This is a genomic window from Cyanobium sp. Tous-M-B4, assembly GCF_024345395.1.
GTDB lineage: Bacteria > Cyanobacteriota > Cyanobacteriia > PCC-6307 > Cyanobiaceae > Cyanobium_A.
In genome coordinates this window covers 330,702-385,727 of sequence record NZ_JAGQBA010000001.1, presented here as the reverse complement: position 1 = coordinate 385,727, position 55,026 = coordinate 330,702, and the positions used below count along the sequence as shown (strand labels likewise).

Sequence of the window (55,026 nt, the reverse complement as noted above, 5' to 3'; positions counted from 1 at the left end):
GCCTTGGCCCTGCGTAACTTCGACAACCTCGGTTGGGATGTGGGTGAGTTGGCCTGGACCGCCAAAACCTGGGAGCTAGCTGATCAGGCCTGAGCGAGCCGAGCCAGGTAGCTCTGATAGCTGCCGGCATTGATCCAGCCGGTAGCGATCGTTTTGGTGTGCTCCTCGCTCACCCTGCCCCGGTGGATGTGGGACGGGCCAGCCGGAAAGATCACGAGCTTGCCCCGCTCAGCCGGCTCGTGGTGATCCTGCCAATGAAACTCGGTGCCCCCTTTGGGCACGTCGTTGCAATAGAGAATCCAGGCCAGCACGCGATGTACCGGCTCGGTGGCCTCGTCGCTGATTGTCCAGTCGCAGTGCCAGCGCTTGAAACCCTCGCCAGGGGCGTAGCGCTGCAGGTTGAAGATCGGATTTACGAACAATTCCTGCTCCGGGCAGCACTGGCGAAAGAGGGCCCGCTCCTGCAGGTAGCGCTCCAGCCCAGCCGTGACGCCGCGCAGGATCACCTCCGCCAGGGCGAAGGCCTCAGGATCGGAGCGGTCGATGGCCACCAGGCTGATGTCGGTGGAAATTTTGGCGGGCTCAGTTTTGCCGCCAGGGCCAAAGGCCACCCCGGGCCGCCGCAGGTCAACGCGGCGCTCATAAAAGGCCATCACCCCATCGGCGAGGGCCTCGAAGCCGGCATTGCGATAGGTAGCGAGCAGATTCATCAGCAGAGCTCCTGCCAGGGAAGGGCCAGGGCCGCCTCCAACTGCTGCCAGCGCTGCGGCTCCGCCGCGACCCTTGCCAGCAGACCCAGCCGCTCCAGCGCCGCCACCACCCGCCCATGATCAAGGGGGCCAGCAGGCCCTAAGGGCAGCACCAACACCTGGGGCTCGGCGGGATCGGCAAGCACCCGCAGCTCCAAATCCTCCAGCTCGCGCTCAAAGAAAATTCGCCGCATGCGGCCGGTGAGCCCTGGCCCCAGCGCCTCGGCATAGGCCTCCAGCGAGTCACGCTCAGCGCTGCATCCGCAATTGAGCGCCAGCCAGATCAGCAGCTTGGCCCAGCTATCAGCGGTCCAGAGGGGCTGAAAGCTCTCACGGTGCTGCCGCACCAACTCGCCAATGGCGAAATCAAACAGGGTTGCCTGCAGGTTGATGGCATTCATGCCTGCCATCCTGCCCAGCTGCCGGCAGACTGCACAGGCATGCGACTGCCGCAACCATGGCCCTCGACTTCAACGACCCCGATTTGGAGTTCAGCGATCTCGTGTACGCCTACCAGAGCTGGGTAATGGCAGTGATCAACGACGAAAAGCTCGGCGGCGAAGAAACCCTGCTCACCGACGAGATCGCTGACGACGCCCTCAACGCCATGCGCTTTCTACCCGGCGAAGTGACCAGCGCCATCGAAACCAGCCTCGCCCGTGTCTACGACGTAGATGCCGACGAACTCGCCAGCCTGCTGTTCCCAGAAGGCTGACGCCCCCCCGGAGCGCCCATGCCCATTCCTTTTGCAGAGGCCCACAGTCACCAGGCTTCCCTGGTGGCTGCCGATCTTGGTAGTCACCCAGAACAAGGCCTATCCGAACTGGAGGCAAAGCAGCGGCTGCTCAGCTACGGCGCAAACGCCCTGGAAGCAGGCGGTGGTCCGCCTGTCTGGCGCCGATTTTTAGGGCAATTTCACGATCCCCTTCTGTACACGCTCCTGGTGGTGGGAGCGATCAAGTTGCTGCTGCACGAGCCGGGCGAAGCGCTGGTTATCTGGAGCGTCACCCTGATCAACGCCACCATTGGGTACATCCAGGAAAGCAAGGCCGAAACGGCCATTGCCGCCCTGGCCCGTTCGGTGCGCACCGAGGTGGAAGTGGTCCGCGAAGGCCGGCGCCAAAGGCTGGTCTCGGAGCAGCTGGTGCCCGGGGATCTGGTGTGCCTGGAGGCCGGCAACAAGGTGCCCGCAGATCTGCGCCTGCTCCAAACCCGCAACCTGCAGCTCGATGAATCGAGCCTTACAGGGGAATCCCTGCCTGCCGCTAAAAACAGCGAGGCCGTTGCAGCGGCAAGCCCCCTGGCAGAGCGGGTGGGTATGGCTTACGCCGGCTGCTTCGTGAGTGGCGGCCAAGGGCAGGGAGTGGTGGTGGCCACCGGCGCCACCACCGAAGTCGGTCAGATCTCCGACTCCCTGCAGAAGCAGGTGAACCTCAGTACCCCCCTGACCCGCAAGATTCGCCGCTTCAGCCAAACCCTGCTGCAGGTGGTGCTGGTGCTGGCCGGGCTCACCTTCCTGGTGGGAATCCTGCGGGGCCGCGGTGCAGCCGAAATGTTCGATGGCGCCGTGGCCCTGGCCGTGGGGGCCATCCCGGAGGAGTTGCCGGCGATCGTGACCATCACCCTGGCTATCGGCGTCAACCGCATGGCCCTTCGCAACGCCATCATCCGCAAGCTGCCGGCCGTAGAGGCCCTAGGCAGCACCACGGTGATCTGCTCCGACAAGACCGGCACCCTCACCCAAAACCGGATGACGGTGCAGGAGATCTACGCCGGCGGCGCCCTGGTCCCCCTCGAGGCGCTGGGGCCGGGCAATGAAGCAGCCGCCAACGTGGCCTTACACGAAACCTTGCTGGCGGGGCTGCTCTGCAACGATGCCCGGCCTAGTCAACGCGACGGGCTGGTGGGCGACCCCACCGAAACGGCCCTACTGCAGGCAGCCCAAACCGCAGGCCTGGACAGGCAGCTGGCCCTTGAGGCCCATCCGCGCCGCGATGCGATTCCATTCGAATCGGAGCAGCAGTACATGGCCACCCTGCACGGCGGCAACCGGATCTTGATTAAGGGCTCGGCTGAAGCGGTGCTGGCCCGCTGCAGCCGCCAACTCAGGCCAGATGGCCAAGCCGAACCCCTCGACGTCGTCGCCATCGAAGCGGCGGTAACAGCCATGGCCGTACGGGGCCAGCGGGTGCTGGCCTTTGCGATCGGCAGTAGCGGCAATCAAGCTCAGCAGCTGCACCCCGAGCTGGTCGAGGGCGGCCTGGATTTTCTGGGTTTACAAGGCATGCTCGATCCGCCGCGGCCGGAGGCAGTGGCCGCCGTGGCCGCCTGCCAGCAGGCAGGTGTGACCGTAAAAATGATCACGGGCGACCACCTAGAGACCGCCCGCACCATCGCCCTCCAGCTGGGGCTGGGTAAAAACGGCAGGGTCCGTGCCATTGAGGGCCGCGACCTGGATCAGCGCAGCGACGACGAGCTGAGCCAAATCGCCAGGGACAGCGACGTATTTGCCCGGGTGGCACCGGCCCAGAAGCTGGCCCTGGTGCGAGCGCTGCAGCGCCAAGGGGAAGTGGTGGCGATGACTGGCGATGGCGTCAATGACGCACCGGCGCTTAAGCAGGCCGACATCGGTATCGCCATGGGCCGAGGCGGCACCGAGGTGGCGCGGGAGGCGGCCGACATGCTGCTCACCGACGACAACTTCGCCACCATCGAAGCGGCCGTGGAAGAGGGCCGGGTGGTCTACCTCAACCTGCGCAAAGCCCTGGCTTTTGTGTTGCCGGTGAATGGCAGCGCCTCAATGACGATCCTGCTGGGGGCGGTCCTGGGCCTGGAACTTCCAGTCACAGCCCTGCAGGTGCTGTGGCTGAACATGGTTTGCTCCCTCAGCCTGTCGGTACCACTGGCCTTTGAGCCGCGGCCGCCCGGGCTGATGCGGCAGCCGCCGCGGCCACCGGCCCAGCCCCTGCTCAACCGCGGCTTGGTGCGCAAGGTGCTGCTGGTGTCGGTTTTCTACTGGTGCTTCATCTTCGGGGTATTCCTCTGGGCCCGCTCCCACGGCAGCAATCTGGCCCAAGCGCGCACGATGGCAATCCAGGCCCTGGTGCTGGCCCAGATCGCCTATCTGGTGAGCATCAGCCAAGCCAGCAAAATGGGATGGCGCCACTGGCACCAATCCCCCTGGCTTGCGGCTGGCATCGCCTTAGCGGTGGTGCTGCAGCTGAGCTTTAGCCAGCTGGGCTGGATGAACCGCTTCTTCGCCACCGCCCCCCTAGAGCCCCAGCAGTGGCTGGTGTGCGGCATCGCCCTACTGGTAATGGTGCCTGTGGCCTGGCTGGCGGAGCGCCTAGACAGCTAACCCTTAGTAGCGCTAGTGCTTGATGCCAGGAATGCCGAGCCCGCCGATCATGGCCTTTGCGACAGGCGAACTAGCTGCTGGGTGCAGTGCTCCACGAGCACCGGCAGATCGGTCTGGATCGCACCCCAGACCACGCGGTCGCTCACCTTCAGGTATTCGTGGGTGAGCAGGTTCCGAAAGTCGATGATCTGCCTTCCTTCCGGAATAGCGGCGAAAGCTCTGGATTTCGCTGAGCGATCACTTTGAGGGCTTCGCCGATAACGGTGAATTCCCGTTCCACGGCAGAGCGGATCAGGCGGGTAGCTGTGTACGTGGCTTCGTCGATGGACCCGGTGGCCTCCTGGATGGCTGCCGCCGCCTCCTGGATGTCGCTCAGGTAGGCACTGGGATCACGCTTCGACATAGATCTGGCGCTTGCTGGCTTCGATCGACTGCCGGATGTAGGGGTTGCGCACGGCATCCGCCATAACCAGATCAACTTGAGAGGCCAGGCTCTGCCGAAGGTCGTTGAGCAAGGCGAAGTAGTTCTTGTAAAGACTGGAGGCGTCGAGCGGCTGGAATTCCACCAGCAGGTCGATATCGCTCTCCCCTGGCCGGTAGTCCGGCCTGAGCACCGAGCCAAACGCATGTAGCCGGGCCACGTGGTGGCGCTTGCAGGCTGCGGCAATGGCGTCGAGTTGGGGCTGGGGGAAGAGGACGCTCATAGATCCATTGTGCTCAGAACTGCTGGGCGGCGACTAGCTGCAGCTCACCCCCGGGGCTCTTTGTCCCCAGACTGAGTCGCTAGAGAATCATCCGAACCTGGAACATTGCGCCCCTAAAGATTAAAAATGCGCGATGCCGGGTTCGAACCAGCGACATCCTGCTTGTAAGGCAGGCGCTCTACCGCTGAGCTAATCGCGCGCCATAGGCAAAATACACCCCATGGCTCAGGCCCCACTTCAACGCAAGCTGCGCTGGCAACTTGAGGCCCTCGGGGTGCGGCTGCTGCTGCTGGCGCTGCGGGGGCGCTCCCACCGCAGCATGGGCCGCGGCATTGCCCAAGCCCACCGACTAGCCAGGCCCTTGCTGCGGCGCCGCCACACCACGGCGATCGCCAACCTGACGCGGGTGTATGGCGAGCAGCTCAGCCAGGGAGAGCGTGAGGCCATCGCCGAGCAGTCGATCAACAGCTTTTTTCTCTCCTGCCTCGAATCGATCATCCAACCGGTTGACGCCTCCTTGATCAGCGCCGAGGGGGAGGGGCTCGACGAACTGTTGCGGCTGCATCGCCAAGGCCAGGGGGTGATCGTGGGATCGCTGCACCTGGGTTGCTGGGATCTGGGGCTGCGCTGGCTAAGCGAACAGCTCGACACCCCGTCTGTCGTTTATCGCCCCGCCCGCAACCCCTACAGCGACGTGCTGCTGAACCGGGCCCGCCAGGCCAACAGCTACTGCAACTGGATACCCCAGGCTGATGCCAGATCGATGTTGCGCTGCCTGCACCGCGGCGGCAGCCTCGTTGTGATGACCGACCTTTACAGCCGCAGCAGGGAAGTGCAGGTCGACTTCCTCGGCCTGAGCACCAACTTCGTCAAAGGGCCAGCGGCCCTTGCGCAGAAATCGGGTTGCCCCCTGTTTCCCGTGGCCCATGTGCGGGAAGCCAACGGCCGCTTTCGGTTGAGCGTTGGTGCACCGCTGTGGCCCGGCCAGGGTGCCGCCGCCCTGAGCGACCAGCTTGCCGCCGTAGCCCGCTGGCACGAACTCCTGATCCAGGCCTATCCGGAGCAGTATTACTGGATCAACCGGCGCTGGCGAACGGGCGATGGCAGCGGTGAGCGGCTGCGGCCCATCGGCCCACCCGGGCGCTGATCGATGGCCAGCGGCCGCAGCCACGACCGAGCCACCTGGCTCCTGAGCCTGCCCTTTGGGCTGCTGTGGTGGCCCTGGCTGGGTTTGGCAGGGGTAAGCGTGGCCGGCCTGAGCTTTCTGCTGGGTGGCCTGCTGCTCTCCCCCGACCTCGACACCCGCTCCAACCCCACCCGCCGCTGGGGACCGTTACGGCTGCTCTGGTGGCCCTACCGCAACCTGCTGCGCCATCGCTCCCTGCTCTCCCACAGTCCCCTGCTGGGCACCAGCGGGCGCCTGGCCTACCTGGCAGCGCTGCTGCTGCTGAGCTGCTTGCTGCTGCAACCCCTCGGTGGGCCAGCACCCCAGCAGCTCCTGGCTACCGCCCAGGCGCTCTGGCAGGGCCAGCGTCCGCTGCTGCTGGCCGCCCTGGTGGGACTGGAGGCCAGCAGCTGGCTGCACCTGATCCAAGATGGCGACCCGATGCCGCGCCTACCCCGCCTGCTGCGCCGCCGCCGCCGATGACCTCCCAGACCCCAGCCCACCTTGAGGCCCTAGCTGAGCTGATCGCCGTGGTGGCTCGCCTACGCGACCCCGAGGGCGGCTGCTCCTGGGATCTGGCACAAACCCACGCCTCCCTGGTGCCCTACGTGCTGGAGGAGGCCCACGAAGTGGCCGATGCCATCCGCCATGGCGACGACCAGCACCTGGCCGAGGAGCTGGGCGACCTACTGCTGCAGGTGGTGCTTCACGCCCAGATCGCCAGCGAGGCAGGCAGCTTTGATCTGGCCCAGATCGCTGCAGGCATCAGCGCCAAGCTGGTGCGCCGCCATCCCCATGTGTTCGGAGGTGGCGAGCCGGCCAGCTGGGAGGAGATCAAGGCCGCCGAGAAACCCCAACCCGCCTCCACCAGCCCCCTCAGCGATCGGCTGGCCGGCAAGGTGCGGGGCCAGCCCGCCCTAGCCGGCGCCATGACGATCTCCAAGCAAGCTGCCGCGGCCGGCTTCGAGTGGGACGACATGGCAGGGGTGTGGGCGAAGGTGCACGAGGAACTCGACGAGCTCAAAGAAGCTGTGGCCTCAGGGGATCGCCGCCATGCCCAGGAGGAGCTGGGCGACGTGCTGTTCACCCTGGTGAATGTGGCCCGCTGGTGCGGCATCGAACCGGAAGCCGGGCTGGCAGGCACCAACCGCCGCTTCCTCGATCGCTTCTCCCGGGTGGAGACAGCCCTAGATGGCGACCTCAAGGGCCGCAGCATCGGCGAGCTCGAAGGCCTCTGGCAGCAGGCCAAGGCCAAAATCCGGGCTGAAAACACGCCAACGCCAGGTCCCTGATCCTTGAGCGCAACAGCCTCGCAAGTTCCGTACAACCTGTACAGATTTAGGGACAGCCAGCCAACAACTCAATCCTCCGGCTGAGGACGCGCCCCCCTCTGCCCCTTGATGGCGCCGCGCTGCTTCTTGGCCGCCAGACGCCGCTGCACTGAACCGCGGGTAGGCCGAGTTGCCCGGCGCGGCGGCGGCGGCGGCTTAATCGCCTCCAGCAGCAATTCCACCAAGCGCCGCTGGGCCGCCACCCGGTTTTGCCATTGGGAGCGATGCTCACTAGCCGCAATCACCACACAACCTTCCACCAGCTTTCCCTCCAGTCGCCCCAGGGCCCGGGCCTTGATCGTGGGCGGCAGGGCAGCGGAGGCCGCCAGATCAAACACCAGCTCCACCCGTGAATCGGTGGTGTTCACGTTTTGGCCGCCGGGGCCGGAGGAGCGCGAAAAACGCCAGGCCAGCTCGGCGGCGCCGATCACCAGCGCTGGGGTCAGCCGCAGATCCGCCGTGGGGCGCAGGGGAGCCATGGATTCAGGGGAGCCCTGGAATCAGCCTGTCACGGCCAACACACCGGCGATGCGCAAGGCTGGAGCCTGCGAAATTTTGGCCATGGGCTGGATCGACGAGGTCTTCGACGGCGTGCGCTACGGCCTGGAAGGCACGGTGGTCGCCGAACAAGATTCAGCCTTCCAGAAGGTGACGATCATCGACAGCCAGCGCTACGGCAAGGGCCTGCTGCTCGATGGCTGCTGGATGACGGCCGAGCGCCAGGAGCGCCACTACCACGAGGCGATCGTGCATCCGGCCCTGTGCGGCGCCGCCAGCATCGAGCGGGTGCTGGTGATCGGCGGCGGTGATGGCGGCACCGCCCGCGAATGCCTGCGCCACGCTGGCGTGCAGCACCTCGACCTGGTGGAGATCGACGGCCTGGTGGTGGAGTGGAGCCAGCAGCACCTGCCCAGCATCGGCGGCGGCTGCTGGAGTGATCCCCGCTTCCACCTCACCGTCGGCGATGGCATCGCCTGGGCCGCCAATGCCGCCGATGCCAGCTACGACGTAGTCATCGTGGACGGCTCCGACCCGGCTGGCCCGGCCGAGGGCCTGTTCAACCGGGCCTTCTTTGAGCACTGCCGCCGCATCCTCAAGCCAGGCGGTGTGTTCGCTACCCAGAGCGAATCGCCCGAGGCCTTCCGAGCGGTGCATATCGACACCGTGCGCCTGATCCGCGAGGTGTTTGGCCACGCCGATCCGATGTATGGCTGGGTGCCCATGTATCCGAGCGGCTGGTGGAGCTGGACGTTCGCCGCCACAGACGGCCGCCGGTATCTGCAGCCGGATCCCGCCCGCGCCGCGGCCGTCGACTGTGGCTGTGAGATCTGGAGTCCCCGCTGGCAGCGCGGCGCCTTCGACGCCATCCCCGCCGCCATCGAGCGAGAGCTGGGCTGATGTTTGACACCGATTTGTTTGACACGGATTTATTTGACACCGACGGCGCCATCTACATGGCCAGCCAGCGCGATCCGGCCGGCTGCCGGGTGGGCCTATTTGGCGTGCCCTACGACGGCACCACCTCCTTCCGCCCCGGCACCCGCTTCGGGCCGGCGGCAATCCGCGAGGTGAGCAGCGGCCTGGAGAGCTACTGCCCCCAGCTCGATCGCGACCTAGAAGACCTGGCCTTCGCCGATCTCGGCGCCGTTGATATCCCCTTTGGCGCCCCTGAGCCAGTAGTGGCGGCTGTGAAGGCGGCCACAGAAGCCGTGCTGGCCCTTGGTCTCAAGCCGCTGATGCTGGGCGGCGAACACTCGATCAGCTCCGGCGCCGTGGCGGCCGTGGCGGCCCAGCACCCGGAGCTGGTGCTGGTGCAGCTCGATGCTCACGCCGACCTTCGCCACGAGTGGCTGGGCGCGCAGCACAGCCACGCCTGCGCCATGCGCCGCTGCCTGGAGGTGCTGCCCAGCCAGCAGCTGCTGCAGATCGCCATCCGTAGCGGCAGCCGCGAGGAATTTTCCGAGCTGCGGCAGTCGGGCCGGCTAGTGGCGATCGAGCAGATGGCCGAGGCGCTCAAGCCCCTGCGGGGCAAGCCGCTTTATCTCACAGTGGATCTCGATTGGTTTGATCCGGCGGTGATGGCCGGCACCGGCACACCGGAGCCCGGCGGCTTCCTTTGGGGTGATTTCGCGGCACTCGTGGAGGAGCTGCGCCACCACAACCTGGTGGCCGCCGATGTGGTGGAGCTGGCGCCGATGCTGGATGCCACCGGCGTGAGCAGCGTGCTGGCCGCCAAGGTGGTGCGCAGCCTGCTGTTTCTGCTGGATCAATAGCAGCAGGTGCCGCTGGTGCGCTGCTCGCGCAGGCGCTCGTGCTGCTGGCTGATCAGCAGCACCGCCAGAGTCGGATGGTTGTGCAGCAAGTTGAGGAAGCGCAGGCGATCTAGCCGCAGGATCTCAACAGGGGTACGGGCCACGGCTTCGTTGCGATAAATGCCGTCGCGCCAAAGGATGTCCTGATAGCTGAACAGCTCGCCGGGGCGGTAGCAAAGCTTCTCGCCGCTCTCGCCGATCACTTCGATGATGCCGCGGCGCACCCCATAAATCGAATCGGCCCGAGAGCCCCTGGAAAACACCTTGGAGCCGGTGGGCAGAGTGAGAACCTCGCAATCCACCTGAGCCGCCATCAGCTCCAGCGGGGTCGTGATCGCCACCGAAGCCACCATGCCCCATACCCCCTAATCGAAACCAGAATCCCTTAATACAGCTCTGCCGCCCAAGGCCGCTAGCCATGGCGAGCACAAAAGCCGAATAAGCCCCGAATCCAGGCCAAATTACAGATTTTCTTCAGCTTTTGCCAAAAGCTGATTCAAGACTGAGCTGCTGGTTCGGCTGGGCTGGTGTCCCCCCAGCAACTGCCTCCGCGCTGATCGCAGGCAGCCGCGGCGGCCGGGCCGTCCAGTGGTGGCACCACAGCTCCAGGGCCAATTCGGGATGAATCGGCAGCTGGCGCAGCTGACACCAGCCGAATTCAGCGCCACTGGGTGGGGCGCAATGGCGGCAGCTGCGGCAGCAAGGGCGCTGACCCATCCAAAGGAGTGATCTGGTCTCTCAAGGTATGGACGTTTCGTCAAAGTGGTAGCGAATACAGCGAATCTTCCAGGTTCCTTATTGATTCCGCAGGCCTGCATAGGATCCGGCCATGGGTTTAAAACGCACCCCCCTGTTTGAAGCCGCCCAAGCTGCTGGTGGCCGGATGGTGCCCTTTGCCGGCTGGGAGATGGCAGTGCAATTTGAGGGCTTTGTGGCAGAGCACCAGTCCGTGCGGCGCCGCTGCGGCATCTTCGACATCTCCCACATGGGGGTGCTGACCCTGCGGGGCGCAGGCGCCAAAGAAGCCCTGCAGTCTCTGGTGCCCACCGACCTGTTTCGCATTGGCCCCGGCGAGGCCTGCTACACGGTGCTGCTCAACGAGCGGGGCGGCATCCGCGACGATCTGATCGTTTACGACAGGGGCTGGCAGGCAAATGGCCAGTGCCACGAACTGCTGCTCGTGATCAATGCCGCCTGCGCCGCAGCCGACACCGCCTGGATTTGCAGCCAGCTAGAGCCCCTTGGCATCCGTGTTGAAGATCGCAAGGGTGATGGCGTGCTGCTGGCCCTGCAGGGCCCGGAGGCGGCCGCCCGGCTAGAGGAGTTGGCGGGTACCGACCTGAGCGGCCTGCCCCGCTTCGGCCACCGGGAGCTGAAACTGGCTGGCGTCAGCGCCTTTGTGGGCCGCACTGGTTACACCGGCGAAGACGGCTTCGAGCTGCTGCTGAACCGGCCAGACGGCCTGCTCCTGTGGGACAAATTGCTGGCCAGCGGCGTCAGCCCCTGCGGCCTCGGCGCCCGCGACACCCTGCGCCTGGAAGCCGCCATGCACCTCTACGGCCACGAGCTGGACGAGCACACCACACCCCTGGAGGCCGGCCTGGGCTGGCTGGTGCACCTGGAAATGCCCAAAGCCTTCATTGGCCGCGAAGTGCTGGAGCGCCAGAGCGCCGCGGGAGTCCAGCGGCGCCTGGTGGGATTGAAGCTGCAGGGCCGCGCCATCGCCCGCCATGGCTACCCGGTGTTGGCGGCCGGGGCTCCAGTGGCTAGTGAGCCGGTGGGGCAAATCACAAGCGGCAGCTGGTCACCCAGCCTCGAAGAAGCGATCGCCCTGGCCTACGTACCAGCGAGCGCCGCCAAGCTGGGCACCGAGCTGGCGGTGCAGATTCGCAGCAAGGCCGAGCCAGCGCTGGTGGTGAGGCGTCCCTTCTATCAGCGCTGACGCGGGAACAGCCCGGCGCTGACGCCACCGGGTGGGACAATCGCCCATTCACTCCGGATCTCAGCATGCGCAGCCACGGATGCGGCGACCTGCGTCACGACGCCAGCGGCCAGGCCGTGCAGCTCTGCGGCTGGGTAGACCGATGTCGTGACCACGGCGGCGTGATTTTTGTCGACCTGCGCGACAGCAGCGGCAGCGTGCAGATCACTGTCGATCCCGACAATGGCGCCGAGATGTTCGCCATAGCGGAGCACCTGCGCAACGAAACGGTGATTCAGGTGGCAGGCAAGGTGCGGGAGCGACCCGCCGATGCCATCAACGACCGACTAGCCACCGGCCGCATCGAAGTGCTGGCCAGCGCCATCACCGTGCTCAACGCCGTGAAGGGCAACCTGCCTTTCCCCGTGTCGGTGCACGACGAAGAGAACACCCGCGAAGAGCTGCGGCTGCGCCACCGCTACCTCGACCTGCGCCGCGAGCGCATGAACAGCAACCTGCGCCTGCGCCACCGCACCGTGCAGGCGATGCGCCGCTTCCTGGAAGACCAGGGCTTTATCGAGGTGGAAACGCCGGTGCTGACCCGCTCCACCCCCGAGGGCGCCCGCGACTACCTGGTGCCCAGCCGGGTCTGCGGTGGTGAGTGGTTTGCCCTACCCCAATCGCCCCAGCTGTTTAAGCAGCTGCTGATGGTGGGCGGCCTGGAGCGCTACTACCAGATGGCCCGCTGCTTCCGCGACGAAGATCTGCGCGCCGATCGCCAGCCGGAATTCACCCAGCTGGACATCGAAATGAGCTTCATGGACCAGGAGCAGATCCTGGAGCTCAACGAGGCCCTGATCGCCTCGATCTGGAAGGCCGTGAAAGGGGTGGAGTTGCCCCGTCCCTTCCCGCGGCTCAGCTGGCATGAGGCCATGGCCCGCTACGGCACCGATCGCCCCGACACCCGCTATGGCCTGGAGCTCACCGATGTCTCCGACCTGGTGGCCGGCATGGGCTTCAAGGTATTCAGCGGCGCAGTGGCCGCCGGCGGCTCCGTGAAGTGCATCGCCGTGCCTGGTGGCAACGACGCCATTAGCAACGTGCGCATCAAGCCCGGCGGCGATGTGTTTTCCGAGGCTCAGAAGGCTGGGGCAGGCGGCCTGGCCTTCATCCGGGTGCGCGAGGGCGGCGAGATCGACACGATCGGCGCCATCAAGGACAACCTCTCTGAGGCCACGAAGGCGGAACTGCTGGAGCGCACCGGTGCCAGCCCCGGCACCCTGCTGCTGTTCGGCGCCGGCGACACCGCCACGGTGAATAAGGCCCTCGATCGGGTGCGCCAATTTCTGGCCCGCGAGCTCGGCCTGGTGCCGGCCGACCGAGACAACGACCAGTGGAATTTCCTCTGGGTGGTGGATTTTCCGATGTTTGAGTTCAACGCCGGCGAAAACCGCCTCGAGGCCCTGCACCACCCCTTCTGCGCCCCCAACGCAGACGACCTTGGGGCAGACCCCGCCGCCTGGGCCACCACCCTGCCCACGGCCCGCGCCCAGGCCTACGACCTAGTGCTCAACGGCCTCGAGCTAGGCGGCGGCTCGCTGCGCATTCATGATTCGGCCCTGCAGCGCCAGGTGCTGCAAACCATTGGTCTGCCCCTGAAGGAGGCCAACCAGCAATTCGGCTTCCTGATGGACGCCCTCGACATGGGTGCCCCACCCCACGGCGGCCTGGCCTACGGCGTAGATCGGATCGTGATGCTGCTGGCGGGTGAGGAGTCGATCCGCGACACGATCGCCTTCCCCAAGACCCAGCAGGCCCGCTGCCTGATGACCGGCGCCCCTGGCGGTGTGGCCACCAAACAACTCGACGAGCTGCATGTGGCCAGCACCTGGGTTGAGGAAGACGACAGCTGAAGCCCAAAGACACAACTGAAAGCCAAAACTGAAAAATAAAACTGAAAACCAAAACCCAAAGCCAAAACAAAACGGGGCATTTGGCGCCGCAGCTGCCCAGCGCAGCAACGGTGAAGCACCACTTATGCATTGGGCGTGCCCCACACCCCCACCAGCACCGATCCGGTGCGGCTTTATCTGCAGGACATCGGTCGGGTGGACCTGCTTACCCAGGAGCAGGAGCTCATCCTGGCCCGGCTGGTGCAGCGGCGAGAACAGCTACTGCGCCAGGGCGAACCGGACAAAGACGAACCGGGCGCAGGTGAACTGGACGAAGTGGCCGCCAAAGAGCGACGACTGGCCCTGCACCGAGGCAAAAGGGCCAAGGAGCGGATGATCCAGGCCAATCTGCGCCTGGTGGTGTCAGTGGCCAAGAAGTACCAGCGCCGGGGCATGGACCTGCTGGATCTGGTGCAGGAGGGCACCTTGGGACTGGAGCGGGCCGTGGAGCGCTTTGACCCGACCCGGGGGTTTCGCTTCAGCACCTACGCCTACTGGTGGATTCGCCAGGGCATCACCCGGGCCCTTGCCAGCCAGAGCCGCACGATCCGGCTGCCGGTGCACATCACCGAGAAGCTCAACCGCATTAAACGGGCCCAGGGTGAACTCAGCGCCCGGCTAGGCCGCCTGCCCTGCGTGGCTGAAATCGCCCAGGAGCTGAATCTCAGCGAAGCGCTGATCCGCGAAATGCTGCTGCAGCTGCCCAAACCCGTCTCCCTGGAGGCCCGGGTGGGCAAGGAGCACGAAATGCAGCTCGGCGACCTGCTGGAAGACGGCCACGGCACACCTGAGCAGGAACTCGCCCGCGAGCAGCTGCACAACGACCTCGAGGCCCTGCTTGAAGACCTGAGCAGCCGCGAAGCCGAGGTGATCCGTCAACGCTTCGGGCTAATAGACGACACTCCCCGCAGCCTGACTGAGATCGGCGCTGCCATGCAGCTCTCCCGGGAGCGGGTGCGGCAGATCGAATCCCGGGCCCTGCTGAAACTGCGCCAACCCCAGAACCGCTGCCGCGTGAAGGATTATCTGGGCAGCCTCGACTAAACCAGCCCATCCGGGCTAAAACGAAGTCACTACGGATAAGTTGCCATGGCAACCGACATTGACATCGGCATCCCGGAAGCCCAGCGGCTGGAGATCGCCGCAGGTCTGGGCCGCGTGCTGGCCGACAGCACCGTGCTCTACGCCAAAACCCACGGCTTCCACTGGAACGTCACCGGGCCGATGTTCAACACCCTGCACCTGATGTTTATGGGGCAGTACACCGAGCTCTGGAACGCCCTAGACGCCATCGCCGAGCGCATCCGCGCCCTTGGCTGCCCAGCTCCCTTTGGCGGTGCCACCTACGGCCAGCTCTCCTCAATCGCCGAAACCCAGGGCATCCCGGCGGCCTTGGAGATGGTGCGCGAGCTGGTGCTGGGCCACGAGGCTGTAGCCCGCACCATCCGCGGCGTCATGGTCACCGCCGAAGAGGCCAACGACCAACCCACCGCCGACCTGCTCACCCAACGGCTGCAGATCCACGAGAAGACCGCTTGGATGCTGCGCAGCTTGCTCGAGGCGTAATCCCTGGTGCCGCTGAGATCGGCCGGTCGGCGCCCGCTGCGAGGTTGGCTGCGGTGAGCGCGGTGTTGCCCGCGCCGCAGGCGTGACCGCCGAACCCAGCCAACCCCGCAAGGAGCCAGCCCCGCTGGCAGCGCCCGGTACATTGAAGGGTCAGCCACCGGGATATGAGCAAGTTCGTCTTTGTCACCGGCGGCGTGGTGTCGAGCATCGGCAAGGGCATCGTGGCCGCCAGCCTGGGGCGCCTGCTCAAGAGCCGCGGCTACAGCGTTTCGATCCTCAAGCTCGACCCGTATCTGAACGTGGACCCGGGCACGATGAGCCCGTACCAACACGGTGAAGTGTTCGTCACGGAGGACGGCGCCGAGACCGATCTGGATCTGGGCCACTACGAACGCTTCACCGACACCGCCATGTCGCGCCTAAACAGCGTGACCACCGGCTCGATTTACCAGTCGGTGATCAACAAGGAGCGCCGCGGCGACTACAACGGCGGCACCGTGCAGGTGATCCCCCACATCACCCGCGAAATCCGCGAGCGCATCCATCGGGTAGCCGCCAACAGCAATGCCGACGTGGTGATCGGCGAGATCGGCGGCACGGTGGGCGATATCGAATCGCTGCCGTTTCTTGAGGCGATACGCGAATTCCGGGGCGATGTGGGCCGCCAGGACCTGGCCTACGTGCACGTCACCCTGCTGCCCTTCATCGGCGTTTCGGGGGAACTCAAGACCAAGCCGACCCAGCACTCGGTGAAGGAGTTGCGCTCGATCGGCATCCAGCCCGATGTGCTGGTGTGCCGCAGCGACCGGCCCGTGAGCGACGAACTGCGCCGCAAGATCGGCGGCTTCTGCGGCGTGCCGCAGCGGGCCGTGATCCAGGCCCTGGACGCCGACAGCATCTACGCGGTGCCGCTGGCGATGGAGCAGGAGGGGCTCTGCCGCGAGGTGCTGGAGGTGCTGCAGCTCACAGACCACAACAGCGACATGGCCCGCTGGCAGGAGCTGGTAACCAAGCTGCGCCATCCCGGCCCGGCAGTGAAGGTGGCGCTGGTAGGCAAGTACGTGCAGCTCAACGACGCCTATCTATCGGTGGTGGAGGCCCTGCGCCACGCCTGCCTGGATCGGGATGCTTCGCTTGATCTGCACTGGGTATGCGCCGAGCAGCTCGAAAGCCAAGGCGCGGAAGCTCTGCTGGCCGGCATGGATGCGGTGGTGGTGCCCGGCGGCTTCGGCAACCGCGGTGTGGACGGCAAGGTGGCGGCAATCCGCTGGGCGCGGGAACAGCAGGTGCCCTTCCTAGGCCTATGCCTAGGCATGCAGTGCGCCGTGATCGAGTGGGCCCGCAACCAGGCGGGCTTGGCCGGTGCCACCAGCGCCGAACTTGATGCAGACACGCCCCATCCCGTGATCCACCTCCTGCCTGAGCAACAAGACGTAGTTGATCTGGGCGGCACGATGCGACTTGGCGTTTACCCCTGCCGCCTAGCTGCAGACACGATGGCCCATCGCCTTTATGGCGACGAGGTTGTATACGAACGCCACCGCCATCGCTACGAATTCAACAACGCTTACCGCAGTCTCTTCACCGAATCTGGCTACACAATCAGCGGCACTTCGCCAGATGGCCGTTTAGTTGAATTAATCGAGCTACAGAGTCACCCATTTTTCACAGCTTGCCAATATCACCCCGAATTTCTCTCCCGCCCCGGCAAGCCTCACCCCCTATTCCGAGGATTGATCGAGGCCGCCCAGCAGCGCCTGCCGCAGCAAGATTGATCAGATTTGCTTGAGTGAATCTGTTTTGTCTTTAAATTCTCCAAGTAAAAGCTGCAAGTAAGTAACCTTGCGCAGCTTGATATTGGCCGTAAGTGACATACCCACCTGCAAAGGCAGGCTCTTGCCAGATTTCAGCTTGAGCTGCTGAGAATCGAGGGCAATCGTGGCTGGGAAGCGGTAGGTCTGGTTGCGCTCATCTGGAGGCAAGGCATCGGAGCCAATGCCCTTAACGGTGCCAAGCAGCACGCCGAAATCGGTAGCCGGGAAGGAATCGATACTGATATCAGCAGGGCGACCAACTCGCACAAAGCCGATATCGCTGCTCTCAATCTCCACTTTGGCTTGGAGCGCATCAAAGGGAACAATCTTCATTACCGGCTCACTGCCTTGGGCCACAAAGCCTGGGCCTGTTGGCTTGAGATCAAATACCACCCCATCCACCGGGGAGCGCACATCCTGGTAGCGGATATTGACCTGGAGCTCAGTGAGCTTGCTGCCTAGATCGGCCAGCTCTCCTTTGATCTGCTCCAGCGCCTGCTCGATGATCGCAATTTGACGCAAGCGATCTACCTTGAGCTTGGCGAGCTCGCCATCAACCTCACGCACCTTGTTGCGCTGTTGCAGATACTGCAACTCAGCAGATGCCCCAACCGCCTTAAGGACCTCAAGCCGCTGCAGGATTTCGGTTTCAAGCACCAGGTTCTGGCGTGTCACCGTCTGCTCGGTGTCGTTGAGGTTGAGATAGCGAGCCAGCTCCACCTCCTTGAGGCGCAGCTGGGCCTGCTTGGCGATGATGGTGGTACGCAGGCTCCCCTGACGATCGAGGGTGGCCTCGTTGTCGAGGCGCAGCAGCACCTGCCCCTTCGTCACCCGCTGCCCGTCCTTGACCAGCATGGTTTCCAGCACACCGCCCACCGGCATCTGGATGGTTTTGACATCACCAATCGGCTGGAGCTTGCCTGAGGCCACCACCACCTCGTCGGTTTTGGCGAAAGCCAGCCAGGCCAGGCCAGCAGCTGTGGTGCCCACTAGGGCCCAGGTGATAGCACGCGCTAAAAAGCGCGACTGCTGCAGCGCCATCTCCTCATGGCTGGTCTGAACCCGGCGCTCGATAGCGTTTTGAGCGCGGCGCACAATCGACATCAGTTGACCTCCTGCTGGCGGTAAAGGGCGTAATAGCGACCTCGGCGCTCCATCAACTCATCGTGGGTGCCTGTTTCCACGATGGATCCTTCGTGCATCATCACGATTAGATCGGCCCGGCGGATGGTGGAGAGCCGGTGGGTGATGAAGAAAACGGTGCAGTGCTTGAGGTTGTCGAGCAAGTTGTCGCAAACGCGCCGCTCGGTGTCGTAGTCGAGGGCGCTAGTTGCTTCATCGAGCACCAGCAGCCGCGGCTGGGAGAGCAGGGTGCGGGCCAGGGCCAGCCGCTGCCGCTGGCCGCCGGAAAGGCCGGCGCCGCGTTCACCCACATTGCTGCTGTAGCCAGCAGGAAGCTCCATGATGAAATCGTGGGCGCAGGCCAGCCGTGCCGCCTGCACGATCGAATCACTGCTGGCATCGGGATCGGTGAGGGCAATATTTTCTGCCACCGTGCCGGTGAAAAGCAGGGGCTCCTGGGGCACAATGCCGATTTGGCGCCGCAGCGAATAGAGCTCAACTTTGTCGATGTCGTAGTTGTCGATCAGGATCCGGCCGCTGCCTGGTGAATAGAGGCGAGCCAGCATTTTGGTGAGGGTGCTCTTACCGCTACCGCTCTGGCCCACCACCCCCACAAAGGTACCGGCGGCGATGGTGAAGTCGATGTGACGCAACACCTGGGCGCCGCCTGGGGTGAAGGAGAAGCAGAGGTCGTCGAAACGCACCTCGCCGGCGATGGGCGGCAGAGGAATCTTCTGCTTATCAGCCTCATCTGATTCCTCCGGGGTGTCGACCACATCAGCAAGGCGCTCAAAGGAAACCTTGAGCTCCTGGATGCTCTGCCAGATCGAAGAGAGCCGCAACAAAGGCTGGGTGACGTAGCCAGAGATGATCCGGAAGGCGATCAATTGGCCCAGGGTCATGTCGCCGGAGAGCACCAAAGAGGCGCCTACCCAGAGCACCAGCAGCTGGGAGAGCTTCTGCAGCACCTGGGAGGTTTCGGTAAGGGCCGTACCGGTGATGGTTTTTTCAAACGTACGGGAGATGTATTTGCCGTAGAGGTCTTGCCACTTCCAGCGGCTGATCATCTCCACGTTCTGGGCCTTCACCGTCTGGATGCCGGTGAGCACCTCAACAAGGTGGCTCTGGGTGCGGGCGTTCTCCTGGGCCGCATCGCGGTATTGACGGCGGAACAGGGGCGCGCCCAGCACGGTGAGACCGATCTGAATCGGCAGCACACACAGGGCGATCAAGGTGAGTACCCAGCTGTAAAGCAGCATCACGGCGATATAGATCACCGAGAAGGCCGTATCGAGCAGGGTGGTGAGCGCTTGACCGGTGAGGAAATTACGGATCTTCTCCAGCTCAGCAATACGGGTGCCGAGTTCACCCACGGGACGGCGGTCGAAGTAATTGAGCGGCAGCCGCAGCAGGTGGTCGATCACCTCGGCGCCGAGACGCAGATCGATGCGATTAGTGGTTTCGCTGAATAGGAAGGTGCGCAGGGCGCCGATCAAACCCTCCATCAAGGTCACCACAACCAGGGCAAAGCCCAGCACCTGCAAAGTATCGAGGCTGCGCTGGTTGATCACCTTGTCGATGATCACCTGAATCAGCAGGGGGTTGGCCAGGCTGAACAGCTGCACCACAAAGGAGGCGATCAGCACCTGGGTGAGGATGCCGCGGTAGCGCTGCAGAGCTGGCCAGAACCAGGCAAAACCAAAGCGCTGCTCGGGGGTGGCAGAGCTGCGCTCCAGCATCAGCACATCGATGCCGTCTGGGAAAGCCTCAGGAAGCTGGTCGGGGGGAATTTCCACCCAGCCCTGCCGCGGGGAGGCCAGCAGCAAACCTCGCGCATTGGCGCCCCGGACCACGGCAAACCCGCCCTGCCATGGGATCAGGGCCGGGGTCTGCAGGCGCGTGCCCTGATTGGCAGGCACCCGCACGCCGCTTACGTGCAAACCCATCATCGCGGCGAGATTGCCGCAGAGCTGCAGGTCGGGCGTCTGGCCGCGGCGCAGCACATCGCGCAGGATCTTCTCGATCGCATCGCGGCGGAAGGGCAGCTTGAGCTCCGCCGCCAGCATCTGGAAACAGGCGAGGGTTTCCTCGAGGGGGCCATTGCCGCGCAGCAGCTGCAGAGCCGTGCGGTCCCGCTGGCCCAGATCCAGGGCTGAAGCCAAAGGCGGATTGGAGCCGGCAGGTTGGCCGGAGCTGCCGGAACCCTCCGGCATCAGCTCTGCTTCCAGCACTGGAGCTACCGGCGCCAGCAGCTCCGCAGGCAGGGCGATCAGGCGTGGCGCTAGTGGTGGGGTGGCAGCCGGCACACCCTGGCGGGGATTGAGCGCTGCCCCGAGGGGGTGATCGAGCAAGTTGTGGCTAGCGGCCAGCAAGCTGAACTCAATCGGCAGGGCAGCTAGGGCAGCAGGCTCAGGCGGCACCAGTCGGGCCTGGGGGCGGGCCTGATCCAGCAACTCCTGGATCGAAGTGCGGGCCTGGGGGTGCTGCTCAAGCAGCAGGGCCAGTAGGGCTGCCAATTCAGCGGTAAATAAGTGGGAGCCACACCACTGGGCGAAGGAGGGTTCGCTGGTCAGCAGCTCCAGGATCAGGGAATCGGCCAGCACCAGGGCCTCCACTTCGGAGCCAGCGCTCACCTCCTCACAGGGAGCAGCTCGCAACAGGGAGGCCAGGCCCACAAAGCTGCCCGGTCCCAGCTTTTCTGCGGTGCGCAGGCGGCCCTGGTCCCGCACCAGCAAGCGAGCTGTGCCGGATTGGATCAGCAGAATCTCAGATGGAATCAAGCCCCCAAGACAAAGGGGATCACCAACAGCAAACCGACGCAGGCTGAGCTGCAGCTGCAAACGCTCGGCGCTGGCGTGCGACAACCCGGCAAAGGCGGGATGGGCGGGCAGCTGCAAAGGGGCGGAATCGTCCATGGCATTCATGATGAGCCTGGGCTGGCGTTCTGGCCCGCATCGCCGGACACGGCCAATTCAGTCAGGGGTCGCAGATCGGCAAGACGTCGTTCAACTTGCTCTGAGATCCACTGCTCGAACAGCTCTTGAGCCATGCGGGCGGCAGTGGCCTCATCGAAGGTGGCGGAAGTAAGGCTTTCGAGCCGCACCACCAGCCACCAGGATTCGACTTGGAAGGGCTCGAGCACTACGCCAGGGGGAGCGGTGCGCAAACGATCAACTAAGGCAGGGTGGGCTTGGGTGAGGGGCACCGGGCCAACAATGCCGCGGGTGGCCTGCTCGGGGCCTTCGGCGTAGCGGGCCGCTAGATCGGCGAAGTTGGCATCGCCATCATCAATACGTAAGTAGAGCTCGCGGGCGAGACCACCATCGCGGAGACGCAGCAGGCTGTAGACAACGCGATCGAGCTGGTTCTTGCGCTGCAGAAAGCGAGCTTCTGCCTTGGCGGAGAAATCACGCTGGCAGAGAAGCTGCAGCTGCAGGGGCTGCCGCATCTGCGCCTCAAGGGCGGCGGGGCTGAGCATGCGGGCTATAGCCCAGGCCTTGAGGGCCTCACCGTCGCGGATTTGGTGCTGACGACAAAAAGCCTGCCTAGCCGCATCTATTTGCTCATCGCTTAAAGCAACATCGCTAGCCGCCAAGGCCAGCAAATTAGCTTGCACGTAGGGCTCAAGCAAACCGAGGCGAGCCAAGTCTTGGAGCGAAACGGTAGGACTCTCTTGAGACTCAGCAGACATAAATAAGCGTGCTCTTGAGCGATTTAGAAAGAATAAAGCGGTTGCGCGACTTTGCGAAACCGCACAAAGCTATCCAATGCATATCAATTATTCTATCAATATAGTTTATGGCTTTGCTCAGCTCTAACAAGTCCTAATTACAAACAGATGCAAATAAAGCGCCATTGGCTTGGGCTCCCCCGCACACAAGCACTCCACACCAAAAGGAAAGCCAAGCGCTAGACCAATCTGGCAATTCCATTCCCCTAAGCCCGGTGCCCCAGCCCCTGGCCGCCGATTCGCTGCCAGCAAGTGCCCTGCCAGTGGTGGAAACCTTCCACTCCCTGCAGGGTGAAGGCCTGCACGCCGGCCGCAGCGCCTTCTTCATCCGCCTGGGGGGCTGCGCGGTGGCCTGCCCCTGGTGCGACACCAAACACTCCTGGCCGGCCGAAGCGCACCCCCAGCAATCCCTGGCCGCACTAGCCGCCGCAACCGCGGCCGCCGCCGAAGCCGGTGCCGCTTTTGTTGTCATCACCGGCGGTGAACCGCTGCACCACAACCTTGGCCCGCTCTGCCAAACCCTGGAGCCCTCGGGCCTGCCCCTGCACCTGGAAACCAGCGGCGTGGATCCACTCAGCGGCCGCTTCGCCTGGATCACCCTTTCGCCAAAGCGCCACCGCCCTCCCACCGCAGAGCTGCTGGCCGTCTGCCAGGAGCTCAAGGTGGTGGTGCACGAGGCCGCCGATCTGGCCTTCGCCCAAGCCATGGCCGCCCAGGCCCGGGAGGCGCGCGGCGGGAGCCCTGGCCCCCAACTGCTGCTGCAACCGGGCTGGGACTGCCCAGCCGGCCAGACCCTGGCGATCGATTACGTGCGCCGCAACCCCCAATGGCGGCTCAGCCTGCAGAGCCACAAGTTGCTGGGATTGCGCTGATCAGAGCAGGTTGGCCGGGCGCTCCTGGACCTCCGCCTTCCACAGACGCCAGCGCAGCTCCAGCGGCCGGGGGGCATCGACCACGATCGGGCGACTGGCGTTGTAGGGCACCACAAACGCCTTACCGGCCATCGGCACAAAGCCGCGGCGGCGCGGCTGGTCCGCCGGGCAGGCCATGCGGGTGGAGGCCAACTGCCCCACATCCGTGACCCGATAGATCACCGGTCCACCCTTCTGGGCGGGTTTCACGGCGCGGAGCTTGCCGCCGAACATCTGGCGATTGCAATCCAGTTGCACCATTTGTCCCACCAGCAACTGCACCCGCCAGTCGGCGGGGTTTGACGACAGGGCGGCATCGGAGTTGGGGGGCAGCACCCCCGGCAGCTGAATCACCCAGCGCCGGTCGCCGGCAGCGACTTTCGGGTAACTGGAGAGATCGAGCCGGGGTACCGCCGAGACGGGCGCCGCAGCGAGCAGCAAAACAAGCGCCGCGTTCTTGATGCCCCTGGCCAAATCCATATCCCCATATCAACGGTTATGGCCATCGTGGCGGCCGCAAGCGGCGCTGGCATTGGGGAAGATGTACTTCTGTACAAGCTCCTCAACGCCATCGCCAGCCCAGTAGCCGTGTCTGCCGCACCCATGCCTGGCCCACCCCTCGCCATCGCCCTGCTCTCCGGCGGCCTGGATTCGGCTACCGCCGCGGCCCTGGCGATCGAAGCCGGTTACCGGGTGATCGGGCTGTCGCTGGATTACGGCCAACGCCATCGCCGCGAACTGCAAGCCGCCGCCGAACTGGCACCGCTCCTGGGGCTGGCTGAACACCACACCATCGCCGTCAATCTGGCCGCTTGGGGTGGCTCCGCCCTCACCGACACCGCCATCGCCGTGCCCAGCGCCGGGGTTGAGGCGGGCGTGATCCCGAGCACCTATGTGCCGGGACGCAACACCGTGTTCATCGCCTTGGCGCTGAGCCTGGCTGAGGCCCGCGGCGCCCAGAAGCTGGTGCTGGGCGTAAATGCTGTCGACTACTCCGGCTACCCCGACTGCCGTCCCGACTACCTCGAAGCCTTCCAGAGCCTGGCTGATCTTGCCAGCAAGGCCGGCCGCGAAGGCCACGGCGCCCAGCTCTGGGCACCCCTGGTGACCTGGAGCAAAACCCGGATCGTGCAAGAGGCCCGGCGGCTCGGCGTGCCGATCGAGCGCACCTGGAGCTGCTACGAGGGCGGCGAGCGGCCCTGTGGCGTGTGCGACAGCTGCCGCATCCGCGATGCCGCCCTGCTGGCAGCTGGGGCATGAGCCCGCCCCGGCACCGCGAGCCCCAATATCACCCCTTGCCCTGGCGGGATCCCTGGCCCCTAGTGCAAGCCCTGGCGGCCGAGCTGGGTAGGGAAGGTCTGGTGTGGCTCGATAGCGATGGCAGCGCCCAGGGCCCCTGCAGCCGCCTTGGCCTGGCGCCCCTGGAGCAGCGCATCTGCCGCGGCCTGCCGGGGGAGGCCGGCGCCAGTGATCCCTTTGCGCTGCTGGCCGATCTAGCCGCTGGCGGCGGCCATTGGATGGGCTGGCTCAGCTACGAAGCCGGGGCCTGGGTGGAGCCGGCACCCCATTGGCAGTCGCCCGACATGGCCCTGCTCTGGGCTGCCCGCCACGACCCGGTGCTGGTGTTTGACCATGGCAGCCAGCAGCAGTGGCTCGAGGGTCAAGACCCAGCGCGGCTGAGCAGCTTCGCTGCCCTGTTGGAGCGGCTTGATCTAGGCACCGCGCCAGCGAGCCAATCCCCGGCCGCGATCGCGCCAGCCTCCTGGCACTGGCACACCCCACCGGAGCGCTTTGCCGCCCAGGTGGAGCAAGTGTTGGCCTGGATCGCCGCCGGCGATCTTTTCCAAGCCAATCTCACCGCCTGCTGCGAGCACTCCTTAACAAGCCCCGCCGATCCCCTCGGCCTTTACGGCCGCCTGCGCGAGCTATGCGCCGCCCCCTTTGCTGGCCTGGCGATCGCCGGCGGCGCGGCGGCGGGGGAGGCGGTGCTGTCGGCCTCACCGGAGCGGTTCCTACGGGTGGGGGAGGGCGGGCAGGTGGAAACCAGGCCGATCAAGGGCACCCGGCCGCGCCATGGCGATACCGACGCCGATGCCGACGCCGCCGCCGACCTGGTGACCAGCCCCAAGGACCGGGCCGAGAACGTGATGATCGTCGACTTACTGCGCAACGACCTGGGCCGGGTGTGCAAGCCAGGCTCGATTCAGGTGCCCCAGCTGGTGGGGCTGGAGAGCTACCGCCAGGTACACCACCTCACCTCGGTGGTGCGGGGCCAGCTGCAGCCGGGGTTCGACACGGTTGATCTGCTGCGGGCCTGCTGGCCAGGCGGGTCGATCACCGGCGCCCCCAAGATCCGCGCCTGCCAGCGCCTGCATGGCCTCGAGCCGGTGCCGCGGGGGCCCTACTGCGGCTCCCTATTCAGGCTTGGGGTCGACGGCCAGTTCGACAGCAACATCCTGATCCGCTCGCTGCTGCTGCGCGGCCAGCGCCTACGGGCCCACGCCGGCTGCGGCATCGTGGCCGACTCCGACCCCGCCGCCGAAGCCGAGGAGTTGGGCTGGAAACTGCAACCGCTGCTGGAGGCCCTGGCATGAGCGCCCCGATCGCCTGGTTGGGCGACGGCACCGGGCAAGGGCGCTGGGGCACACCGCAGACCCTGACCCTGCCGATCAGCGACCGGGGCCTGCTGCTGGCCGATGGCCTGTTTGAAACCCTGCTGGTGGAAGCAGGTCAAGCCTGGCTGCTGGGGGAACACCTGGGTCGCTGGCAGAGCTCGGCGGCGCTGCTGGGGCTGCCGCCACCGCCAGGAGCGGCGACCGTGCAGCCCCTGATCGCCGCAGCGATCGAGCGCAGCGGCATCGGCAAGGCCCCTGGCAGCAGCGGCGCCCTGCGGCTCAACTGGAGCCGCGGCAGCGGTGCACGGGGCATCGACCCGCCCTGCATCAACAGCCCCAGCTTCTGGCTGCAGCTCAGTGCCTTCAAACCGTGTTTTGAGCCGGTGCGAGTGATCGTTAGTGCCACCGAAACCCGCAGCGCCACCAGCCTGCTGAGCCGCTGCAAGAGCTTCGCCTACGGGGCCTCGATCCAGGCCCGCCGCCAGGCCCTGGAGGCCGGCGCCGACGACGCCCTGCTGGCCAGCTCCGCCGGCGGCCTCTGCTGCGGCACCAGCGCCAACCTGCTGGTGTGCAGCGGGGGCTCCTGGATCACCCCGCCCCTGAGCAGCGGCTGCCTGCCTGGGGTGATGCGGCAGCGGGGTCTGGATCGGGGCCTGATCACTGAAGCCCCGGTCAACGAGCAAGATCTGGCCAGCTGGGAGGCGGCCATGTTGATCAACAGCCTGGGCTGCCGGCCGATCAGCCACCTGGGCGCCCTGCCGATAGCTAACTCCGCTCCATCTGGCGGCGGCAATCAGAAGCCAGAGACGTTCTGGCGACAACTCCTGCAGGCCAGCCCATGACCCGTCGATGACCAACTCCGAACTCTCGCGCCAGCTGGGGCTGCGCAGCCTCACCCTCGCCGTAGTGACCAGCACTATTGGCTCAGGCTGGCTGTTTGCCCCCTTTTACGCCGCCCGCAGTGCCGGCCCAGCAGCCCTCGGCGCCTGGCTACTGGGCGGAATGTTGGCCTTCAGCCTGGCCCTGGTATTTGCCGAACTGGGCTCCTTGGTGAGCAGTTCCGGCGCCCTGGCCCAGATCCCCCTGCTCAGTCACGGCCGCACCGCCGGCTTCATCGGCGGCTGGAGCGCCTGGATCGCCTACCTGGCCCTGCCCACCATCGAGGTGCTGGCGGTGATGCAATACCTAGCCAGCAGCTTCCCCTGGCTGACGGCCGATGGGGGCAGCGGCCAGGTGCTCAGCGGTCCGGGCCTAGCCCTGGCCACGGCCCTGCTGGCAATGCTGGCCTGGATCAACCTGGCAGGGGTGGGCTGGCTAGCCCGCTGGATCGACGGGCTCACCGCCTGGAAGCTGGCCATACCCCTGGTGATCTCGGTCACGCTGATGCTGGCTTCGGGCCACTGGGGCAATCTCGCCGCCAGCCGCCTACCCCCGGGCGAAACCCTGCGGGGCATGGTGACGGCTATCAGCAGCGGCGGAATTTTGTTTTCGCTGCTGGGTTTTCGCACCGCCATGGATCTGGCCGGCGAAACCCGCCGGCCCCAGCGCACCGTGCCCCTGGCCATGGCCCTTGGTCTCGCCATCTCCCTTGGCATCTACCTAATCCTGCAGCTGGCCTTCCTGGTATCCATCCCCCCCGACCAACTAGCTGGCGGCTGGGGCCGGCTTGAGCTCACCGCCCACGGCGGACCCCTGGTGGCCCTGGCCATGGGCCTGGGTCTGGGCTGGGTGGCGCGGCTGCTGCTGCTAGATGCGGTGATCTCCCCGAGCGCCACGGCCATGGCCTACATGGGCGCCTCGGCGCGGGTGAGCTGGATGATGGGGCGCTGCGGGCTGCTGCCCAGCAGCTTTGGGCGGCTCAACCGCCAGGCCGTGCCCTCAGTTGCCCTATTAGTGAGCCTGGCCATGGGGGTGTTGATGCTGCTCAACGGCCCCAGCTGGCAAACCGTGGTGAGCTTCCTCACCGCCACCTTGGTGATCGCCCTGGCCATGGGCCCGGTAAGCCTGATAGCCCTGCGCCAGCAGTTGCCCGATACCCAACGGGCCTACCGATTGCCATGGGCCGGTGTCTGGTGCAGCTCCGCCTTCGTGCTGGCCACCTGGGCGATCAGCTGGTGCGGCACCAGCGCCCTGCGAGGAGCCAGCCTGATCGTGCTGGTGCCGGCCGGGCTGTTTGCCCTTGCCGATCGTCAGCAGCTACGTCATGGACTTTGGTGGTTTCTGTACCTCGGCGGCATCGTGGCCATCACCTCAGTGCCGCTGGGTCTCTTGGCCCAGCTGGCTGCGCTAGCTAGCTGGGCCTTAGTGGTATTTCCGATCGCCACCAGCTCCCGACTAGCTCAGTTGCAACCCATGGTGGAAATGCGATAGGTGAAACCAGTAGCCGCCTGGTCTGCGCTGGCTCCAATCTTAAAATTGAGCTGGCTCACGGTTTTGCCGGGAATGGCGGGGAAGGGGCCCCACATGCGGCCGGTGCCCATCTGGGGTGCAAACGACTCATTGATCACCTGCAAGCTGGAGCCGTCAGTGAACTTGAGATAGCCCTGAATAGGGTACGTGGCGCTCACCGAGGAGTTGGCGGTGAAGAAAAACTTGTAGCTGCCGTAGGGCTGGGTCACAAAGAAATCAGTGTTCCAATTGGGCCGGCCAAAGGGATTGCCTGCACCAATCGTTTTGGTGATGACGTTGGTGACGCCATCGCCACCCACCGGCGCTAAGAACTGGCAGGTTTGGGCCTGGGCTGGCGCCAAACCAGCAACCAGGGTGGTGCTGCACAGACCGGCCGCGAAGGCCGCCACAAGGGAAGCGCGCATCAAATTTCTGTATGACTTTGATCAGCCTCTTTCTAGCCTCAAACGCTCAAAAAGCGCTGGATCATCTCCGAGCTGAGATCGGCCGTGGCGCCACTGGCCACAATGCCGCCCTTCTGCATGGCGTAATAAGAGTCGGATTGGCGCACAAAGCTGGCGTGATGTTCCACCAGTAACACCGAAATCCCCGTCTCTCGAATGATCCGGCTCACTGCCCGCTGGATGTCGAGCACCACCGATGGCTGAATGCCCTCAGTGGGTTCATCGAGCAGCAGCAGACGGGGCTTACCGAGCAGGGCCCGGGCGATGGCCAGCTGCTGCTGTTGACCACCGGAGAGGTCGCCGCCACGGCGGGCCAGAAACTTCTCCAGCACCGGGAACAGCTCAAACACCAGCGGGTCAATATGGCGATGGCGACCCATACCCCCCGGCAGGGCTTCCAGACCCAGCAGCAGGTTTTCGCGCACGCTGAGCTGGGGAATGATCTCCCGCCCTTGGGGCACATAGCCAATGCCAGCCCGGGCGCGGCGGTGGGGGGCCAGGCCGCCGCAGTCGCTGCCTGCCAGCTCGATGCAACCGCTGCGCTGGGGCACTAGGCCGATGATCGACTTCAGCAGGGTGGTTTTGCCAACTCCATTGAGCCCGATCAGGCAGGCCATCTGACCAGGCGCAATCGATAGATCGACGTTGCGCAGGATGTGGCTCTCGCCGTAATAAACATTGAGCCCGCGCACGCTCAACAAGCGGCTGGATTCGCCCTGGGCTGGGGTGGTCATGGTGGCAGAAGCAGTCATACGTCGTCCTCAACACCGAGATAAACCTCGATCACGCGGGGATCGCTCTGCACCGTCTCCATCGTGCCCTCACAAAGCACGTGACCCTCATGAAGCACGGTCACAGGGCAATCGAGCTCACGGATGAAGTCCATGTCGTGTTCGATCACCAGCACGGTGTGGTCGCCAGCAAGGCTGCGCAGCAATGCACCGGTGCGCTCGGTCTCCTCCTCGGCAAGGCCGGCCACCGGCTCATCCACCAGCAGCACATAAGGGTCTTGGGCCAGCAACATGGCGATCTCAAGCCACTGCTTCTGGCCGTGGGAAAGGCTGCCGGCCCGCCGGGAGGCATGGGCCTCGAGGCCAACCACGGCCAGCAACTCTTGAACGCGCTGGCGCTGACGGCTATCGAGGCTGCCAAACAACAGCTTGAAGGGTGAGTGGCTGCCTTTAACAGCCAGCTCCAAATTGCGGCGAGGGCTGAGGTTTTGGTAGACGCGCGGCGTCTGAAATTTGCGCCCAATGCCTAGCCGAGCGATGCGGTGCTCAGCGATGCCTAACAACGAGCGCCCCCGAAACACCACGTCGCCTTTGGTGGGGCGCACCTTGCCTGTGATCACATCAAGGAAGGTGGTTTTACCCGCCCCATTTGGGCCGATCACGGCCCGCAGCTCACCGGGTGCCAGGGAGAGGTTGAGATCGTTGAGGGCCCAAAAACCATCGAAGCTGACGCTTACCCCGCGTAGCTCCAGCAACGGGGCGACCAATTGAGCGCTATTAGACGCAGTCATGGAGCACCTCCAGGAGGAAGATCGGACCGAAACGCCTGGCGCTCCGCCTGCGCCGCAGGGTCGAGATCCAAGCCTGGATAGGTGGGCGCCAATGGTGGCCAGCCAACCATGGCCTGGATATGGCGCGGGCCACCCTGACGCCACCAGCCCACCAACCCATCAGGCAGCGCCGTGACCACCAATAGGAACAAACCACCCTGGATAAACAGCCAGGTTTCCGGCAGTTGTTCACTCACCAAGCTCTTGGCGTAGTTGATCAAAACGGCACCAAGCACGGCTCCAATCAAGGTGCCGCGGCCACCCACTGCCACCCAAATCACCATCTCAATCGAGAAAGGCACGGCCATGTATTGGGGCGACACAATGCCGGACTGCACGGTGTACAGCGCACCACTCACGCCAGCCATGGCTCCAGCAATGGCAAACACCAGGGTTTTGTAGGCAGTGGGGTTGTAGCCGGTGAAACGCAGCCGCGGCTCGTCGTCACGGATGGCGATCAAGGCATCGCCGAAGCGACCACGGGTGAGCCAGCGGCAGAGCAACCACGCAGCGATCACCAACGCCACAGTGAGCCAAAAAAGATTGCGCTGCATGACATCACTGCCCACCAGCTCACCCAAGATCCGGGCGGTATCGGTTTTGAGGCCGTTAGTGCCATTAATCAGCTTCTGCTGGCCATTAAAAAAGTTGAAAAAGACCAGCAGGGCCGCCTGGGTAAGAATCGAGAAATAGACCCCTTTGATGCGATTGCGAAAAACCAGATAACCAAGCACACCAGCCACTAGGGCAGGCAACACCCAAATGCACAATCCCGTAAACAGAAACGACTGAAACGGCTGCCAAAAAACAGGGATTTGCTTGACCCCATAAAGCCCGAAAAACTCTGGCAACTCCCCAGGCGCTAGAGATAAAAGCTGCAAATGCATGCCAATGGCATAGCCACCTAGGGCAAAGAAGATGCCCTGACCCAGGCTCAGCATGCCAGTAAAACCCCAGATCAGGTCTATACCCAGGGCTACGATTCCAAGCGACAAAAACCGACCCAGCAGGTTGAGCCGGAAGGGCGGCAGGATTGCCGGCAAGACCAACGCTGCTGCCACAAGCAGCAGCCAAGGCAACCAGGTGCGCAATTTCGCCATGGTTCAGGCCTCCACCAGCCGTCCCTTCTGCGGGAACAGGCCAGCGGGCCTGAACTGCAGGAACACGACGATCAGGGCAAACACGAGCACCTTTGCCATCGAGGTGGTGGCAAAAAATGTGATCAGCTCATTGAGGCCGGCTGGCATGGCTGGCCAGAGCAGCAGTAGGGAGCCTGAACCGATCACATAACTGAGCACTCCGATACCCAGGGCCGCTACAACCGTGCCGAGAAGTTTGCCAACCCCTCCCAACACCACCACCATGAAGCAGTCAACGATGTAGTTGCCGCCGAGGTTTGGGCCCACCGAGCCAAGCAAAGTCACAGCCACTCCAGCCACTCCAGCCAAGCCCGATCCCACCAAAAAGGTGAGTGCATCTACGGTTTCGGTGGGAATACCCAAGCAGTCACTCATTGAGCGATTTTGGGTAACGGCCCGGATGCGAATACCCCAGACGCTCTTCTGCAGAAACCAATGCACCGCCACAAGTGAAATCGCCGTAAGAGCAACAATGAACAGGCGTGCCGTTGGCATATTGACACCGCCAAGTTCAACCGAGCCACGCAACCACAGGGGAGCAGTGACGTCTAGGTTGCGAGCGCTAAACCAGGGCTGATCCAGCACCCGAACACCACCCAGTCCGGAGGCCAGAATGATGCCAAGCAGGCCAGAAATAACCCAGCTAGCCACTCCAAGCAATGGGGTCCAGCGCCGTTGAGCCCAGGAGCTGGGCCACAACCGTGGCACTACCAAGCCAAGAGCCACGGCCACCACAAGCCCCACAACAAAAGCACTGCTAACCGAGCGCACAAATTGCTGCAAAATCAGGCTTACCCCCCAGGTGGCCAAGAGAGTTTCCAGCGGTCTGCCATAAAGGCGCCGAATCACGGTTTTTTCCAGCAGCAAGCCCGCCAGGCCACTCACTAAAAAAGCAAGTGGTATCGCCACCAAAATGTAGATGGGGAAAAGACCCTCCAGGGGTCCATTTTTAAATAGGTTTTGCACCACGAAGGTGGTGTAAGCGCCGAGCATCATCAACTCGCCGTGGGCCATGTTGATGACCCCCATCAAGCCAAAGACAACGGCCAAGCCAAGGGCGGCCAGCACCAGTACAGAACCGATGGCTAGGCCATTGAAGAGTGTGTCGTAAAGAAGATCCATGGCGCCCAACAGGGCTCGGCAAGAGGAAAAAATAAAAACGAAGTGAAAAGGGGGAGACAAGCTCCCCCGATCTGAAGTCAATGGGCAAGCCGAAGGCTCACATCTTGAACTTGCCAGCATCAGGACGATCCTGGGTCCAATCGCAGGTGTAACCCTTGGTTTCTGGAACAAACTGGTTCCAGGCAATTGGCTTAAGCACACCCTTGTCTTCGATGATCTTGAACATGCCGTCCTTTTGGACTTCACCAATCATCACCAGCTCGGTGGTGTGGTGATTGGGCTGCACCTCGATCTTGCCCTGGGGGGCATCGAAAGTCACACCGATTAGCGCCTTGCGCACTGCGTTGTCATCAACGCTATTGGCCTTCTCCGCTCCAGCGGCCCAGAGGTAGACCATGTTGTAAGCGGATTCAGCCGGGTCGTTGGTGACCCGATTCTCGCCGTACTTGGCCTTGAAATCAGTAGTGAACTTCTTGGAAGCCGCGGTGTCGAGACTCTGGAAGAAGTTCCAGGCCGCATAGGTGCCTTCAAGATACTCGGGGCCAATTGCCGCAACCTCCTCCTCAGCAATTGAGAAGCTCATGATCGAGTAGCCATTGGCAGGGGTGATGCCAGCAGCCTTCATCTGCTTGAAGAAGGCGACATTGCTGTCGCCATTAAGCGTGTTAACGATCACACCACCCTTGGGCAGGGCCTGCTTGATCTTGGCAATGATCGGCGCCACCTCGGTGTTGCCAAGTGGCAGGTAGTCCTCACCCACCAGATTACCGCCCTCAACCTTGAGTTGCTCCTTCATGATCGTGTTCGCAGTGCGCGGATACACGTAATCGGAGCCCACTAGGAAGAAGTCTTTGCCCTTATTCTTGAGCAGCCAGGAGACCGCCGGCTCAGCCTGTTGGTTCGGGGTGGCACCGGTGTAGAAGATGTTCTTGGAGCACTCCTGACCTTCGTATTGAATCGGGTAGAAGAGGAAGTGATCCTTGGCCTCAAACACCGGCAACATCGCCTTGCGGCTAGCTGAGGTCCAGCCACCAAACACAACAGCCACCTGATCCTGATCGATCAGTTTTTTAGCTTTCTCAGCAAAGGTGGGCCAGTCAGAGGCACCATCTTCTTCGACGGGAACAATCTTCAGCTTCTTGCCATCGATGGTGATCCCGCCCTTGGCGTTGATCTCCTCGATCGCCATCAACTCGGCTTCAGCCACCGTGTTTTCGGAGATGGCCATGGTGCCGGAGCGGGAATGCAGAATCCCCACCTTCACTTCACCGTCAAAATCGCCAGAGGCTTTTTCGCCGCCGCCGCAGGCCACCAACGAGAGGCTGGCTGCCATCGCCGTAGCACCAGCGACATAACGCATGGTGGTTTTGCGCATCAGGGAAGACTTCATAAAAACTCCTACGGGAAACCGCTGAATGTTCCGCTGCTATTTAGCGGTCACTGGAAGGTATCCAGTTGTCACACTTTGGCTTTGTAGTGGTTGCTACGATTCAGTAAATACAAGCTAATCAGGGCAGCTGAGCCCACAAAAACTTCTCCACCGCCTCCAGTCCTTCGCCGCTGCGGATGTTGGTAAAGCACCAAGGGCGCCCAGGGCGCATGCATTCGGTGTCGGCTGCCATCACCTCAAGGCTTGCTCCCACCATGGGAGCCAGGTCGATCTTGTTGATCACCAACAGATCGGAGCGGGTGATCCCCGGGCCGCCCTTGCGAGGGATCTTGTCGCCAGCGGCCACATCGATCACATAGATGCAAAGATCCACCAATTCCGGGCTGAAGCTGGCAGCCAGGTTGTCGCCACCGCTCTCCACCAGCACCAGATCCAGATCGGGGAAGGCCGCCTCCAGCTCAGCCACCGCCGCCCGGTTGATCGAACAGTCCTCGCGGATGGCGGTGTGGGGGCAGCCACCGGTTTCGACGCCGCGGATGCGCTCGGGTTCTAAGGCCCCAACTCGGGTGAGGAACTGGGCATCCTCCTGGGTGTAAATGTCATTGGTAACAACCGCCAGCTGCAGACGATCGCGCAGTCGCCGGCACAGGGCCTCCACCAGGGCCGTTTTGCCCGAGCCCACCGGCCCAGCCACGCCCACCCGCAGCTTGCTCATCCGATCCGCTCAGCTGCGAAACAGCCTGGAGTACAGCTCGGCATGGCGCAACTGGGCCAGACCCGCACCCACACCACCGCTCCAAAGCTGATCGGGATCGGCAGCCACCAGTTCCAGGGCCCGCTCGGCAATCAAAGGTGCCAGGCCCAGCTGCAGGCGCTGGGCCTCGGTGGGTCCTAGGGGCACCAGCCGCAACGCCGCACTGAGCTGGTTGGCCACCCAGCCATACAAGTAGGCCTCCACCAGCTCGGTGGCGGCAACCTCCAGGGCGCGGCCTGCCAGGGCAAAGGCTGCCGGCCAAGCCAGGTTCAAGGCAGGCGGATTGAAGCCCAGATCGGCCAGCAGCCCCAGCAGCGACGCCCCCATCTGGCGCTGCTGGGCGCGCACCTCCGCCGCCTCCCGCAGGGCCAGCAACCAGCTATCGCGCTCGCGCAATTCGGCTGGTTCAGCCAGCAGCAAACCGGGCAAACTGGCCGCCTCCAGCGCCAAGGTGCCGCGCTGCAACTCAGCTTCCAGCCAGGCCCTCACCCCAGCCCCGTCCAGCAAAAGCCCGCGCTGCACCTGCACCTCCAAGCCCTCCGAATAACTGAAGGCCCCCACCGGCAGCGCCGGGCTGATCAGTTGAAACAACCGCAACCGGCTAGTGGTCATGGCTGTGGCTATGAGCGGAGCCGTAGGCACCAGACTCGGGCTGAAAGGGAGCCTGCAGCTGATCCACCTGCAGGCCGCGATGCTCCAGCAGATGGGCCAGCACGGAATCGGCGAGCAGGCGCAGTTCACCAGCCCTGATCTCCATCGCCACGTGGCGATTGCCAAGGTGATAGGCGGCCTGGAGCAGGGCCAGGGGATCGGCGCTGCGCACCTGCATCAGCTCCTCCAGCGCCGCTCGCACCTGCACCAGCGGTTCGGCAGCCGTGGCGGCCAGCCACTCACCGGGTTCTAGGGCTGCTCCCCGGCGCAGCTGCAGCAGCACCTGCCTGCCACAGACAGTGCAACGCAACCCCCGCAGCTGGGTGCGCTCCGCCGCTGAAAGGGCCAGCACCAAGGCAGGAACATCCCCCGGACTTGCCGCCAGCCCGCGCTCACTCAGCACCAAAGGCTGGGCAGCAGGCTCGGAGCTGGCCATCGCCGGGTGCACCATGGTCTTTAAACAGCATGCCTGGTGAATCATCCCAACACCATTGCGGCAGGCCGCTGGCACGGCTCCGCTGAGCTGGAGTTCAAGGCCAGGCAGGGCAGTCCGGGGGAGCCGCTGGTCACGGTGCATCAGGGCTGGGCCACCTCCCCCCTGAAATTGCAGCGGGCCTACCCCCAGGCAGACGGCCGCTGCGAATTGCCCCTCCTGCACACCGCCGGCGGCCTGGTGGGGGGCGACCAACTGACGGTGCGGGCCTACCTAGCCCCAGGTAGCCAGGCCCTGCTAACCAGCGTGGCGGCCCAGAAGGTGTATGGCTCGGTGGGGCGCTCCCGCTTGGTGCCGCAGGGCCAGTGGGCCCGCCAGAGTTTGCACTTCAGCCTTGAAGCCGGCAGCGACCTGGAATGGCTGCCCCAGGAGCTGGTGCTGTTTGCCGGCGGACTGCTGGAGCAGAACATCACGGTGGAGCTAGCAGCGGGGGCCAGCTGGCTGGGCATGGACGTCGTACGGCTGGGCCGCAGTGCCGCTGGTGAAACCCTGGGCCAGGGCTGCTGGCGCTCACGGCTGCAGGTGTGTCGCCGCGGCCCCGAAGGTCGCCGCTGGGAGCTGGTGGATCCCCTGGAAATCAGCGGCGCCAGCCTCGCTGCAGAACACGGCATGGCGAGCCAACCGGTGCTGGGATCGCTGGTGTGGGCGGCGCCGCAGCCCCTGGGGGCCGCTGCCCTGGCCCAGCTGCTGGCCGACTGCCGCAGCGACCGCCAGGGCCTGGAGGGCGACCTGGCCTGCGGAGCCCTAGACCAGGGCCTGATCGCTCGCTACCGCGGCCCTTCCAGTCAGGCGGCCCGGTTTTGGTTCACCAGTGTATGGGCCCGGATCCGGGCCGCACGCGGCCTCAGCGCCCCGGAACTGCCGCGGGTATGGCCCTTCCAGGAACAGCCCTTGGGTTCAGGCTGAACGGGTCAAGGCGCCCTAAAGCTGCCAAAGTTGGCTCATGCACCTAACCCCCCAGGAAAAGGACAAGCTGCTGATAGTCACCGCCGCCCTGCTGGCAGAGAGGCGGCTCAACCGCGGCCTGCGGCTCAACCACCCTGAGGCGGTGGCCTGGCTCAGCTTTCAGGTGATCGAAGGCGCCCGCGACGGCAAGACCGTTGCCGCCCTGATGGCCGAGGGCAGCACCTGGCTGAGCCGTGAACAGGTGATGGAGGGCATTCCGGAGCTGGTAAGCGAAGTGCAGATCGAGGCGATGTTTCCCGACGGCACCAAGCTTGTGACCCTGCACGACCCGATCCGCTGATCGCTGCCCCACAACCCCGATCCGCCATGCCCCCCCTGATCCCTGGTGAACTACTGCCCGAGCCCGGCGAAATCGTGCTGAACGCCGGTCGGCCCGTGACAACGCTGCTGGTGGCCAACAGCGGCGACCGGCCCGTGCAGGTGGGCTCCCACTTCCATTTCTTTGAGGCCAACAGCGCACTCAAATTCGACCGCGACGCGGCCCGCGGCCTGCGGCTCGACATCCCCGCCGGCACGGCTATCCGCTTCGAGCCCGGCGACAGCCGCGAGGTGCAGCTGGTGCCCTTCGCCGGCGAGCGCCGCATCTTCGGCTTCAACGGCTTGGTCAACGGACCGCTCGATTAACGCCCATCCCGGCAACCCCACCCCATGCCCTATCGCATCTCCCGCCGCGCCTACGCCGAGACCTACGGCCCCACCACCGGCGATCGGCTGCGCCTAGCCGACACCGAGCTGTTTCTGGAAGTGGAAAAAGATTTCACTGTCTACGGCGATGAGGTGAAGTTTGGCGGCGGCAAGGTGATCCGCGACGGCATGGGCCAGGGCCAGACACCCCGCAGCCAGGGCGCCGTGGACACAGTCATAACCAACGCCCTGATCCTGGATTGGTGGGGGATCGTCAAGGCCGACATCGGCCTGCGCGATGGCCGCATCTGCGCCATCGGCAAGGCGGGCAACCCCGACACCCAGGCCGGCGTGACGATCGTGGTGGGACCGGGCACCGAAGCGATCGCCGGCGAGGGCCACATCATCACCGCCGGTTCAATCGACACCCACATCCACTTCATCTGCCCCCAGCAGATTGAAACGGCCCTGGCCAGCGGTGTAACCACCCTGCTGGGGGGCGGCACCGGCCCGGCCACCGGCACCAACGCCACCACCTGCACCCCGGGCGCCTTTCACCTGGCCCGCATGTTGCAGGCCGCCGAGGGCCTGCCGGTGAATCTGGGCTTCTACGGCAAGGGCAACGCCTCCACCCCCGAAGCGATCGAAGAGCAGGTGCGCGCCGGCGCCTGCGGCCTCAAGCTGCACGAAGACTGGGGCACCACCCCAGCCGCGATCGACTGCTGCCTCACGGTGGCCGATCGCTTTGACGTGCAGGTGTGCATCCACTCCGACACCCTCAACGAGGCCGGCTTTGTGGAAGACACGATCCGCGCCATCGGCGGCCGCACCATCCACACCTTTCACACCGAAGGAGCCGGCGGCGGTCACGCCCCCGACATCATCAAAATCTGCGGCGAAGCCAACGTGCTGCCCAGCAGCACCAACCCCACCCGCCCCTACACCCGCAACACGCTCGAGGAGCACCTCGACATGCTGATGGTGTGCCACCACCTGGATCCACGCATCCCGGAGGATGTGGCCTTCGCCGAGTCGCGCATCCGCCGCGAAACGATTGCCGCCGAAGACATCCTCCACGACCTGGGCGCCTTCTCGATCATCGCCAGCGACTCCCAGGCCATGGGCCGGGTGGGCGAGGTGATCACCCGCACCTTCCAGACCGCCCACAAGATGAAAGTCCAGCGCGGCGCCTTGCCCGAAGACGCCGCTTCCAGTGGAGGGCGCAACGACAACACCCGCTTGAAGCGCTATATCGCCAAAACCACGATCAACCCGGCGATCGCCCACGGGCTTGATTCCCAGATCGGTTCGGTGGAGGTGGGCAAGCTTGCCGATCTGGTGCTGTGGAAGCCGGGCTTTTTCGGGGTGAAACCGGAATTGGTGATCAAGGGCGGCTCAATCGTGTGGGCCCAGATGGGCGATGCCAACGCCTCGATCCCCACCCCCGGACCGGTGCACGGCCGGCCGATGTTTGCCGCTTTTGGGGCCGCCCTGGCCCCCAGTTGCCTCACCTTCATGAGCCAGGCAGCCCTCGATGCCGACCTACCCCGCCAGCTGGGCCTGAAACGCCCCTGCGTGCCAGTGACCAACACCCGCGGCGACATCGGCAAGGCCTCAATGAAAAACAACACGGCCCTGCCGAATGTTGAGGTTGACCCCCAGACCTATGAGGTGTTCGCCGATGGGGTGCACCTCAGCTGCGAACCAGCCGAGGTGCTGCCAATGGCCCAGCGCTACTTCCTGCTCTAATCGGCCACCGTGTTGGGGTCGCGCAGGCGATTGCGCCGCTCCGGCAGCAGCTGGGGAAGCAGGGACAGGGGTTCGCTGAAGCCCAATCCCATGGTGGTAACGGTGCCGGAGCGCACAAACCAACGCACCAAGCCAGCCACCCGATGCAAGTCGGTGGCCCGATGCACCTTGAAATCAACCAGCAGTCTTTGACCTACCTGTAACTCATGGTTTTCGGTGATCAACAGGCACAAGCCACCGAGGCTGATATCGAGGATGTCGGCATAAAACCACTCGGTGCGGGGTTCGCCATCTGGGCTGAGCAGCTGAATCGGCACCGGACGACAAGGTGGCGCCACCAACCTTTCAAAGCGGCGCTGACCATCGTCGGGACCCAGGATTTCTAGGTATTCATCCCCGGTGAGGATTGTTTCTGCCTCAAAACGCCCTGGATCTTTACTGAAGGGTTCGGACCAGGAGACCCCAGGCGCTCTGGAGGCATCGCCAGCAAGATTGGGGAGATGGCTGGGCATCACAAAAGCCCCAAAGAGCTGCCGTTGTCTCACCTTAATGGCCGAGGAAGGAAGCCGCCAGAGACGGAGCTGGCCATCCGTATCAATCCACACCGGCGTCAACCCCAGCGGGTGGACATGATCCCGCCATGGCAGGTGGCGCGGCATGTTTACCGAATACAGACCAAATCGGGGCTACGACGAATATTTCAGCGCCCCTGATCAGCCTCGCACTGCCCTACGCCCTCTGCTCTCCTCCCTAGGCCAGCTGGGCCTCGATGAACTGAACCGCAATCACGCAGCAGCCGGTGTGTTGCTGCGGCGGCTGGGGGCCACCTTTCGCCTCAATGGCTCCGGCAGCCAGGGGGGTGAGCGCATCCTGCCCTTCGACCCCCTGCCGCGGCTGATCGGTAGCGCGGACTGGCAACGCCTCGAAGCAGGCCTGTTCCAGCGGCTAGAGGCGATCGACCTATTTCTGGCCGATGTCTATGGACCCCAAAAAATCCTCAACGACGGTGTGATTCCGCGGCAGGACGTGGAGAGCTCCCAGGGCTGGCGGCCCCAACTGCAGGGCTTCCAGCCGCCCCTGGGACGCTGGTGCCATATCTCCGGCCTTGATCTGGTGCGCGACGGCGAGGGCACCTGGCGTGTGCTGGAAGACAACCTGCGCTGTCCCTCCGGCGTCGCCTACTTCCTGGAAAACCGCCGGGTGATGAAGCGGATGTTCCCGAGCCTGTTTGCCGGCCGCACCGTGCAACCGATCGACGATTACCCCTCCCACCTGCTGCAAACCCTGCGGGAGCTAGCCCCTTGGACCGATACCCCCAAGGTGGTGCTGCTCACCCCCGGGGTGTTCAACAGCGCCTACTTCGAGCACAGCTACCTGGCCCAGCAGATGGGCATCCAGCTGGTGGAGGGCCGCGACCTGATCTGCCAGGACGACCGGGTGTGGATGCGCAGCACGGCCGGGCCCGAACCGGTGGATGTGATCTACCGGCGCATCGACGACGACTTCCTCGACCCAGCCGTATTCCGCAGCGATTCGATGCTTGGGGTGAGAGGCCTGATGGCCGCTTACCGGGCCGGCCGGGTGGCAATCGCCAACGCACCAGGCACCGGCGTAGCCGACGACAAGCTGATCTACGCCTACCTGCCGGAGATGATCCGCTACTACCTCGGCGAAGATCCAATAATTGAAAACGTGCCCACCTACCTCTGCGCCAGGGAGGACGACCGGGCCTACGTGCTAGCCCACCTCAGTGAGCTGGTGGTGAAAGCGGTGGCCGAGGCCGGTGGCTACGGCATGCTCATCGGCCCCCACGCCAGCAGCGCGGAGATCGCCGAGTTTGCCGTCAAGATCCAGGCCGATCCCCGCAACTACATAGCCCAGCCCACCCTCGAGCTCTCCACCGTGCCCTCGCTGAGCGAGGGCGAATTGTTCCCCTGCCATGTGGATCTACGGCCCTATGTGCTTCGCGGCAAGGGGGCCTGGGTAAGCCCGGGCGGTCTCACCCGGGTGGCCCTGCGCCGGGGCTCCCTGGTGGTCAACTCTTCCCAAGGTGGCGGCTGCAAGGACACCTGGATCGTGAGTGAACAACCATGCTGAGCCGCGTCGCCGACTCCCTTTATTGGATCAACCGCTATGTGGAGCGGGCCGAAAACATCTCCCGCTTTGTGGAGGTGAGCGAAGCGATGGCCCTCGACTGCCCACCCGGCAGCGCCGAACCCTGGCTACCGCTGGTTGATGCCAGTGGCGATCGGGAACTATTTGACCGTCTCTATCCAGAAGGACGCCCGGAGCAGGTGGTGGAGTTTCTGGTGCGCGCCGAGGCCAATCCCAACAGCGTGGTGAGCTGCATCGCCATCGCCCGCGAAAACGCTCGCCAGATCCGCGATGTAATCACCACCGAAATGTGGGAACAGCTCAACGACATCTATTGGACGCTGTTCGACAACAAGGGCTTCTGGGATCAGCCGCCCCAGGAGCAACTTCGCGACATCCGCCGGTCCTGCCAACTTTTCTATGGCATCACGGATGCCACCCTCAGCCGCGACCTCTCCTGGCAATTCAGCCGCCTGGGGCGGGTGCTGGAACGGGCTGAAAAAACCACCCGCATCCTCGATGTGAAGTACTTCCTGCTGCTGCCTTCACCTGATGAGGTGGGCGGCGTGCTCGATGAACTGCAGTGGATTTCGCTACTGCGTAGCGCCGGTGCCTATCAAATGTTCCGTCAGTCGCGCCAGCAGGCGATCGAGCCCAAGGCGGTGGCCAGCTTCCTGCTGCTCGACCCGATCTTTCCGCGCTCGGTGCGCTACTGCCTGGAGCGCATCCACGAAACCTTGAGAATCGTGCGCGGCCAGGCGGTGCCAGGAGCTCCAGACGAGCTCGAATGCCTCAGCGGCCTCACCCTGGCCCGCTGGAGCTACAGCCGCATCGACGAGCTGATTGCGGGAGGCTTGCACGAGTCGATCGACGGCCTGCAGAGCGACCTCAACCGGCTCCATGATCTGATCGAACAGCGCTACTTCATCGCCGACCACGCATGCGTGCCCGCGTAACCCACACCTTCACCTACCGCTACAGCGCTCCGGTGCTGCTGGGTCCGCACCGGTTCTGCCTGAAGCCCCGGGGCCACGGCTTTCAGCGGCTGCTGGACTTCCAGCTGGTAGTGACGCCTGAGCCAGGGCGGCTCTACCCCTTGGTGGCAGCCAGCGGCGATGAAATTCTGCGGGCCCGTTTCAACGGGCCAACAGATGCGTTCATCGTGCGGGCCAGCAGCCTGGTGGAAACGGAAACGGCACCACTGCTGCAGATTTGCCTGGAGGGCAGCGAACCGATGCTGCCATACCCGGTGGGCCAGCTGAACGGTGACCTGGCCGGCAGCCTCGAGGGCTGGCTACCCAATGGCCAGCACGATCCAGCCGCGGTGGACATGGCCCAAGAAGCGCTGATGGGCAGCGATCAACGGGCGCTGATGTTTCTGCAACAGCTGGTGGAGATCATTCAAGACCGGGTCAAGTACACCCAGCGACACGTGGGTCCGGCCTGGCCCGCCGGCCGCACCCTCAAGGAAAGGGTGGGGTCCTGCCGAGACCTGGCGATGCTGATGGTGGAAGCCTGCCGCTGCGTGGGTTTACCGGCTCGCTTCGTGAGCGGCTACCACCTGGTAGAACCAAAGCCGGAGAGCTACGACCTGCACGCCTGGGCCGAGGTGTATCTGCCAGGTGCAGGCTGGCGGGGCTTTGATCCCAGCGGCATAGGCGTAATCGACGATCGCTACATCACCTTGGCCACTTCCTCCAAGCCGGAGCTGACCGCCGCAGTCACCGGCAGCTTTTCAGGGCCGAATGGCGTCGAAAGCCTGCTGGAATGGGGCATTGAGGCAGACATCCAAGAGCCAGCCGCAACCATGCAGTCCGCCTAAGCAAAAGGTACCTGCAATTGGGTGCCCTCCATTTCCAAACAAACCACCTGATGGCGGCCGCGACCCTTAGCCACGTAAAGCGCGCCGTCGGCGGCGGCCATCAACAACTCCAAGTCGTAGCCGCTCGCTCCTGCCGTGGAGGCAACTCCAACGGAAAGCTCCACCTCCACCACGCCGCCGTCGTCCTTGTGCAGCGGGCTCACCTGCAACTGCTGACGAGTTCGATCCAACATCTGCACAGCGCGTTCGCGGGGGTTTTGCAGCAGGATTATGAATTCGTCCCCACCCAATCGCCCCACCAGATCTGAGCTGCGGCCCGCACCAGCCAAGAACTTAGAGACGTGGCGAATCACCTGATCCCCCACTTCATGACCATTGTTGTCATTGATGGCCTTGAAGTGATCAACATCGATCAAGGCCATGGAGCAAGGCACACCCACTTGCTGCGCCTTGGCGAGCACTTCCCTAGCAGTCTCCATGAAAGTGCGCCGATTAAAGATACCGGAAAGGGCATCAATCTGAGCCATATTGAGCAACTCGGGCAGCAAGTGACGACGCAGCATCAACAACAAACCCAGGGAGCCAAAGATCAGGGGCAGGGTGCCGGCAATAAAGACCAACAGCACAAAAGTGAGCGCTTCATTGCGCTGGGTGTCCAGGTTGACAACAGTGATCAGGGTGGCCCGATCGCCAAATCCACCCCCCCGATCCTCCAGGGCCAGGGGTGACTGCCGCATCGTCACTAGGAAATCACCACCAAGCCAGGGCAGGGGACCAACAAAAACGCGCCGGTCCTGGTTGAGGCAGCTCACCACCCCGTCTTTGCTGGGGCAATCAGCAAACAGCGCCCTCAAAGGCTGCTCACCTGCCAGCTGCAACACATGGGGCAGGGGCAGGTTCACCAGGGCATTGTTGGAGGCCACCAGCACGACCCCGCGAGTATCTACAACTAGGGCACTCTCTAAACCCTGATTGACAGTTGCCCGCTGCAAATCACGCTGCAGATCATGCAACGGACGGTAGCCAGTCATGCTCACGCTGAGGATGCGCTCCAGGTTGGTGGCACTCCGCTCAATCTCCCTAGCGTTGTAGGAGAGCACCAAGGCACCAGCCAGAAGCGCCATTAGTGCTGATCCAACAGCTCCGGTGAGAGCCACCAACAGCCAAAGCTGACGGTTAATCCGGCCCTTGAGCAGAGACGCTCCTGACAATTAGACTCCAGGCCAAGTTAGGAGGCTTAAGCTTATAAGAAATATCCGCCAGTTGGACTATTTCACTAAAAAGGTAACCATTTTTTCTGGTTTTGGCAGAAAAGCCTGGGTGGGGGTTGGCAGTGGCGTCTTGGCCGAAAGGCGACCTGCGGAAATCATCTGGCCTGCCATGCGGGCGAGCACGCGAGCAACCGAGCCAGTTGGAGCAAGCATTTCCGCCTGATCGGCTGATGTTGGATAACGAATGCCGCGCTCAGAAGCCACAAACTCTGCCGGGCTTACCTGCTCTCGTTTAGCCATCAGGGCCTGGGAGGAAATTGGTTCGGCCCTGGCCAGGGCCTGAGCTGCCCACCAAGTGCGCACTAGTGCCCTAATCATGCCCGGATGGCGCTTAGCAAAAGCAGGATTTACAGCCAAGATATCAACAATCTCCCCGGGTATTTGAGCAGAACTAAATAAAACCCGATAGCGAGAATCCTCACGCAGGAGATTCGAATGAGGTGGATAGGTAACAATGGCGGCAACCTTGCCCTTGCTCAGCGCGCTAACAAGGGCGCTGGGCCCTTCGTGCATGAGGTGCACCTGGTCAAATGGAACTTGCTTGGTTTCAAAAGCACGCAAAAGCAGATATTCAGAAAGCACAGTGCGCTCCAGCCCCACAGTCTGACCAACCAAACCACGTACATCTCCAATATCGCTCTTGCTTATAATCACATCCGCACCCTCGGACTGGTCAATCACTAAAAACAACTCAGGGCAGCGCTTTGGCACCTCCTGGCAAATCGTGATTGCATCCGGAAGATTAGTAGCGATGACCTCAACGTCCCCACGGCCATAAGCAAGCCGCTGGTCCTCAATAGAGGTGTATTGCTGGACACGCAAATCGAGCCCATAGCGGTGACCCAGCCGCCGCTGCTCAGCCAAATACAGATACTCGAAGCCAGGCCAACTGGTAATCGCCACAGAAAGCCTTGGCTGGGAATTCAGGATTCGCCAGGCAGCCAATGAGCCTACCAACGAAACCAAGCCAACCAAAGCCAAAACCCAAGGACTCTGAAGCTTGAGATGCTGGAGACTCGGACGCTGGAGACTCGGACGCTGACTTGTCATCGCAGGGCTGCTTCCACCAAGCGGTTAGTTACTGAAGGCAGCTGGGCGCCAATCCGCACCAGTTCCAAATCCTCGTGCACCTTTTGGACAGACTTGAGATTGCGCTCCATCGCACCCCCCGGAGCCAACATTTCCTTCTGCTCAACAAGTCCATAATAAACCAAGCCTCGTTCAGCCTGCTGAAATTCCTTGGCACTCACTTTCTGCCGATCAGCCATCAGGCCTATCGACTGCTTTGGACGGGTCTGGGCCAATTGGTGAGCGTCTTGCCAGACCTTTACAAGCTTTGCCAGAGCAGCGGAATGGCTATGAAGATACGAAGGATCAACAGCCAATACATCAAAGATTTCGCCCGGGGTTTGCCGACTGTCAAATAGCACCTTGGAATGGCCATCTCGCGCTGCAAAGTCACTAAACGGTGGGTAAAAGGCGACTGCATCAATGCTGCCCTTAGCCAAGGCAGCGGGCATTTCCGCCATCGGCATATTACGGATCTCCACCTGATCTAGGCTCAACCCGAAACTCTGTAAAGCCCGACTAACAAAATAGGGGCCAAGGGTTGAAAAAGTTGTACCAATACTCTTACCCGCTAGGGCCTGCAAAGAATCAATACCATTGCGCGCCGCAATAATATCGCCACCACGAGATTCATCCAGAATCAGCACCACCACAGGGCAGCGCTCTGGCTTCCTAGCGCAGATATCAATGAGCTCTACAGTAGTGAGTTGAGCCACATTGAGTTCACCCCGCAGATAGGAATGAACTATTTCCTGGGGATCCGTAAACTGAGATGTTACTAATTTGAAGCCGTAACGCTCAGCCAGGCCCTGCCTCTCAGCCAAATAAAAATATTCATACCCCGGCCAGCTCGATACGGGCACCTTGACCTGCTCAGGCTTGGCAGTGCAACCTGCCACCGCCGCCCAGACGAAGCCAATTACAGCCAGGCCGAACGACTCGCGACACAAGCCCCTTGGCGCCGAGATGCCCATTAGCGCAAAATTAAAGAAAAAACGACAAACTCATGCAAGCTAAGGGCTAGCCCGGGAAAGGCATTTAACCACGATCTGCCTATGAAAATAATTGGCTTGTTGCCAAAAACTTCATATCTCGCACGCTGACAGCTACTGCGACTACATTTTCTTGATGGCATCGATAACCGGTTCTCCTACCCCGTCCCCGTGGAGCCCGCTGTTTGCGCCTCCTACTCGTAGGCAAGGGCTTGTTCTTGCCCTGACCACTGGTTTGGCCGTGCTCCTGAACCTGCAGCCCCTGCCACTCTTTTATGGCATCCAGGTGTTGCTGGGTTCGATCCTGCCGATCCTGGCCCTGCTGCTCTGGCGCACCGGCTGGGTAATTCCGGTGGGCTGCATCGCCAGCTTGGTGACCTGGCAGGCATGGGGACATCCTTGGGCGGTGGTGATCTTCAGCGCCGAAATCACCTGGCTAACCCTCGGCCTACAACGCCTGAGCCGCCGCAATGATCAAGTAAGCACTGGCGCAGTTATCCCCCTGGCGATCGGCTACTGGCTTCTGCTGGGGGCGCCCATGGTGGCCATTTTTTATGGCCTAATACTTCGAATAGACCCCAGCAACGTAGCCGTCACGGCACTGAAACAAGTTGTCAATGGGGTCCTTAACGCCACCATTGCATTCGTGCTGTTCATGGTAATCAGCGCCTTTCAGAACCGCAAGGGCCATGGCAATGGCATCTCGTTGCGGGGGGTGATTGTAGGGCTGGTGCTGATCACCATGACCGTGCCAACCCTAATCATCACTATGAGCTCCGGCTATCAGCTGGAGCTGGCGATACAGCAAGCGGAGCTTGACAATCTAAAAGTAGTAAATCGATCTGTTGCCGCATCCAGACCTTGGTCTGAGATACCGGGCGGGAATGTGGCCTACCGACGTGTCGAGGCCAATGGCAAGAGCACCAGCTCCGATCCTGAACTGTTCAGTCAGCTCGACAAGAACTTCACCGATGGGGGACGCACCTATGTGCATCCCCCCGAGTTGGCGGTGCTGATCTCCAAGCAACCCCTACCCGCGCTGAAGAAATGGGTAAATGGCTACTGGAGTTACAGCCAGCTGCATGCCAGCCAAGGCCAGCCGTCCTTATTGATCCAGGTAGTGCAGCCCGCTGGCACACTGGTGAAACGGATGCAAGATCAAAGCTCGCAGCTGTTGATGGTTGTTCTGATCACTCTGCTGCTTGGAACTGCCGCCAGCATGACAATTGGCACATTGTTTGAGCGCGAAATCAATAAAGTGCTGCAGCCGATGCTTACAAGCCCAGACGGTCTGAGCACACTTGCCCCCTCTCTGATCAACGAACTGCGCGTAATGGTGCTGTTGATCAACCAAAGGATCCAGCAGGTGCGCTGGCTGACCGTTGATCTGCAAGAGACCAACCAAGCTCTGCGCCGATCACGCGACGAGCTCGAACAGATCAATACCAGCGACTTACTCACCGGCTGCGGTAATCGCAATGCCCTGTTCCTAAGGCTCAAAGAGGAATGCCTGCGCTGCCGCCGCACCGGCGAGCCCCTCAGCTGCATCACCATCGACGTGGATGGTCTCACCAAAATCAATGACCGCTTTGGCCATGAAATCGGCGACTTAGTTCTGAAACGAGTGGCCAGTGCGGTACGCCAACGGCTGCGCATCACCGACCACTTCTTCCGCAGCGGCGGGGATGAATTCGTAGTGGTGGCCACCGATTGCAATGGGGCTGCCGCCCAGGAAATGGCTGCAGATCTACAAGCACTGGTGAGCCAGCTGGAGCTAGGCAGCAAGCAGGACCCAGTGCCCACCAGCATCACCACTGGAATCAGCAGCCTAGAGGGTGATGAACTCAAACCCGATACCCTGCTGGCCCGCTCGGATGCGGACATGCGCCAGGCCAGACAAAATGGGAACATCTGATCTAATATTGTGGTTGGGTTTATCATCTAGATCGCGTGCAAGAAGCGCCCATACCCGAAGAGGATTCGGCTCGCCTCAAGGAACTGCATAGCTACGGCGTACTTGATACACCATCTGAAGCTATATTCGACGACATCACTTACTTAGTTCAAGATATTACTGGCGCAAAAATAGGAGTTATAAGCCTTATTGACGAGAATCGTCAGTGGTTTAAGTCTTGCGTTGGCCTCGAAGACGCCCCCAAGGAAACGCCGAGAAATATTTCATTTTGCGGCCACACAATCGTTCAGCGCCGGCCTTTAATTATAAACGACGCCCTTGAAGATGATCGCTTTGCCGATAATCCACTTGTTCAAGGTGAGCCTCGCATCCGTTTTTACGCCGGCTTCCCCCTAATCGCCGCCAACGGCATGGCGTTGGGCAGCCTTTGCGCCATTGACATGGAGCCGAGGGCGCTCACGCCCCGGCAGATCACCTCCCTAGAGCGACTGGCTCGCCAAGTGGTAAGCCAGATGGAACTGCGGCGAGAAGCCCATCTACTGCAATCTGCCGAATTGGCACTTCAATCTCAAGGTGGAAACGGAGAGGCCACGCCAGGCATCCAGCTGCTTAGTGACATCAATCCAGTAATGGATCGAGAGCAGTTGCAACAGATGCTGAGCCTGCTGCTTGAACTAGATCAACCACCCTGCTTTGCACTGGCACGCTGCAAATTTAAGGAGTATTCCCGCGTTAACGCCACCCTTGGGGCTGCCGCAGCCAACAGCCTGGTCCAAACGGGCTTGGAGCGCCTACGCAGCTGTTTACCGGTTCAAGCATCAACCGCCTGCTTCTCAGATGACGAATTAGTAATTGTGCTCCCCCACCTCTCAGAAGAAGGGGCTATCACAGAGATCGCAGAAAGATGTATAGACAGTCTCGAGGCACCATTAAAACTAAATGACCGCGATATTGAGCTAGGCATAAGCATGGGCATTGCGATCTTCAAAAACAACTACAGCGATATTGATTCTCTACTCTCTGACGCCAGCATCGCCCAACGCATAGCCATCACTGATCGCTCAGAAAATAGCAACTTCAACTTCATCAACCTAGCCGCACGACTGGCGGCGCAGCATCACTATCAAGTGGAGACAGACCTGCGCCGCACCATTCGACGCAACGAAATCACCCCCTATCTTCAACCGATTGTTGATCTAGCCACGGGCAAACCCGTAGGCATGGAATGCCTGATGCGCTGGCGCACCGACAGCGGCGAGATGCTGCTGCCCGACAAATTTTTGCCCATATCCCATCTGGCCGGGCTCAGCGGTGAACTCGACCTCCAGATCATCCAAAAAGCAATCCAAGCCAGCCATGAACTAGCAACCGCTGCGCCAGGGCGGCCGCTGCAACTCTCGGTTAACCTCTCTGCCCTTCTGCTGGAAAATGAAGGTCAGCGCAACCGATTACTACAGCTGGTTCGCTCCAACCCTTTGCCAAATAAATGGCAGCTGCAAGTGGAGCTGGTAGAGGATTACTTACAAGACAACGGCTCGGAACTGGGAGCCTTCCTCAACACACTGCGACGCCAAGGTGTAGCCATCGCCATCGACGACTTTGGCACGGGCTATTCCTCACTCAGCCGCCTCCACAACTATCCTGTGAGCACGGTCAAAGTTGATTCTAGCTTTATTAAACGCATCGATGCCAAGAGCAATCCCACCAATCAATTACTGAAAACCATCCAAAATCTCTGCGCCGATTTAGGCCTGGAAAGCACAGCTGAAGGGGTCGAAACCGAATCTCAACGCACCTGGTTGCTGCAAAACGGATATAAGCATGGCCAGGGTTACCTATTCAGTCGGCCAATGTCGGTGGCTGCTGCAAGCCACCACTTAGCCAACATTCACTGAGAAGCTACCAGCTAACCCCGTGCAACTTAGGCAGGGGAGCGGTTTTAAAGGTTGTAGCAAATAAACGGGGAATAAGGCGGCTGTTGTATACCCGAAACTCCCGCACAACGCTGGCGCCCTCCTCGCGCACAGCCTGATTAAGCACCACCGAGCCATCGTGATCAGAAACGGAGCGATGAAAAGTTCCCGGAGGAATGCGAAGGATGTCGCCACCTGTTTCTAGGCGAACAATGTGATATGGATAATTCCAGCCCAAATTGACCAAGTAAAAAGTTCGGCCACCATGCAGGGCCAACAGATTATCTTCCTGGTGGGGGTGCAGATAAAACTGCCAAGCACCAGTCTTCTCCTCATCCGGAGGGCTCACGGCTGGACCGGCATGGATCACCAAATCGCGGGCATTGGAGCTGGCGACGGTGATATCAAAGAAACGAACAGCGGGAGTATCGCGGAACTTCTCGTAGGGAATCAGCTCAAACATCGGCGCTAGCCGGGGAAGGGCAGACATTCGGGGAAGGGCAGCAGGCACTGCCAGATCAAGGCCTAATGAAACTCACCACCGGGGGGCCGGCCGTCGCAACCACTACCCATCAAGGAAACTGGCTTGGCTCAGAAGGGGATCGGCATCTCCACATCAGCGGGCTCGGGGGCACACACCGGCACCCGCTGGGCCACCACTTCGCCCAGCACCACGATTGAGGGCGAAGCAAAATCCTGCTCCTCAGCCCGGTCGGCCAGCTCACCCAGCACGGTCACCAGCTGGCGCTGACCGCGCACGGTGCCCTGCTGGATCACCGCCGCCGGAGTGTCTGCCGCCAGGCCACCCGCCATCAGCTCCTCGGCGATGCGGCGCAGGTTATGCAGGCCCATGTAGATCACCAAGCCATCACTGGTCTGGGCCAGGCCGCGCCAGTTCACCCCTGGGCGGCCCTTATCGATTTCCTCGTGGCCCGTCACAAAAGTGACGCTGGAGCCGGCGCGGCGGTGGGTAACAGGAATGCCCGCATAGGCAGGAGCAGCGATGCCAGCGGTTACGCCTGGCACCACCTGCACCGGCACGCCCTTGGCAGCTAAGTGGGCGGCCTCCTCACCGCCGCGGCCAAACAAAAAGGGATCACCCCCCTTAAGCCGCACGATCAGGCGATGGCGGCTGGCCAGTTCCACAAGCACCGCATTGGTGCTTGGCTGCGGCACGGAATGGTGACCGCGGCGCTTGCCGACAAAGTGGAGCTCGCAGCCCTCGGGCACCAGATTCAGAAGGGCCTGCGGCACCAGGGAGTCGTAGACGAGGGCGTCGCAGTGCCGCAGCAGCCGGTGGGCCTTGAGGGTGAGGAGCTCCGGATCACCGGGACCCGCCCCCACCAGGTAAACCGTGCCGAGCTGGGCTGGGGCATTCATGGCAGGGCCTCGAGTTCAGCCAGCAGCAGCTGGCGCAGGCCAGGCCGCTGCAGCAACGGCGGACCCACCTGCTCGGCTAGCTGGTCGGTGAGCCGGTTGGCGGCCAGAGCAAGGGCCAAGGCTGGAGCGGCCAGGGCTGGAGCAGCAAGGGTCAGCTTCAGCTCCGCGAGGTGCTCTGCACTGTATGGAGTGGCGACGCAGTGGGCGCCGGTGCGCCGCTCCAAAGTGGTGAGATAACGCGCTGCCAGGGGACCCTCCAGGGGGTGATGCAGCAGTAAGGGCCGGGCATCCTGCATAGCCAATCCGGCCAGCTCCTTAGCGAGGGCGGCCTGCCAGCAGGGCCAGGCCCCCAGGAAGGGCCAGTGCTGCACGCGGGCAAAAGCCGACCAATGGCGCACGATCGCCGGCAAATCGTGGCGCACATGGCCGCCGGGCAGCAGCAGCAGCGGCACCAAGCCGAGAACCTGACCCGGCTGCAGCAGCTCGGTCGCCGCCGGCGGCGCCGCAGCCGAAAGGGCCTGTAGCCGCACGGGCGCACCACGGCGGCACTCCAGCTCGGCGGCCAGGGCCACCAACTCGGCAGGCAGCTGGCCGCCCGCGCGGCCGTGCACCACCAGCAGCAGGGGTTGGACAGGCGTAGCAGAGAGGCGGCGGCCGAGACGCTCGGCCACCTGGGGATCGAGCTCGCGGTGCCGCAGGGGCACAAGGGCGCGGCGGGCTCCGGGCAGGCGAGCCAGCAGATCCACCGCCGGGGCAGCCAGCTGGGGATCGATGTCGCCGGCCAGGGCGCTGAGGCCAGCCACCAGTTGGTGCCGGGGCCACACCGACAAACCACGGGCTACCCCTTCGAGAGCGGCGCGCCGCAATGGGGTGGCGATTGGGGCCCGCATCCAGCTCAGGAGCACGGGCCAGGCCGCAACCTGGCGCTGGTGACCCAGCAGGGGCAGGAGGGCTAGCGCGACGGCTTGGGGCAGGGCCGAGAGGGGCAGGGCCTGGCCAAGAGCGCCAGGGCCGGGGGCCAATTGCTGCAGCAGCCAGGCGGCACTTGCCCCATCCCGGTGGCGCAGTACCTGGCTGGGCAGGCCGGGATCCGGATCGGGCTGCTGGCGCCACCAACGCAGCAAACGCCGCTGGGAAGGCGGATCCAGCCGCTCCGCCAGCACGGCAAGCAGGTCCTGGTCGGCGCTGAAGCTGCCGTTTTCCAGCGCCAGCAGCCAGGGTTCAGGATCCAGCTCGGGCTGGTTGCGCAGCTGTTGCAGCCAGCCCCAGCGTGCCGGGGAGCCGCAAGCCGGCAGCTGGGCCGGCTTGCGCTGAGGCAGGGCAGATCTCAAAGCCGCCCTCCGCGCTCAGGAGCCCGCCGGCTCACGGCGCCGGGCTCCAAATTGCTCCAGCAGCAGCAGCTCCAGCACATCGGCAAGATCACTGAGGGGTACGCCTTTTTCATGCAGCTCAGCCAGCTTGGGCTCGGCGCCCATGGAGCCGCCAAGAAAGATCTTGGCCGCCTCCACCATCTGACCATCCTTACGGGCCTTCGCACCCATCAGCCCGATCTGACCCATGTAGGGCTGGCCGCAGGCATTGGGGCAGCCGGTCCAGTGCATGCGCACCGCCTCAGGCAACTCGATGCGCCGCTCCAGATCTTCGAGCACCTGCTGGGCCACGCCCTTGGTGGGGATCAAAGCGAAGCTGCAGTAGGCGTTGCCGGTGCAGCTCACCGCTTCGGCCTGCAGGGTCGAGGGGTCGGGGCGGAAGCGCTGGAGAAGGGGTTCGGCCAACAGGGCCTCGAGGCGATCGCCGGGCACATCAACGATCAAGGCGTTCTGGGCCTCGGTGAGACGCAGCTCGCCGCTGCCATAGGTGCGCGCCAAAGCTGCAAGCTCCAGCATCGAAGCTGCGTCCAGCCGGCCCATCGGCACGTGCAGCCCCACCCAGTGGAGCCCCTCCTGCTTCTGGGCCTGCACGCCCAGGCCCGAGCGGGGGGCCCGGTTTACCAGGTGGGAGCCATCGTGGGAGAGCACGGGTTCGGCAAAGACTTCAACCAGCTCAGCCCGGTAAGCATCGATCCCGAGCTGGTCGATCAGATACATCAGCCGGCTCTTATTGCGCTGGTGGCGGTTGCCGTGGCGCTCGAAATGGCACAGCAAGGCCAGGGTGAAGTCGGCGAGCTGCTCAGCCCGCAGCCACAGGCCCAGGGGCACCGCCAACTCGTTGCGCTGGGCTGAGAAAAAGCCCCCCACCAGCACCGTGAAACCCAGCTCACCGTTGTGCTTAGCCGGCAGGAAGGCCAAGTCGTTGTGCAGCAGGAAGCTATCTGGAGCGCCCCCCACGGCCACATTGAATTTGCGCGGCAGGTTGCGAGGACCGGCCGGCCCCAACAGGGCGGCCTGAATCGCCTCCACTAGGGGGCGGGTGTCGACGATCTCCTCCGGGTCAATGCCCGCCAGCGGGTTGCCGGTGATGTTGCGAGGGTTGTCGTGACCCGATTGGAGGCTGGTCAGACCCCCAGCCTCCAGGGCCTGCAAAAGGGGCGCCATGTCCTCCAGCAGCAGGCCCCGCAGCTGCAGGTTCTGGCGGGTGGTGATGTCGGCACTGCCCTGATCGCCACAACGATCGATCGCCTCGGCCAGCAGCTCCAGCTGGTCGGCCGAGATCACCCCGTTGGGCAGCCGCAGCCGCACCATGAAGCGCCCCGGGGTCACCGGACGGAAGAAGATCCCCAGCCACTTGAGCCGGATCGTGAGCGTGGCTTCGTCGAGCGATTCCCAGCCCTGGCGGCCCAGCTCCTCGAGGCGAGGCGCCAGCTCCAGCCCACATGGCTCGACCTTGGCCTGCTCGATTTTGCTGAGCTCCGGCTGGCTGGCCGCAGAAATGGTGGGGCTCGTCATGGGGCGGACGCTCGGAACACGGAACAACCTCGGCTTGCCCTCCCTGCCGCCACAGAGGTGCAAGGGGGTCCGAGCAAGCGCCGATGAGAGCTACGCCGCCGGATAACAGAAATGGAGAAACAGCTCCCCGCAGGGAGACAATTGGAATTGTCTGCAGTGCGGGTCGCTTCCTGTGTCGCAACCGCTACAACCCGCACCAGCAGCGGCGGTGGCAGAGCCCAGACGCCTGCAGCGCCTCGAAGCCCTCGGCCCGGAGCGGGCCCGCTTTCGTGAACTAATTGCCAAGGTCGGCAGCGGCGAACACACCAGCACTGGCCTCAGCCGCGATGAGGCCAGTGACGCCATGGACCTGATGCTTCAGGGTCAGGCGAGCGAAGCCCAGCTGGGAGCATTTTTGATCGCCCACCGGATTCGCCGGCCACTGCCGATCGAATTGACCGGCATGCTCGACAGCTACCGCAACCACGGTCCAAAGCTGGAAACCCCTGGCCGCCAGGCCATTTGTTTTGGCGTGCCCTACGACGGCCGCAGCCGCACCGCCCCCCTGCTGCCCCTGCTTGCCCTAGTGCTGGCCGGCGCCGAAATACCGGTGGTGCTGCACGGCGGAGACCCGATGCCGGTGAAATACGGCGTCACCCTGGCCGAGCTGTTCGCCGCCCTCGGCATTGAGTGGCGTGGGCTCAACCTCGCCGCTCTGCAGCAACGGCTAAACGCCCACCACCTGGCCCTCACCCACCAGCCCGACCACTTCCCCGCAGCGGAAAGGTTGCTGCCGGTACGCGATGAAATTGGCAAGCGCCCCCCCGTGGCCAGCCTGGAACTGCTTTGGACACCCCACTGCGGCGACCACCTACTGGTGAGTGGCTTTGTCCATCCCCCCACCGAAAAGCGGGCCTGGGAGGCCTTGGCCGCCGCTGGTGAAAGCGAAGTGCTCACGGTGAAGGGCCTGGAGGGGTCAACAGACCTGCCCACCAGCCGGGCCGGCATCACCGCCCGGGTCCGCCAGGGCTCCCTGGAGCGGCTGCTCGTGCACCCCCGGGACCACGGCCTCCACGGCGATGAAATCGCCTGGGAAAACCTAGAAACCTGGCAGCAGCAAGCACTGGCCGCCCTCGGTGGTGAAGGCCCCCTGGCT

The 55,026-nt window shown here is 63.4% G+C and carries 56 protein-coding genes, 1 tRNA gene and 2 pseudogenes (2 of these 59 running past the window's edge); 28 read left to right on the top strand and 31 right to left on the bottom strand.

The window, feature by feature from the left end:
• Nucleotides 1-93, top strand: the 3' end of a protein-coding gene (locus tag KBY73_RS01960; protein ID WP_254935411.1) for a Nif11 family protein. The gene continues 171 nt to the left of window position 1, outside the view; the window shows 93 of its 264 coding nt (coding positions 172-264); its start codon lies off the left edge, out of view; the stop codon is at nt 91-93.
• Here KBY73_RS01960 and KBY73_RS01955 read toward each other — a convergent pair.
• Nucleotides 84-710 carry a 2OG-Fe(II) oxygenase gene (locus tag KBY73_RS01955; protein WP_254935410.1) on the bottom strand — a complete coding sequence of 209 codons (627 nt, stop codon included), beginning with the start codon at nt 708-710 and terminating at the stop codon, nt 84-86. The genes KBY73_RS01960 and KBY73_RS01955 overlap by 10 nt on opposite strands.
• A complete protein-coding gene (locus KBY73_RS01950) occupies nt 710-1,159 on the bottom strand; it encodes a protein phosphatase (protein ID WP_254935409.1) in 450 nt (149 codons plus the stop codon). Before KBY73_RS01950 ends, KBY73_RS01955 begins: the two co-directional genes overlap by 1 nt.
• 47 nt (nt 1,160-1,206) lie before the next feature.
• On the opposite strand from KBY73_RS01950, the gene KBY73_RS01945 reads away from it, so the two are divergent.
• Together KBY73_RS01945 and KBY73_RS01940 are read left to right on the top strand one after the other, a co-directional pair.
• The gene (locus tag KBY73_RS01945; protein ID WP_106502661.1) at nt 1,207-1,464 is read left to right on the top strand and encodes a hypothetical protein; all 258 of its coding nucleotides are present in this window, start codon (nt 1,207-1,209) and stop codon (nt 1,462-1,464) included.
• A gap of 18 nt (nt 1,465-1,482) precedes the next feature.
• Nucleotides 1,483-4,107, top strand: a complete 2,625-nt coding sequence (locus tag KBY73_RS01940; protein ID WP_254935408.1) for an HAD-IC family P-type ATPase — start codon at nt 1,483-1,485, stop codon at nt 4,105-4,107.
• A gap of 47 nt (nt 4,108-4,154) precedes the next feature.
• Here KBY73_RS01940 and KBY73_RS15110 read toward each other — a convergent pair whose 3' ends face one another.
• The 4 genes from KBY73_RS15110 to KBY73_RS01925 form a co-directional block, all read right to left on the bottom strand.
• On the bottom strand, nt 4,155-4,253 hold the full coding sequence (locus KBY73_RS15110; protein WP_396096412.1) for a hypothetical protein: 99 nt from the start codon (nt 4,251-4,253) through the stop codon (nt 4,155-4,157).
• Between the two features lie 2 nt (nt 4,254-4,255).
• Nucleotides 4,256-4,510: a HepT-like ribonuclease domain-containing protein gene (locus KBY73_RS01935; protein WP_254935407.1), complete on the bottom strand. Its 255-nt coding sequence runs from the start codon at nt 4,508-4,510 to the stop codon at nt 4,256-4,258.
• Nucleotides 4,497-4,811 (bottom strand): nucleotidyltransferase family protein, encoded by a 315-nt coding sequence (locus KBY73_RS01930; protein ID WP_254935406.1) that lies wholly within the window; start codon nt 4,809-4,811, stop codon nt 4,497-4,499. The genes KBY73_RS01935 and KBY73_RS01930 overlap by 14 nt, the downstream gene beginning before the upstream one ends.
• A 127-nt stretch (nt 4,812-4,938) precedes the next feature.
• A tRNA-Val gene (locus tag KBY73_RS01925) sits at nt 4,939-5,010 on the bottom strand.
• Between the two features lie 21 nt (nt 5,011-5,031).
• On the opposite strand from KBY73_RS01925, the gene KBY73_RS01920 reads away from it, so the two are divergent.
• The 3 genes from KBY73_RS01920 to mazG are packed head-to-tail and all read left to right on the top strand — an operon-like array spanning nt 5,032 to nt 7,268.
• Nucleotides 5,032-5,958, top strand: coding sequence for a lysophospholipid acyltransferase family protein (locus KBY73_RS01920; RefSeq protein ID WP_254935405.1), 927 nt, complete (start codon nt 5,032-5,034; stop codon nt 5,956-5,958).
• Between the two features lie 3 nt (nt 5,959-5,961).
• Nucleotides 5,962-6,459, top strand: a complete 498-nt coding sequence (locus KBY73_RS01915) for a DUF2227 family putative metal-binding protein (protein ID WP_254935404.1) — start codon at nt 5,962-5,964, stop codon at nt 6,457-6,459.
• Nucleotides 6,456-7,268, top strand: coding sequence for a nucleoside triphosphate pyrophosphohydrolase (gene mazG / locus KBY73_RS01910; RefSeq protein WP_254935403.1), 813 nt, complete (start codon nt 6,456-6,458; stop codon nt 7,266-7,268). The genes KBY73_RS01915 and mazG overlap by 4 nt, the downstream gene beginning before the upstream one ends.
• A 68-nt stretch (nt 7,269-7,336) precedes the next feature.
• On the opposite strand, the gene arfB is transcribed toward mazG, so the two are convergent.
• Nucleotides 7,337-7,786, bottom strand: coding sequence for an alternative ribosome rescue aminoacyl-tRNA hydrolase ArfB (gene arfB, locus KBY73_RS01905; RefSeq protein ID WP_254935402.1), 450 nt, complete (start codon nt 7,784-7,786; stop codon nt 7,337-7,339).
• Nucleotides 7,787-7,835: 49 nt separating this feature from the next.
• Here arfB and speE point away from each other — a divergent pair, with 49 nt between their 5' ends.
• Complete coding sequence (gene speE, locus KBY73_RS01900; protein ID WP_396096482.1) at nt 7,836-8,705, top strand: polyamine aminopropyltransferase; 870 nt, start codon at nt 7,836-7,838, stop codon at nt 8,703-8,705.
• Entirely contained in the window at nt 8,705-9,580 is an 876-nt protein-coding gene (gene speB / locus KBY73_RS01895; protein ID WP_254935401.1) for an agmatinase, read from the top strand. Before speE ends, speB begins: the two co-directional genes overlap by 1 nt.
• On the opposite strand, the gene KBY73_RS01890 is transcribed toward speB, so the two are convergent.
• On the bottom strand, nt 9,574-9,960 hold the full coding sequence (locus tag KBY73_RS01890) for a cyclic nucleotide-binding domain-containing protein (protein WP_254935400.1): 387 nt from the start codon (nt 9,958-9,960) through the stop codon (nt 9,574-9,576). The genes speB and KBY73_RS01890 overlap by 7 nt on opposite strands.
• 133 nt (nt 9,961-10,093) lie before the next feature.
• Entirely contained in the window at nt 10,094-10,336 is a 243-nt protein-coding gene (locus tag KBY73_RS01885; RefSeq protein ID WP_254935399.1) for a hypothetical protein, read from the bottom strand.
• A 112-nt stretch (nt 10,337-10,448) separates the two neighbouring features.
• Between KBY73_RS01885 and gcvT the strand changes: the two genes are divergently transcribed.
• The 5 genes from gcvT (at nt 10,449) to KBY73_RS01860 (ending at nt 16,833) form a co-directional block, all read left to right on the top strand.
• Complete coding sequence (gcvT, locus tag KBY73_RS01880) at nt 10,449-11,561, top strand: glycine cleavage system aminomethyltransferase GcvT (RefSeq protein ID WP_254935398.1); 1,113 nt, start codon at nt 10,449-10,451, stop codon at nt 11,559-11,561.
• 65 nt (nt 11,562-11,626) lie between these two features.
• The gene (aspS, locus tag KBY73_RS01875) at nt 11,627-13,453 is read left to right on the top strand and encodes an aspartate--tRNA ligase (RefSeq protein ID WP_254935397.1); all 1,827 of its coding nucleotides are present in this window, start codon (nt 11,627-11,629) and stop codon (nt 13,451-13,453) included.
• A 135-nt stretch (nt 13,454-13,588) separates the two neighbouring features.
• Entirely contained in the window at nt 13,589-14,536 is a 948-nt protein-coding gene (locus tag KBY73_RS01870) for an RNA polymerase sigma factor, RpoD/SigA family (RefSeq protein WP_254935396.1), read from the top strand.
• Nucleotides 14,537-14,581: 45 nt separating this feature from the next.
• Nucleotides 14,582-15,058 (top strand): Dps family protein, encoded by a 477-nt coding sequence (locus KBY73_RS01865; protein WP_254935395.1) that lies wholly within the window; start codon nt 14,582-14,584, stop codon nt 15,056-15,058.
• Nucleotides 15,059-15,222: 164 nt separating this feature from the next.
• Nucleotides 15,223-16,833, top strand: coding sequence for a CTP synthase (locus KBY73_RS01860; RefSeq protein WP_254935394.1), 1,611 nt, complete (start codon nt 15,223-15,225; stop codon nt 16,831-16,833).
• On the opposite strand, the gene KBY73_RS01855 is transcribed toward KBY73_RS01860, so the two are convergent.
• The 4 genes and pseudogenes from KBY73_RS01855 to KBY73_RS01845 all read right to left on the bottom strand — a co-directional run bounded on the left by KBY73_RS01855 (nt 16,834) and on the right by KBY73_RS01845 (nt 21,685).
• Entirely contained in the window at nt 16,834-17,976 is a 1,143-nt protein-coding gene (locus tag KBY73_RS01855; RefSeq protein WP_254935393.1) for an HlyD family secretion protein, read from the bottom strand.
• Nucleotides 17,977-18,187: 211 nt separating this feature from the next.
• Nucleotides 18,188-18,599: pseudogene (locus KBY73_RS15105) on the bottom strand (ATP-binding cassette domain-containing protein); the annotation flags it as partial.
• Nucleotides 18,600-18,848: 249 nt separating this feature from the next.
• Nucleotides 18,849-19,733: pseudogene (locus tag KBY73_RS15100) on the bottom strand (ABC transporter transmembrane domain-containing protein); the annotation flags it as partial.
• Nucleotides 19,734-20,914: 1,181 nt separating this feature from the next.
• Complete coding sequence (locus KBY73_RS01845) at nt 20,915-21,685, bottom strand: peptidylprolyl isomerase (RefSeq protein ID WP_254935391.1); 771 nt, start codon at nt 21,683-21,685, stop codon at nt 20,915-20,917.
• A gap of 254 nt (nt 21,686-21,939) precedes the next feature.
• Here KBY73_RS01845 and KBY73_RS01840 point away from each other — a divergent pair, with 254 nt between their 5' ends.
• Nucleotides 21,940-22,596, top strand: coding sequence for a 7-carboxy-7-deazaguanine synthase QueE (locus KBY73_RS01840; protein ID WP_254935390.1), 657 nt, complete (start codon nt 21,940-21,942; stop codon nt 22,594-22,596).
• Here the strand turns inward: KBY73_RS01840 and KBY73_RS01835 are convergent, their stop codons facing one another.
• Nucleotides 22,597-23,115 (bottom strand): ecotin family protein, encoded by a 519-nt coding sequence (locus tag KBY73_RS01835; protein WP_254935389.1) that lies wholly within the window; start codon nt 23,113-23,115, stop codon nt 22,597-22,599. It abuts the gene before it with no gap.
• A 123-nt stretch (nt 23,116-23,238) separates the two neighbouring features.
• Between KBY73_RS01835 and queC the strand changes: the two genes are divergently transcribed.
• Genes queC through KBY73_RS01815 form a run of 4 tightly spaced genes read left to right on the top strand, consistent with a single transcriptional unit; the run spans nt 23,239 to nt 27,620 of the window.
• Nucleotides 23,239-23,895 (top strand): 7-cyano-7-deazaguanine synthase QueC, encoded by a 657-nt coding sequence (gene queC / locus KBY73_RS01830; RefSeq protein ID WP_254935619.1) that lies wholly within the window; start codon nt 23,239-23,241, stop codon nt 23,893-23,895.
• Nucleotides 23,892-25,229, top strand: coding sequence for an anthranilate synthase component I family protein (locus KBY73_RS01825; protein ID WP_254935388.1), 1,338 nt, complete (start codon nt 23,892-23,894; stop codon nt 25,227-25,229). Before queC ends, KBY73_RS01825 begins: the two co-directional genes overlap by 4 nt.
• Nucleotides 25,226-26,092, top strand: coding sequence for an aminotransferase class IV (locus KBY73_RS01820; RefSeq protein WP_254935387.1), 867 nt, complete (start codon nt 25,226-25,228; stop codon nt 26,090-26,092). The genes KBY73_RS01825 and KBY73_RS01820 overlap by 4 nt, the downstream gene beginning before the upstream one ends.
• Before the next feature lie 7 nt (nt 26,093-26,099).
• Nucleotides 26,100-27,620, top strand: a complete 1,521-nt coding sequence (locus tag KBY73_RS01815; protein ID WP_254935386.1) for an APC family permease — start codon at nt 26,100-26,102, stop codon at nt 27,618-27,620.
• Here the strand turns inward: KBY73_RS01815 and KBY73_RS01810 are convergent.
• From KBY73_RS01810 to ureE, 9 genes are all read right to left on the bottom strand, one after another.
• The gene (locus KBY73_RS01810; RefSeq protein ID WP_254935385.1) at nt 27,590-28,063 is read right to left on the bottom strand and encodes a hypothetical protein; all 474 of its coding nucleotides are present in this window, start codon (nt 28,061-28,063) and stop codon (nt 27,590-27,592) included. The genes KBY73_RS01815 and KBY73_RS01810 overlap by 31 nt on opposite strands.
• A gap of 38 nt (nt 28,064-28,101) precedes the next feature.
• A complete protein-coding gene (urtE, locus tag KBY73_RS01805) occupies nt 28,102-28,836 on the bottom strand; it encodes an urea ABC transporter ATP-binding subunit UrtE (protein WP_254935384.1) in 735 nt (244 codons plus the stop codon).
• 14 nt (nt 28,837-28,850) lie between these two features.
• Nucleotides 28,851-29,600: an urea ABC transporter ATP-binding protein UrtD gene (urtD, locus tag KBY73_RS01800; protein ID WP_254935618.1), complete on the bottom strand. Its 750-nt coding sequence runs from the start codon at nt 29,598-29,600 to the stop codon at nt 28,851-28,853.
• Nucleotides 29,601-29,620: 20 nt separating this feature from the next.
• Nucleotides 29,621-30,763: an urea ABC transporter permease subunit UrtC gene (gene urtC / locus KBY73_RS01795; RefSeq protein WP_254935383.1), complete on the bottom strand. Its 1,143-nt coding sequence runs from the start codon at nt 30,761-30,763 to the stop codon at nt 29,621-29,623.
• Between the two features lie 3 nt (nt 30,764-30,766).
• Nucleotides 30,767-31,924 (bottom strand): urea ABC transporter permease subunit UrtB, encoded by a 1,158-nt coding sequence (locus tag KBY73_RS01790; RefSeq protein ID WP_254935617.1) that lies wholly within the window; start codon nt 31,922-31,924, stop codon nt 30,767-30,769.
• Nucleotides 31,925-32,021: 97 nt separating this feature from the next.
• Nucleotides 32,022-33,314 carry an urea ABC transporter substrate-binding protein gene (gene urtA, locus KBY73_RS01785; protein WP_254935382.1) on the bottom strand — a complete coding sequence of 431 codons (1,293 nt, stop codon included), beginning with the start codon at nt 33,312-33,314 and terminating at the stop codon, nt 32,022-32,024.
• Between the two features lie 118 nt (nt 33,315-33,432).
• Complete coding sequence (gene ureG, locus KBY73_RS01780) at nt 33,433-34,029, bottom strand: urease accessory protein UreG (RefSeq protein ID WP_254935381.1); 597 nt, start codon at nt 34,027-34,029, stop codon at nt 33,433-33,435.
• A gap of 9 nt (nt 34,030-34,038) precedes the next feature.
• Complete coding sequence (locus KBY73_RS01775) at nt 34,039-34,680, bottom strand: urease accessory protein UreF (RefSeq protein WP_254935380.1); 642 nt, start codon at nt 34,678-34,680, stop codon at nt 34,039-34,041.
• On the bottom strand, nt 34,670-35,155 hold the full coding sequence (gene ureE, locus KBY73_RS01770; RefSeq protein ID WP_254935379.1) for an urease accessory protein UreE: 486 nt from the start codon (nt 35,153-35,155) through the stop codon (nt 34,670-34,672). Before ureE ends, KBY73_RS01775 begins: the two co-directional genes overlap by 11 nt.
• A gap of 36 nt (nt 35,156-35,191) precedes the next feature.
• Here ureE and KBY73_RS01765 point away from each other — a divergent pair, with 36 nt between their 5' ends.
• The 4 genes from KBY73_RS01765 to ureC are packed head-to-tail and all read left to right on the top strand — an operon-like array spanning nt 35,192 to nt 38,551.
• Nucleotides 35,192-36,118 carry an urease accessory protein UreD gene (locus tag KBY73_RS01765; protein ID WP_396096401.1) on the top strand — a complete coding sequence of 309 codons (927 nt, stop codon included), beginning with the start codon at nt 35,192-35,194 and terminating at the stop codon, nt 36,116-36,118.
• Between the two features lie 37 nt (nt 36,119-36,155).
• Nucleotides 36,156-36,458 carry an urease subunit gamma gene (locus KBY73_RS01760; protein ID WP_254935378.1) on the top strand — a complete coding sequence of 101 codons (303 nt, stop codon included), beginning with the start codon at nt 36,156-36,158 and terminating at the stop codon, nt 36,456-36,458.
• A gap of 26 nt (nt 36,459-36,484) precedes the next feature.
• On the top strand, nt 36,485-36,802 hold the full coding sequence (locus tag KBY73_RS01755; RefSeq protein ID WP_254935377.1) for an urease subunit beta: 318 nt from the start codon (nt 36,485-36,487) through the stop codon (nt 36,800-36,802).
• Between the two features lie 24 nt (nt 36,803-36,826).
• The gene (gene ureC, locus KBY73_RS01750) at nt 36,827-38,551 is read left to right on the top strand and encodes an urease subunit alpha (RefSeq protein ID WP_254935376.1); all 1,725 of its coding nucleotides are present in this window, start codon (nt 36,827-36,829) and stop codon (nt 38,549-38,551) included.
• Here ureC and KBY73_RS01745 read toward each other — a convergent pair.
• Complete coding sequence (locus KBY73_RS01745) at nt 38,548-39,096, bottom strand: PilZ domain-containing protein (RefSeq protein WP_254935375.1); 549 nt, start codon at nt 39,094-39,096, stop codon at nt 38,548-38,550. The two genes, ureC and KBY73_RS01745, sit on opposite strands and share 4 nt — an antisense overlap.
• Before the next feature lie 112 nt (nt 39,097-39,208).
• Here KBY73_RS01745 and KBY73_RS01740 point away from each other — a divergent pair, with 112 nt between their 5' ends.
• From KBY73_RS01740 to KBY73_RS01730, 3 genes are read left to right on the top strand one after another with little or no spacing between them, the layout of a single operon-like run.
• Complete coding sequence (locus KBY73_RS01740) at nt 39,209-40,648, top strand: circularly permuted type 2 ATP-grasp protein (RefSeq protein ID WP_254935374.1); 1,440 nt, start codon at nt 39,209-39,211, stop codon at nt 40,646-40,648.
• Nucleotides 40,642-41,601 carry an alpha-E domain-containing protein gene (locus KBY73_RS01735; RefSeq protein WP_254935373.1) on the top strand — a complete coding sequence of 320 codons (960 nt, stop codon included), beginning with the start codon at nt 40,642-40,644 and terminating at the stop codon, nt 41,599-41,601. The genes KBY73_RS01740 and KBY73_RS01735 overlap by 7 nt, the downstream gene beginning before the upstream one ends.
• Entirely contained in the window at nt 41,586-42,467 is an 882-nt protein-coding gene (locus KBY73_RS01730) for a transglutaminase family protein (RefSeq protein ID WP_254935372.1), read from the top strand. The genes KBY73_RS01735 and KBY73_RS01730 overlap by 16 nt, the downstream gene beginning before the upstream one ends.
• Here the strand turns inward: KBY73_RS01730 and KBY73_RS01725 are convergent.
• The 3 genes from KBY73_RS01725 to KBY73_RS01715 form a co-directional block, all read right to left on the bottom strand.
• A complete protein-coding gene (locus tag KBY73_RS01725) occupies nt 42,464-43,591 on the bottom strand; it encodes a diguanylate cyclase (RefSeq protein WP_254935371.1) in 1,128 nt (375 codons plus the stop codon). The two genes, KBY73_RS01730 and KBY73_RS01725, sit on opposite strands and share 4 nt — an antisense overlap.
• Nucleotides 43,592-43,735: 144 nt before the next feature.
• Nucleotides 43,736-44,641 carry an ABC transporter substrate-binding protein gene (locus KBY73_RS01720; protein ID WP_254935370.1) on the bottom strand — a complete coding sequence of 302 codons (906 nt, stop codon included), beginning with the start codon at nt 44,639-44,641 and terminating at the stop codon, nt 43,736-43,738.
• Nucleotides 44,642-44,784: 143 nt separating this feature from the next.
• Complete coding sequence (locus KBY73_RS01715) at nt 44,785-45,780, bottom strand: ABC transporter substrate-binding protein (RefSeq protein WP_254935369.1); 996 nt, start codon at nt 45,778-45,780, stop codon at nt 44,785-44,787.
• Nucleotides 45,781-46,039: 259 nt separating this feature from the next.
• On the opposite strand from KBY73_RS01715, the gene KBY73_RS01710 reads away from it, so the two are divergent.
• Nucleotides 46,040-47,713: a GGDEF domain-containing protein gene (locus tag KBY73_RS01710; protein WP_254935615.1), complete on the top strand. Its 1,674-nt coding sequence runs from the start codon at nt 46,040-46,042 to the stop codon at nt 47,711-47,713.
• Nucleotides 47,714-47,748: 35 nt separating this feature from the next.
• Complete coding sequence (locus KBY73_RS01705; protein ID WP_255017097.1) at nt 47,749-49,608, top strand: sensor domain-containing phosphodiesterase; 1,860 nt, start codon at nt 47,749-47,751, stop codon at nt 49,606-49,608.
• A gap of 4 nt (nt 49,609-49,612) precedes the next feature.
• Here the strand turns inward: KBY73_RS01705 and KBY73_RS01700 are convergent, their stop codons facing one another.
• From KBY73_RS01700 to KBY73_RS01685, 4 genes are all read right to left on the bottom strand, one after another.
• Nucleotides 49,613-50,089 (bottom strand): redox protein, encoded by a 477-nt coding sequence (locus KBY73_RS01700; RefSeq protein WP_254935613.1) that lies wholly within the window; start codon nt 50,087-50,089, stop codon nt 49,613-49,615.
• 128 nt (nt 50,090-50,217) lie between these two features.
• On the bottom strand, nt 50,218-51,006 hold the full coding sequence (cobA, locus tag KBY73_RS01695) for a uroporphyrinogen-III C-methyltransferase (protein WP_254935368.1): 789 nt from the start codon (nt 51,004-51,006) through the stop codon (nt 50,218-50,220).
• Nucleotides 51,003-52,337 (bottom strand): CbiX/SirB N-terminal domain-containing protein, encoded by a 1,335-nt coding sequence (locus KBY73_RS01690; protein ID WP_254935367.1) that lies wholly within the window; start codon nt 52,335-52,337, stop codon nt 51,003-51,005. Before KBY73_RS01690 ends, cobA begins: the two co-directional genes overlap by 4 nt.
• 15 nt (nt 52,338-52,352) lie before the next feature.
• On the bottom strand, nt 52,353-53,891 hold the full coding sequence (locus KBY73_RS01685) for a ferredoxin--nitrite reductase (RefSeq protein WP_254935366.1): 1,539 nt from the start codon (nt 53,889-53,891) through the stop codon (nt 52,353-52,355).
• 208 nt (nt 53,892-54,099) lie between these two features.
• Between KBY73_RS01685 and KBY73_RS01680 the strand changes: the two genes are divergently transcribed.
• Nucleotides 54,100-55,026 carry the 5' portion of an anthranilate phosphoribosyltransferase gene (locus KBY73_RS01680; RefSeq protein ID WP_254935612.1) on the top strand. Its footprint extends 159 nt past the window's final position, so 927 of the gene's 1,086 nt are visible here — the first part of the coding sequence; its start codon is at nt 54,100-54,102; the stop codon falls past the right edge of the window.

Bases quoted from the DNA above. Each gene is read 5' to 3' on its own strand.
- KBY73_RS01725 (WP_254935371.1), bottom strand. From the start codon at position 43,591: ATGGCGCTTCTGGCTGGTGCCTTGGTGCTCTCCTACAACGCTAGGGAG.
- KBY73_RS01835 (WP_254935389.1), bottom strand. From the start codon at position 23,115: ATGGATTTGGCCAGGGGCATCAAGAACGCGGCGCTTGTTTTGCTGCTC.
- KBY73_RS01820 (WP_254935387.1), top strand. From the start codon at position 25,226: ATGAGCGCCCCGATCGCCTGGTTGGGCGACGGCACCGGGCAAGGGCGC.
- urtA (WP_254935382.1), bottom strand. From the start codon at position 33,314: ATGAAGTCTTCCCTGATGCGCAAAACCACCATGCGTTATGTCGCTGGT.
- KBY73_RS01755 (WP_254935377.1), top strand. From the start codon at position 36,485: ATGCCCCCCCTGATCCCTGGTGAACTACTGCCCGAGCCCGGCGAAATC.
- urtC (WP_254935383.1), bottom strand. From the start codon at position 30,763: ATGGCGAAATTGCGCACCTGGTTGCCTTGGCTGCTGCTTGTGGCAGCA.
- KBY73_RS01715 (WP_254935369.1), bottom strand. From the start codon at position 45,780: ATGGGCATCTCGGCGCCAAGGGGCTTGTGTCGCGAGTCGTTCGGCCTG.
- arfB (WP_254935402.1), bottom strand. From the start codon at position 7,786: ATGGCTCCCCTGCGCCCCACGGCGGATCTGCGGCTGACCCCAGCGCTG.
- KBY73_RS01790 (WP_254935617.1), bottom strand. From the start codon at position 31,924: ATGGATCTTCTTTACGACACACTCTTCAATGGCCTAGCCATCGGTTCT.
- KBY73_RS01825 (WP_254935388.1), top strand. From the start codon at position 23,892: ATGAGCCCGCCCCGGCACCGCGAGCCCCAATATCACCCCTTGCCCTGG.
- urtE (WP_254935384.1), bottom strand. From the start codon at position 28,836: ATGACCACCCCAGCCCAGGGCGAATCCAGCCGCTTGTTGAGCGTGCGC.
- gcvT (WP_254935398.1), top strand. From the start codon at position 10,449: ATGGGTTTAAAACGCACCCCCCTGTTTGAAGCCGCCCAAGCTGCTGGT.
- ureE (WP_254935379.1), bottom strand. From the start codon at position 35,155: ATGGCCAGCTCCGAGCCTGCTGCCCAGCCTTTGGTGCTGAGTGAGCGC.
- KBY73_RS01700 (WP_254935613.1), bottom strand. From the start codon at position 50,089: ATGTTTGAGCTGATTCCCTACGAGAAGTTCCGCGATACTCCCGCTGTT.
- KBY73_RS01945 (WP_106502661.1), top strand. From the start codon at position 1,207: ATGGCCCTCGACTTCAACGACCCCGATTTGGAGTTCAGCGATCTCGTG.
- KBY73_RS01685 (WP_254935366.1), bottom strand. From the start codon at position 53,891: ATGACGAGCCCCACCATTTCTGCGGCCAGCCAGCCGGAGCTCAGCAAA.
- KBY73_RS01815 (WP_254935386.1), top strand. From the start codon at position 26,100: ATGACCAACTCCGAACTCTCGCGCCAGCTGGGGCTGCGCAGCCTCACC.
- KBY73_RS01915 (WP_254935404.1), top strand. From the start codon at position 5,962: ATGGCCAGCGGCCGCAGCCACGACCGAGCCACCTGGCTCCTGAGCCTG.
- KBY73_RS01810 (WP_254935385.1), bottom strand. From the start codon at position 28,063: ATGCGCGCTTCCCTTGTGGCGGCCTTCGCGGCCGGTCTGTGCAGCACC.
- speE (WP_396096482.1), top strand. From the start codon at position 7,836: ATGCGCAAGGCTGGAGCCTGCGAAATTTTGGCCATGGGCTGGATCGAC.
- KBY73_RS01730 (WP_254935372.1), top strand. From the start codon at position 41,586: ATGCGTGCCCGCGTAACCCACACCTTCACCTACCGCTACAGCGCTCCG.
- KBY73_RS01935 (WP_254935407.1), bottom strand. From the start codon at position 4,510: ATGTCGAAGCGTGATCCCAGTGCCTACCTGAGCGACATCCAGGAGGCG.
- ureG (WP_254935381.1), bottom strand. From the start codon at position 34,029: ATGAGCAAGCTGCGGGTGGGCGTGGCTGGGCCGGTGGGCTCGGGCAAA.
- speB (WP_254935401.1), top strand. From the start codon at position 8,705: ATGTTTGACACCGATTTGTTTGACACGGATTTATTTGACACCGACGGC.
- KBY73_RS01740 (WP_254935374.1), top strand. From the start codon at position 39,209: ATGTTTACCGAATACAGACCAAATCGGGGCTACGACGAATATTTCAGC.
- KBY73_RS01885 (WP_254935399.1), bottom strand. From the start codon at position 10,336: ATGGGTCAGCGCCCTTGCTGCCGCAGCTGCCGCCATTGCGCCCCACCC.
- cobA (WP_254935368.1), bottom strand. From the start codon at position 51,006: ATGAATGCCCCAGCCCAGCTCGGCACGGTTTACCTGGTGGGGGCGGGT.
- KBY73_RS01855 (WP_254935393.1), bottom strand. From the start codon at position 17,976: ATGTCGATTGTGCGCCGCGCTCAAAACGCTATCGAGCGCCGGGTTCAG.
- KBY73_RS01950 (WP_254935409.1), bottom strand. From the start codon at position 1,159: ATGGCAGGCATGAATGCCATCAACCTGCAGGCAACCCTGTTTGATTTC.
- KBY73_RS01775 (WP_254935380.1), bottom strand. From the start codon at position 34,680: ATGACCACTAGCCGGTTGCGGTTGTTTCAACTGATCAGCCCGGCGCTG.
- aspS (WP_254935397.1), top strand. From the start codon at position 11,627: ATGCGCAGCCACGGATGCGGCGACCTGCGTCACGACGCCAGCGGCCAG.
- KBY73_RS01865 (WP_254935395.1), top strand. From the start codon at position 14,582: ATGGCAACCGACATTGACATCGGCATCCCGGAAGCCCAGCGGCTGGAG.
- KBY73_RS01845 (WP_254935391.1), bottom strand. From the start codon at position 21,685: ATGTCTGCTGAGTCTCAAGAGAGTCCTACCGTTTCGCTCCAAGACTTG.
- queC (WP_254935619.1), top strand. From the start codon at position 23,239: ATGCCTGGCCCACCCCTCGCCATCGCCCTGCTCTCCGGCGGCCTGGAT.
- KBY73_RS01920 (WP_254935405.1), top strand. From the start codon at position 5,032: ATGGCTCAGGCCCCACTTCAACGCAAGCTGCGCTGGCAACTTGAGGCC.
- KBY73_RS01760 (WP_254935378.1), top strand. From the start codon at position 36,156: ATGCACCTAACCCCCCAGGAAAAGGACAAGCTGCTGATAGTCACCGCC.
- KBY73_RS01930 (WP_254935406.1), bottom strand. From the start codon at position 4,811: ATGAGCGTCCTCTTCCCCCAGCCCCAACTCGACGCCATTGCCGCAGCC.
- ureC (WP_254935376.1), top strand. From the start codon at position 36,827: ATGCCCTATCGCATCTCCCGCCGCGCCTACGCCGAGACCTACGGCCCC.
- KBY73_RS01860 (WP_254935394.1), top strand. From the start codon at position 15,223: ATGAGCAAGTTCGTCTTTGTCACCGGCGGCGTGGTGTCGAGCATCGGC.
- KBY73_RS01955 (WP_254935410.1), bottom strand. From the start codon at position 710: ATGAATCTGCTCGCTACCTATCGCAATGCCGGCTTCGAGGCCCTCGCC.
- KBY73_RS01735 (WP_254935373.1), top strand. From the start codon at position 40,642: ATGCTGAGCCGCGTCGCCGACTCCCTTTATTGGATCAACCGCTATGTG.
- KBY73_RS01940 (WP_254935408.1), top strand. From the start codon at position 1,483: ATGCCCATTCCTTTTGCAGAGGCCCACAGTCACCAGGCTTCCCTGGTG.
- mazG (WP_254935403.1), top strand. From the start codon at position 6,456: ATGACCTCCCAGACCCCAGCCCACCTTGAGGCCCTAGCTGAGCTGATC.